A 57,671-nucleotide genomic window follows, 5' to 3' on the forward strand; every position below is an offset into this window, starting at 1 on the left:
AAGACGCTTATCAAGGACCGCGCCGCGGTCATGGCAAAGATCGAGAAGCCGCAGGCCGTCGATAACATCGCCAGCATCCTGGAGGTGGTTGACGCATTGATGGTGGCGCGTGGTGACCTGGGTGTCGAAATGCCGCCGGAGGACGTGCCACTTGTGCAGAAGCGCCTCGTGCGGCTATCACGTGATGCCGGCAAACCTGTTGTTGTCGCGACGCAGATGCTCGAGTCAATGACCGGTACGCCCACACCGACACGTGCGGAAGCGTCGGACGTTGCGACGGCTGTCTATGACGGAGCAGATGCCGTCATGCTGTCAGCCGAGTCAGCATCGGGCTCCTATCCAGTTGAGGCTGTCGCAATGATGGCGCGAATCATACGGCGCACGGAGGCGGACCCACTCCAGCGTCAGCTGATGAATGCGGTTGCAGCGCAGCATGTAGCAAACCCGACCGACGCGATCGGTGCCGCAATCAACACTATCTCCGATGTGCTTCCACTCGGAGCGGCGATCACCTACACGTCGTCTGGCGCAACCGCGCTGCGCATATCGCGCGTGCGGCCGCGTACACCCATTCTCAGCCTCACACCTAATGTGGGCGTTGCAAGGCGGCTCGCATTAGTGTGGGGCGTGCGCTCCAGAGTCAGTCCGGACGCCCGGCAAATCGAGGACATCGTATCTATCGCATCAGACGCAGCAAACGCGGAAGGCCTGTGCGAATGCGGGCGACCGCTCGTTGTTGCAGCCGGGGTGCCTTTCGGTCAACCGGGTTCTACGAACCTCCTGCGCATAGTCTGGCCGTCGGAGTTGACGACGGACGGCGCCGTATCAACACCTGCATCAAGTATTTGAGGGAGTACCGCTTTGTCATCGATCTCTGAACTCGCCGATCTGTTTCCGCGCGCGAGCGATATTCCGGCGGATGCCCGGATCACGCCTCTGCACCAGCGCGAAACGCTGGTGGGCGGAGAAATGCGCCGCTTCGACGGCGAGCTGAAGGCGGTCATGTCGGCACTGCGCGTCCGACAGCCAGACGGTACATTGGACCACGTTGAGGTGGGCAGCTATCCGCTTGGCGGGGCGAGCGAGGCGCGCGCGGCATTAGACGCGGCAGTCGCCGCATACGACAGCGGCCGCGGCAGGTGGCCGACGATGACGGTGGCCGGCCGGATCGCGTGCGTGGAGCATTTCACGCGATTGATGGTTGAGCGGCGCGAAGAAGTCGTCCGCCTGATCATGTGGGAAATTGGCAAAACAAGAGGTGATGCGCAGAAAGAGTTCGACCGAACTGTCGAGTACGTCTCGGCGACTGTTGACGCGCTCAAGGAGCTTGACAACAGTAACTCCCGGTTCCAGGTCGTGGAGGGCACCATTGCGCAGATTCGTCGAGCACCGCTTGGCGTGGCGCTCTGCATGGGGCCGTACAACTATCCGCTAAACGAAACATTCACCACGTTGATTCCCGCGCTCATTATGGGAAACACCGTTGTCCTGAAGCCACCGAAGTTCGGCGCGCTGCTCTTCTATCCGTTGCTCTTCGCGTTCCAGAAAGCGTTTCCCGCCGGTGTCGTCAACACGATCTACGGTCGTGGCGAAGAAGTCGTGCCTTACCTGATGGGTAGCGGCCAGATCAATGTACTCGCACTCATCGGATCGAGCCGGGTAGCCGACGCCCTGAAAAAGCAGCATCCGAAATCAAATCGTCTGCGGGCGGTACTCGGTCTGGACGCCAAAAATCCGGCGATCATTCTGCCCGACGCCGATCTCGAGACTACCGTGCGGGAGTGCGTCGCCGGCTCACTCTCGTTCAACGGGCAGCGCTGCACGGCATTGAAATTGATCTTTGTTCACAGGTCGATCGCCGACACGTTCGTTGCAAAGCTCGCCGACGCGGTGAACAGACTGAAGTGCGGGATGCCGTGGGAGGAGGGGGTGCAGATTACGCCCCTGCCGGACGAGAACAAGCCGCGCTATCTGCATGACTGCGTCGCGCAAGCCGTGGAACTTGGCGCGTGTGTGATGAACGACGGCGGGGGAATGAGTGCCGGTTCGCTTTTCAGGCCGGCGGTTGTCTACCCGGTCGACGCACGCATGAGGCTGTATCACGAAGAGCAGTTTGGCCCTGTTGTCCCCGTCGTTCCATTCGATGACGTGCAGGAACCGCTTGATTACATCATCGGCTCGGACTATGGCCAGCAGGTGAGTCTCTTTGGCAACGACGCCGGGCAGATTGGCGCGCTCACCGATCAGCTTGTCAACCAGGTCTGTCGAGTCAACCTTAACTGCCAATGCCAGCGTGGACCTGATGTATTCCCCTTCGCTGGCCGGAAAGATTCGGCGGAAGGGACATTGTCGGTGTCCGACGCGCTCAGGGCATTTTCGATCCGGTCAATGGTTGCGACCAGACAGTCGCCGGCATCGAAAGCGCTACTGAACTCGATTGTCGACGGCCGACGCTCGAATTTCATCAGCACGGGTTTTCTGCTGTAACGCGGAACGACGAACCTACGTTCGCCCGCGCGGCAGCCCGGTCGAGCAATGAAATACTAAAGGAGTTAAAAAAATGAAACCGGAGATTCATAAGAGGACAATGGGAAAGGTGTCCCGACGCCTTATACCGTTCATGATCCTGATGTTCCTGATCAACTTCCTGGATCGGGTGAATATCGGATTCGCAGCACTCGATATGAACAAGGATCTTGGGCTGTCGCCGAGCACGTATGGAATGGCTGCAGGCATTCTTTTCGTTGGCTATGTGGCGTTCGAAATTCCAAGCAACCTGATCCTGCAACGCGTCGGTGCACGCGTCTGGCTTGCACGGATCATGATTACGTGGGGCGTCCTCGCGACGCTGATGGCGTTCGTCTTCAACGTTTACTCTCTGTTCACCCTTCGGGCGCTAATCGGAGTAGCCGAGGCGGGCTTTTTCCCCGGGCTGGTCTTCTACATGATGCGCTGGTTCCCCGCCGAGGAAAGAGCCAAGGCCATTACCGTCTTCATGCTCGGCAATCCCATCTCGGTGATTATCGGCGGCCCGATGTCGACGGCAATTCTTCATTACGCGCACAACTTCGGTGGGTTCGCCGGCTGGCAATGGCTATTCATCATCGAAGGCATTCCTGCGGTGATCATTGGCATCGTCACGCTGTTCTGGTTGACCGAGCGCCCGCAGGACGCGAAGTGGCTCAAGGCTGACGAGCGCGCATGGCTCATTGAGAAGATCGCCGAAGAGACGCGTGCCAAAGCGGGAACCGGGCATAGTCCCGGTCGGGTCCGTGACGTTTTTGTCCACGGTCCTACACTAGCCTTCGCCTTCTCGAAGTTCTGCGTATTGCTCGCATTCTTTGGTATTACTCTGTGGTTGCCGCAGATCGTCAGGAGTCTCGGCTCGCTGAGCACAATTGAGGTCGGCGCCGCGTCAGCACTACCGTACGTGTTCTCGGCGCTCGCCAGTATCGTGATCGGGCGGCATTCGGATAAAACCGGCGAGCGTAAATGGCACATTGCATTGCCCGCGTTCTTCGGTGCGATGGGCTTCGTGGTGGCGAGTCTGACGGCGAATCCCTGGATCGCCATGGGCGCGCTGTGTGTTGCAGCGACCGGCCTGTGGGTCTCCAATACGGTCTTCTGGACGCTTCCTGCCAGCATGTTGTCTGGCACGACGGCCGCCGCAGGTATCGCCTTCATCAATGCCGTCGGCAATCTTGGCGGATTCGCTGGCCCCTACATGACGGGTTGGATTCGTGAGACCACGCACTCGTATGTTTGGGCACTCGCGGCACTGGGGGCTTTCCTTGCGCTGAGCGGCGTCGTCATTCTGATTGTCGGGCGCACGAAACCGGGCAGCGGCCAGCATGGCCGTACAGTTGACGACCATGGGGCGCTGAAGAAGGCATAGCGTCATTTCGTTGAGTCGGGTTGAAACCGGTCGTTGCAGACGGTTGAGAAGCCGGGGGCGCGTTGGGCTTCCTGCGATACATGGCGGCCCGACTTCCGGATCGCGACCGCGCCCTGTCTATCCATTGCCCGGTCGCGGGGGCGATCCGCGTAGCGACCGCTGCACTTTGTGCAGGCTAAGAACAAACACCTAGATTGTACTGTGAGATTATGAAGTACAATATGGGTACAGTGATGCTCTATGACATTCGTCACGTGCCAACTTTCTGGAGACTTTGATGCGTATTTTGGTTTTGCCGTGTGATGGCATTGGCCCGGAAATCACCGCGGCCTCGATGGCGGCGCTCCAAGCGGCCAACAGGAAATTCAACCTCGGTCTTTCGTTCGACTACGACGATGTCGGCTTCGTCAGCCTCGAAAAGTACGGCACGACGCTGCGCGACGAAGTTCTCGAGAAAGCCAAAACGTACGACGGGATCATTCTCGGCACGCAATCGCATGCCGATTACCCGATCCCCGAAAAGGGCGGGCGGAATGTATCGGCGGGATTCCGGATCGGCCTTGACCTTTACGCCAATGTCCGCCCGGCCCGTACGCGCCCGTTTCTGACGTCGAACATGCGCGAGGGCAAGACCATGGACCTGGTCATCATGCGTGAGGCAACCGAAGGTTTCTATCCGGACCGCAACATGACAAAGGGTTGGGCGGAGTTGATGCCGAGTCCGGACATGGCGATCTCGCTGCGCAAGATCACGCGTCATTGCAGCGAGCGTATTGCGCGCCGCGCGTTCGAACTCGCGATGAAGCGCAGGAAGAAGGTCACGGCGATTCACAAGGCCAACAGCTTCCACATGACGGACGGTCTGTTCCTCGAATGCGTGCGCGACGTCGCGAAAGACTTTCCGGAAGTCACCGTCGACGATCTGCTCGTCGATGCTTCGACCGCGCACCTTGTGCGTTCACCGGAGCGTTTTGACGTTCTGGTTGCCACGAACTTCTACGGCGACATCATCAGCGATCTGGCCAGCGAACTTTCGGGTAGCCTGGGCCTGGCTGGCTCAATGATGGCGAGTGATACCCACTGCTGCGCTCAGGCGCAGCACGGCTCGGCGCCCGACATCGCCGGCCAGGATAAGGCCAATCCGGTCTCGATGATCCTGTCGGTGGCGATGCTGATCCAGTGGATGGGCGAGCATCACAGCAAGCCTGCGTTTGTCGAAGCGGGCAACGCGATGGAAGCTGCGGTCGACAAGGTCCTTGAGAACCCTGAAACCCGCACGCCGGATCTCGGCGGCAAGTTCGGCTGCAAGGCGTTCGGCGACGAAGTGGCAAAGATCATTGCCGGCTAGGCTGGACGGCGGGTGCGAACTTCCTGTTCGCACCCGCAAAACAATCAAAGAAAAAGTTTGCTCCGCCCGTCCGGGAAGGGGCAGTACCAGGAGACGCGGGAATGGTCAATCGTCGGCAGATGCTCGTCGCCACCGGTGCGGCGTTGGGCGCAACTTCGCTAATGGGTTTTCAGAAGGTCATGGGCAAAGAATTGGGACATGTTTCCCCGATCGGATTTAAAGTGCCGGCGAATGTCGTAGATTCCCACTGTCATATTTTTAATCCCGACAGGTTTCCGTATTCGCCGAAACGGCGGTATACCCCCCCAGCGGCGACTGTCGAAGACCTCCGGCGCTTTCATGCTGCGATTCACGTGCGCAGGGTCGTGTGCGTGCAGCCGAGTGTCTACGGCACCGATAATGCCTGTCTGGTTGACGCACTTAAGCAACTGGGCCCCGACGCACGCGGCATTGCGGTGATTGACAAGTCGTTTTCGGGGCAGCAGATCGATGATCTGGCGGGTGCGGGTGTCGTTGGTGTACGAATCAACCTGGAAGTCGGCAAGGACCGGAACTTCAACAGCGCTATTACGCGCCTGGAAGAGACGGTTCAGTCGCTGGACGGGCGCAGATTCATCATCCAGATCTATGCGGCGCTCCCCATCATTGATGAACTTGCCCGACGCATTCAGGTACAACCCCATCCTGTCGTGATCGACCATTTCGGACTCGCGAAAGGCGCTGACGGTCCGGAACAGTTCGGTATGTCATCAATGACTGGCCTCATGCAATCACGCAAGGTGTTCGTGAAACTCTCCGGACCGTATCAGATTTCGATGCTTAAGCCAGGTTACGCAGACACGGTCGCGATTGGCCGGACACTGGTCGAGGGCGATCCGGGTCAGGTTATCTGGGGCAGTGACTGGCCACATACCGGCGGTAGCGAACGGCCTGCAAACGCGAAGCCGACAGATATCGAGGCATTTCGCGACGAAGACGAAGGGCGGAATTTCACACTCGTCAAACACTGGGCACCAGACGCTGGAAATCGACACAAATTACTGGTCGACAACGCGACGAAGCTGTTCGGCTTCGGCCCGGCATAGCACGCCAGAACGGGACAGGAGAAGGAATTGAGCAAACCACTACTCGGCTGTATCGCCGACGATTTCACCGGCGGAACCGACCTGGCCAGCACGCTGGTCCGTGGCGGGATGCGCACAGTGCAGGTGATTGGCGTGCCCACGGACGAAACCGTACCGGAGGACGCGGACGCTATCGTCGTCGCACTGAAGACCCGTACGATTGCCCCCGCCGATGCGGTACGCGAGTCACTCGCCGCGCTCGAATGGCTGAAGAAGGCGGGTTGTGAACAGTTTTTTTTCAAGTACTGCTCGACGTTCGACTCGACTCCACAAGGAAACATTGGGCCCGTGGCGGATGCTATGGTCGATGCGCTCGGGGTTGATTTCGCGATTGCGTGTCCGGCGTTTCCGGAAAACAAGCGCACTGTCTATCAAGGATACCTTTACGTCGGCGAGGTATTGCTGAGCGAATCGGGAATGCGAAACCATCCGCTCACGCCAATGACCGATCCCAACCTCGTGAGAGTGCTGCAGGCCCAAACTGACCGGAAGGTGGGGCTCGTCAGTTTCCCGACGGTCGCGAAAGGGTCGAGCGCGATTCGCTCAGCCTTCGATGTCTGCCGACAGAACGGTGTTCGGTACGCGATCGTTGACGCGCTGAACGATTCCGATCTCATTTCGATCGGCGCTGCGTTGGCAGGCGCCAGACTGATTACCGGTGGCTCCGGTGTTGCAATGGGTCTCCCGGCAAATTTCCGTGATGCGGGCAAGCTGCCCCAGGCCGGCACAGCAACTGAACTGATCGATGTGGGCGGTTACAGCATCGTGCTGTCCGGTAGCTGTTCGGTTGCAACGAATGGACAGGTTGCGCATTGGATTGCTTCGCGACCAGCGTTCCAGCTCGACGCAGTCTCCCTGTCGACTGACGACCGGCAGATCAGGGATGCGATCGAGTGGGCATCGGCGAAGGTCGCCGACGAACCGGTGCTTATTTATGGAAGCGCGACACCGGATATAGTCAAGGCAGCACAGGAACAACTCGGTGCTGAGCGGGCAGGGCAGTTGATGGAGAATGCGTTGGCGACAATTGCACGGGCGCTTGTGGACAAGGCTGGCGTCCGCAAGGTGGTGGTCGCTGGTGGTGAAACCTCGGGGGCGGTCGTGAAGGCGCTTGATGTCACTGCCCTGCGGATAGGCGCTCCAATCGACGCGGGCGTGCCATGGACAATCGGACTGGCGAAGCAACCGCTCGCGCTTGCATTAAAGTCCGGCAACTTCGGCACGGTCGACTTCTTCCAGAAGGCACTTGCCTGCTGGAAATAGTGGCGCGGTCGCCGACCCACATTGCAGATGTGCGTTGTCAACCCCGGTTCGATATCTGCGAATCGGGGCGGTGTCGCTGAGGTTCGAGACGTCCCAGTTATAGAGATAAGAAATGCTAATAATTTAGAGGGTGTTGGACGATAGTGCAGCAACCAGCGGCGCTCCCCGCGGCATCGGCACGAAGCGCTTGCCATCCCCATCTTTGATTGCCCAGAATGAAAACCAATGCCCTTAACCGGCTACGTCCCTCCCATCAGCTTGTTCTCGCGTGCGCTCTGGTGGCGGCTTTCTTGGTCGTAGTTGACGAGAACGCCAGCCGCGTCAAGGAGGTGTCGGCGCTCACGCCTGGGTGGCAGCGAGGCCCGGCGATTGGCTGATTGAGCATCCCGTCATGGGGCCGGCTTGCGGACGCCATCCGACGCAATGCCGACAACAATTCGTTGCACTCTGTTACGTGCCCGTCCTGGCATCGTTGCTCGATGGATTTGTCAGGATCGCACTCGGAATAAGTTGAACGAGATGATCCTCCCGTGGCGCGAATGAGGGTTGGTCAACCGCCCAGCCGAGAGCCGTCATCAGGGGCGAACAGGTCGTCCCCATTCATATCGGCGCGCGCCGCATACCCTTGGCCTGAGCACGGAGCAGTATTCGCGCGCTCGCTGAGTGCACTGGCTGCGCGCGAAGCATAAAGAGCGGATTCCGGGCTCATGTGGGCGGCCGCCATCAGGGCGACAACGCCCCTATAGCTTTGGGCGAATGCCAACCACTCGCGAAACGCGGACACGAGCGCTTCGTCCGGCGAATTCGACGTTTCGAGTTCGTCTGCCTTCTGCGTCAGTGCGTCCAGATTCGTACACAGCAGCGCTTCAAACAAGGCTTCTCGCATCGGGAATTGACGAAGCAGCGTGGCCGACCCAACATCGGCCCGACGGGCGATATCGCGCATCGACGCATCGGCATCATGCTCGGTGGCGTGGATCGGCGGTCACGTGCTCGGCCTCATCGTACTGGCGCAGGCAGCGTAGTTGCAGCGCAAAACGCGCAAATCTGGTGGTCAACAGACGGGCGGCTCTCGGGGAGGCAGGTGGCAATAGCTTCCGTGTTCCGCGTCACCGAGTTTTTTGAGAATGATGGGAAGCGGGAGGTCCAGTGCGCTGATTTGAAGCCTTTACGACGTTCCATCGTATGCAAGGCGAGCGTTCCTGATTGCTGTATGGCTGCGATCGGCCCACCGGACAAGAACGGTCAGGGGTTCGAGAAGTGTTTCGCCTAGAGGCGTCAGGCAGTACTCGACACTCGGCGGCTTGGTAGGGAAAACCGTCCGCGCGATCAGTCCGTCGCGCTCCAGATCGCGAAACGTCTGCGTCAGCATTCGCTTGGAGATGTCCGGGATCGCGCGCTGAACAGCGCTGAAGCGATGCGGACCGTTCGCCAGAGTGACCAGGATAAGCGTCGACCACTTGTCGCCGATCCGGTCGAGAACGTCTCGAACCGGGCACTGCGGGTCGAACGACCAGTTCGGTTGATGTCTATGGTTAGCGGACAAACGGCCGGGTCCGTCAGCGGATGCCGCGGCGGTTACTTCTATCTCACCCTGTCCCAAAATCCTGCCTCCTTCACGCCGCTTATGGTCTCACTTATTATGCATTGTCTCTATTCTAGACCGCAAGGAAGAAGATAATGTCCGCTCCCTCCAGGCTCGTTGTCACTGGCGCCGCCGGCCGACCTGGCAGGAACGCTGTGAGGCTGCTGCATATCGACACAAGCATCAAAGCGACAGGATGGTTAAGCCGGGAATTATCAGCTGCGGCGGTGGAGCGCCTGAAGCGTGAAGCTCCGGACATTGTGGTCCATTACCGCGACCTTGCCGCCCATCCGCTAGGCGATCTTACCGGACGCATTTTTGCAGCCCATGCACAGGGCGCGGACATTCGAGATCTCGATCAGGCCGAACTCAGTGACCTCGCCGAAAGCGGAAAAGTTCTCGATGAGTTTCTGACCAGCGAGGTGATCGTCATGGGCGTCGCTTTCTACAATTTCACCGTCCCGAGTTCCCTCAAGGCCTGGATCGATCGGATTTGTGTTGCTGGAAAAACGTTCAGCTATGGCGCCAGCGGTGTAGTCGGGCTGGCGCGCGGTAAGCGCGTGATCGTTCTTCTGGCGCGGGGCGGATTCTATGGCGAGGGATCGCCGAATGCGCGCCATGAACATGCCGAAACCTATCTGCGGTCCGTCTTCTCGGTGCTCGGTATCGACAACCTTGAGGTGATCGTCGCCGAAGGGGTCGACGTCAGCCCTGAGCTGCGCGCAACCGCCCTAGAGACAGCAATGGGCAGTATCGAGACGCTGGCGGCTTGATCCCGACGGAGGCACAACGTGCTCAAGATCGATGTTTATTCAGATTCCATCTGCCCATGGTGCATCATCGGGACGCATCGGCTCGATAAGGTTCTGCGGGAACGCTTTCCCGGCCTCGACGTGGATATCGAACATCTTCCATTCGTGCTTCATCCTGGGGCGCCGCCGGAAGGGTTTCGCATCGACGAATATTTCAGGCGGAAAGGCATTGCAGATCCGACGATCGCCTTCGCTCGCCCTGAAGCGGAGGCGAGCGCCTCCCGACTCGCTCTGGATCTAGGCAAGCAGCCCCTCGGCTATCGCACCGTCCACGCCCATACGCTGCTGAGGTATGCCCGCGCCCGCGGAACACAGCACGATCTCTCAATGGCGTTGATGGACGCGAACTTCCACGCGGCCCGCAACATCTCCGACAAGGATGTCCTGGCGGAGATCGCCGCGCGGCACGGCTTCACGGCCGGGGAAGCGCAAGCCATTCTGGCTGATCCCGCGGAGCAGGCGGAAACCGAAAGGCAAACCGCCGCGTCCAGAGCCAGGGGCGTGCGCTCCGTGCCCACCTTCGATATCGAAGGGGTTGTCATCGGAGGCGGCTCGGAGGACGAGATCGCGGCGGCCATTGCACAGGCACGTCGCTGAGGGTTTCACTTGTTATGCCTCATCTCTGTTTTAGACCACAAGGAAGAAGATCATGCCCGTTACCTCCAGGCTCTTTATTACTGGCACCACCGGCCAACTCGGCAGCCACGTCATTGACGCGCTCCTCGAGATGGTGCCCGCGAGCGCTATCGTCGCGGGTATGCGTGATCCGGCCAGGGATGAAGAGGCCGCCAATGCGTTCCGCAAAAAGGGCATAGAAGTTCGTGCCGCCGATTATTCCCGACCCGAAACACTGGCGGGCGCGTTTCCCGGGGTGGATCGGCTGCTCCTGATCTCCAGCAGCGAGAACGGCAGGCGCAAGGTGCAGCACCGCAACGTCATCAGCGCTGCAAAGGACGCCGGTGTCGGCCTGATCGCCTACACCAGCATTCTCCACGCGGACACCTCACCGCTGTTTCTGGCCGAAGAGCATCGCGACACGGAAGCGGCCCTGGCGGAAGCCGGCGTGCCGTTTGTGCTGTTGCGCAACGGCTGGTACACGGAGGTCTATACATGGCGGCTGCCGCTCGCCTTGAAGCATGGCGTCCTCATGGGCGCGGCGGATAATGGGCGCATCTCGTCCGCCGCGCGTGCCGACTACGCCAGGGCTGCGGCGACCGTCCTGGCCGGCGGCGACCACGCGGGCCGCATCTATGAGCTGGCGGGCGACGCGTCCTTCACGCTGGCCGAACTCGTCGCCGTAGTGGCCGCAGCATCGGGCAAGCCGATGACCTACCAGAACATGACGCCTGAAGCGTTCCGATCGGCGCTCCTGGACGCCGGCCTCCCGGAGATGGTGGTCAGGATTCTGTCGGACACAGATGCGGGCGTGGAGAAGGGGGCGCTGTTCGATGACGGCGGCGCGCTTGCCCGGCTGATCGGGCGGCCGACCACTCCCTTCCAGACCACGATCACCGGCTTTGTGCACAGCCAGCAGTCCGTCGGCGAGGCTTCGGGCCACGCATAAGTTGGCCCTCCGCGTGGCTGCAAGGGGCGTTCCGTCTGAAACGGCTGATGCCTGAACGAAGCGCCCCTTCCTGGCTGGACCGCCAGCCGGTCAGATTTCAGTTGCGAGAGGTGATGGATGGCGACGTCGATACTGCATTACGTGCATGATCCGCTTTGTGGCTGGTGCTATGCCGCGAGCCCGATGGTCGAGGCGGTTGCGAACGCCGGCATCCCAATAGTGCTGCACGGGGGTGGACTGTGGGAGACCCCGACGCATGTGGCGCCTGACAAGCGCGCCTATATGCGGCGGAGTGACGCGCGCATCGCCGAGCTGACCGGCGTCACGTTCGGCGCCGCCTACCTCGACGGCCTGCTCGTGGATAGAGACACAGTGTTCTGGTCACGCCCGACCACTGCCGCCGTTCTCGCTGCCGGTGCTATCGAGCAAGGTGCCGACCTGCGCATGCTCCGCGCTATCCAGCACGCCCACTATGTTGAAGGACGTCGTGTGGTGGAGATCCCGGTTCTCACCGCCGTGGCTGTGTCTATAGGCTTGGCAGCAGATGAGTTTAGCGGAGCGCTCGAAACCTCAGCGGTGGACAATCACATTGCCGCAACCCGTCGCTGGATGCAGCAGGCGGGATTGCGCGGCTTCCCCGGCTTCCTGCTGGAACGTGGCGTCGATCTGGTCCGCATCGAGCACGAACCCTTTTACGGCCGCCCGGCCGACTTCGTGAACGCGATCGTAGCGCTCGATCCGGCCTTGACATGACCAGGACGTGGTGGAACGGCAGCACTCATTCTCCGGAATACCCGAGTCCTTGCGGCCCTTCTTCATTCGCATCCCCGTATTGGATTCGGCTTATCGCCGCAAGCCAGCCGAAGAGGCATGCACCTGTTGTCCGAAGGACCCGCGCTTTCGAGACGCCGGGCGACTACGCATGCTGATCGAAACACTCGATCAGCATGTCTGTCAAGACCCGGATTTTTGCCGAGGGATTCTGACCGGGCGGGCGCACAACGTATATACCCGCCGTCGGGGGCGGAAAACGACACATGACCGGCACGAGCGCTCCAGACGCAACGTATTGCTCTGTCACGCCGTCAGGGAGCCATGCGAGGCCGAGCCCCGCTACCGCGGCGGCGGCGATAGCGATGGCGTTGTCAGCCTTGAAACGCCCCTGCGGATGAACGGTTATGGCCTTGTCGCCATCCATAAACCGCCAGCTTTCCGTTCCCTGCATCAGAGCCTGGTGACCGAGAAGTTCGTCCGGTGTTTCAGGCGCGCCGTGCGCTTCGACATAGCCAGGGCTTGCGACGAGCTTTCCGTAGATAGGTCCAACGCGCTTCGCGATGAGAGTCGAATCCTGAAGGTAGCCGATCCGAATCGCGCAGTCATATCCCTCGCCAACCAGGTCGACAATGCGGTCGCTGTAGCAGGTGTGGATGTGCAGCAGCGGGTGACGTCGCGCCATTTCCGCCAAAACCGGTGATAGATGAGTCGGGCCGAACGTGAGCGGCGCTGCGATTCGCAAGCGGCCGCGCAGGTCTCCGGCTGGTGAAATCGTCTCCCTGGCTGCGTCGATCTCGGCAACGACGCGGGCGGCGTAGTCGCGAAACGCGGTGCCCGCTTCAGTCAGAGCGGCACCACGGGTTGTCCTCGCCAGGAGCTGGACGCCAAGCTCTGATTCAAGCCGCAATAGTCGCCGGCTAACGATGGATTTGGAGATCCCTAAACGGCGAGCAGCGGGCGAAACGCCGCCGGAGTCCGCGACCTCAACAAATGTCTGAAGCTCTTCGATGTCCAATTCGGCGTTCCTCTTTCCGCGACACAGCGTGGCAAAAATTGAGTCTACCGTCGCAGAACAGCGAATGACAACATTCGTTTGCCGGCCGCTTGTCGGCGCATCTCCAAGGAAACCCCTCAACATTTCCCATAAACGCAGAGGATTTTTATGACATTTCGCAATGGCCTCAATTCACTCCTCCGCCCGGAAGATTCGGTCCTTGTCTTGATCGACCACCAGCCTTACCAACTCGCCAACCTGAACAGCCACGATCCTCAGGCCGTCGTCAACGCGTCGACTGCCTTGGCAAAGTCGGCCAGGCTCTTCGGCGTTCCGACCATCCTCACGAGCGTGGTTGCCGCGCGCGGTGGTCTGCTCTTCCCGCAGATCACCGACGTTTTCCCCGGCCAGGAAGTGATCGACCGCACCTTCATCAACACCTGGGAAGACAAGAAAGTCGTGGACGCCGTTAAAGCGACGGGCCGCAAGCAACTGATCATCGCTGGTTTGTGGACCGAAATTTGTGTGGCGATGCCCGTGATCCAGGCGCTCGGGGAAGGCTGGGATACTACGGTCATCACAGACGCATCGGGTGGCACATCCGTGGAGGCGCACCAGGTCGCTATCCAGCGCATGATCGCAGCTGGCGCGAACATGATGACCTGGCTGGCGCTGGCAGCCGAGTGGCAACGCGACTGGGCTCGTACCGAAACTGCGGGCGCGATGACCGAAGTATTGGGCCAGCACGCTGCGGGTAGCGGCATTGCCTATTTCTGGGAGCAGCAGCTTCTCAACACGCCAGTTCCCGCCTGACTCTGATCTCCGAGGGAATGACACAGTGCGCGCGCTCGACTACTCATGAAGTCGGTCGGCCGCAGCGCGTCATTCCCCTCGTATCACGTTCGCGCCCAGCGCACGCACCGCGACCACAGCCATTTCTGGCTGTCCCTGCCATACCTCGCTGAAGGAATAATGAACATGACGATGCAAGGTTTTCCCGTCGGACAGGAGATGGAAGTTACCTACCCACTCTTCAAGGTGTACTTGACGATCCAGTCGGAGACCGAGTTGACTTTCGCGATTAGGGAAGGCGAGTTTGCAAGGACCGAGACCGTCGCAATTCAGGCCGTACCGCTTGGCAACAGCGTTTTCGCTGTAAGTTGGAAAGAGTCGAACGGTGCGACGGTAATGAACATCCAGGACTATGATCGCGGTGTATTTCTCTCGTTCGTGACGCTGACCAGCGGCGAGTTCTGGCGCATGACTGGCCTGATGGTGGTCACTCGACCCGCGAAAAAGGCCTCAGATGATCGTCCCGAGCGCAACAAGGCGCTTGCGGTCGAGGCAATGATCGCGTTGTTCCAGCGTCGCGATGCTTCGGCCGTCGAACGGTTCTACGCGCCTGATTACGTTCAGCACAATCCGCACATCCCCAAGGCCGCGACGCACTTCAGACGCTGGTCGCCAATCTATCGTCCGACGTCTATTACGAGCCCGGTATGATCGTCGCCGAGGGCAATTTCGTCGCCATCCACGGGCGCATGCACGGCTTGGCGTCCACGCCGCAGATCGTCGTTGATCTTTTCCGTGTCGAAGACGGCAAGTTGGCCGAGCACTGGGACGTTTTGCAGGACGAGGTGCCGGGTACGGCTGCTCTGGGTGGCACACCGATGTTCGACCCCGAGGAACGCGTGCGCCAAACGGAGCCCCGAGCCTAGACCTTCGCGGCCGCAGTCGCCGCGCAGGCCGCCAAACAACACCGCGTCCAAGGCCTTCCATGGAATTCGGGCCCGACAGTTTCGCAGCCGTCTCGCCCGATCCGGTGAGTGCGAAACTTCTATCCGCGACTGACCAAATGGCCAACCTCCTCTGAGGAAGTGGAGGTTGCCGACCAAGCCTGGCTCGACGTCGTTCGCATCAGCGAGCACCACCGCATTCTTCGACTCTTCATTCGCGATCATCCTTGCTGCGGCAACAGCCCGCACCGCCAGTATCCGCTTGACCGGTGACATGACCGTTCTGAGCGCAGCCATTCAGGCATTTGCGAGGACTGACCTGATTTCTAAAGGTCGCGCCGCAGTCGCGTCGTAACGCGCGGATGGTTTGCGGGAAGAAAGTGCGTTTTCGCGCGCCTACAGCAAAGCGCGGCGGGCAATCCGGGCCATTACTCGTAAAAACCGTCAGCCAGGTGAATATAGCCTCATCTCATCGGTCGCCTTCGTCGTCAGTCGAGTTCTACTGCATCGGACAGCAGTCGGCCATGAAGCGCCGCTCGCCGGAGCCACAGATCCGACGTTCAAGTCACAGCTTCGCCTCAGTCACCGGCCGCTCGCGAACCGAGGATGAACCGCTTCCAATCGCAGCCAGTGTGCTGGAGACGTTTTTCCAAAGAAGAAGGGTCTACGAAGCCGTCTGGTTATCGATCGGAGACGGGCTAACCGGTGGGGATGTGACGCCGACGGCCGCGACGGGCAGGCTCGCATGTGCGTGACACCGGACCTGTCGATCGTCCACGCGACGAATGAACACGATGTCAATTCCGGCCGGTTGCGCAAATGGATTGCATCAGTGATCGTCGCGCGCGAGCTCGGGTACTGGCGGCACGACGTCCGCCGTCGGTGTGGATGGGGCGACATGCGCGTCGCCTGCCTCCGCGCCAAACGGTGCGTCTTGCACGCGGACCCGGCTGAGGAACGCGAATGCCGCGATCGCGCATAGCAGCGTAACGACCGTGAGTCCGTCGAGCAGGCTGCCGAACGCCGCATGGTAGCTGGCCTGCAGCGTCGCGCGCGCGACGTCCGGCAGCCGCGCCGCTGCGTGCGCGAGGTCACCCGTCGCGAGCCGTGCGGCCGCATCGGCGATGGCCGCCGGTTCTGCGTGCGGGATCGCCGCGCGCAGGCGACCCTGCGCGAGCGCCGCGAGCAGCGCGCTCACGACCGCAAGCGCGACGCCTTCGCCCGCGACACGCGTCGTGCTGAAAATGCCCGTGGCCATTCCCGCGCGCGATTTCGGCACCACGCTCACCGACAGACCGTCCATCAGCCCCCACGGCATCCCCGCGCCGATGCCGATCGCAAGCATCGGCCCGATCGCGCTCGCCCCCGCACGGGTGTGGAGCGCGCCGGCGAGCGCGTACAGCCCCGCTGCGGCGATCACCAGCCCGATCCCCGAGATCGCGCCCGCCGACATCCAGCGCGTAAGCGTCGCTGCCACGACCGGCACGACCAGCATCGGAGCCGACAGCGCGAGCATCAGCCAGCCCGCGTGAACCTCGTCATAGCCGTCGACGCCGATGAAGCGCAGCGGCAACACGACGAGCAACACGATGTAGCAGTAGCAGGTCGCGATCGGCAGCACCTGGACGCCGACGAAGCGTGGATAGCGGAACAGCGACAGATCCAGCATCGGCCGCGCGACGCGGCTCTCGACGACGATGAACGCGACCGCGAACGCGACGCTCGCGGCAAGCAGCCCGACCACGGCCGCCGAGCTCCAGCTGCGGGAAGGCGCCTCAATGACGCCGCACGTGAAGCAGGTGAGCGCGGCCGTGAACGTCACGGTGCCAACCCAGTCGAGCTGACGCGCGTGCGGATCGCGCGACTCGCGCATTCGCGGTACGCCGAACCCGAGCGACAGCGCGCCTGCAACTGCACCGGTCGCAAAAATCGCGCGCCAGTCGAACTGCGCGATGAGCCAACCGGCCAGCACCGGACCGAATGCGAGGCCGATTCCGAACGTCGTGCCGAGCGCACTGAACGCGCGGGTTCGCGCGTGGCCGTCGAATTCCTGTGCGAGTGCGGCGGTGCCGCCCGCCAGTGCCGCAGCGGCCGCCACGCCCTGTGCGGCGCGCAGCAGATCAACGACCACGATCGACGGCGCGAAGCCGAGCGCGAGCGATGTCAGCGTGAAGCCCGCAACGCCACACGCGAACACTCGCTTGCGGCCGAACCGGTCCGCGAGCGTGCCCGCCGCCATCAGCAGGCTGCCGAACGCCAGCATGAATGCGTTTGTGATCCAGTTCATCGCGACGGGGCCGCCGCCCAAGTCGCGGCCGATCGAGGGCGTCGCGACTGCACCTCCGGAGAACGTGAGCGGCAACGCGAGCGCGGCCATGCAGACCGCGGCGAGCACGACGAGCCGCCTCGTCGAGTTGGGAGAATTCGTAGAGTCCATCATCGCTCCTAGTGAAATACCGATGCCTGACGCATCCGGCCGAGCGACAAAGGATATTTCCGATTCAATGTGCTAGAAACGAGGTGCAAGTCCGCATATACCGGAGTTAAATTCCGTAATTAATCGAATCACCGAGGGTCGAACTGGCATGGACAACCTGAACGGCATCGTCGCGTTCGTGCGCACCGCGGAGACGCTCAGCTTCGTCGCGGCCGGACGAAAGCTCGGCATCTCGGCGTCGGCGGTCGGCAAGACGATCGCGAGGCTCGAGCGTGCGCTCGGCGTGCGGCTGTTTCACCGGACCACGCGCCGAGTCACGCTGACCGAAGAAGGGCGGCATTTCCACGAGCGCTGTCATTGGATTCTCGAAGAGTTGCGCGACGCGGAGGCAATGCTATCGAAGGCAGCGCAAGCGCCGCGCGGCCGGCTACGCGTCAGTCTGCCCGTGATCGGCTATCGCTTCCTGCTGCCGGTGCTGCCCGCGTTCAGCGCGCGCTATCCCGACGTCGAGCTGGATCTTGATTTCAATGACCGGCTTGTCGATGTCGTCGATGGAGGTTTCGATGCAGTGATCCGCAGCGGTGCTCTCACCGACTCAAGCCTCACATCGCGTCGGCTCGGGCCCTTCCTGTTCGTGCTCTGCGCATCGCCCGGCTACGCTGCACGCGCCGACCTGCCGCGTACGCTCGACGGGCTGGCCGGGCACAGCTGCGTGCGTTACCGGTTTCCGACCACCGGCAAGCTGCAGCCGTGGACGCTCACGACGGACGGCGGCGAACCGCCGAACCTGCGCACCGTGATGACCTGCAACAACATGGAGGCGCTGCGCGGCGCGGTGATCGCTGGCTTTGGAGTCGGCTTCATGCCGGACTTCCTCGCGCGCGACGCGCTCGCGAGCGGCGTGCTGGTCAAGGTGCTCGACGACCACCCGATCGCGCCCGGTCAGTTCTCCATCCTTTGGCCGTCGAGCCGACAACTTTTGCCCAAGCTGCGCGTGTTCGTCGACTTCATGTGTGCGCACCTGTTTCCGGCGCTGTGAAAACCGGTGCGGGGAAGAAGGGCAACCCCATCCTGGCAAGGTAGTGAAGTAGCACAGCAACTGTTGGGTTTGTAGTTACTCGACGATCAACTCGATGGGACGAGCGGCGGCTGTACTCCCAAAGCGGTCGTCGCGGTGACCCGAGTCCAAACGGCTACAGGGTCGGCTTCGGCCGACTGCATTGGGCAGTAGCCGGCCAACAGCAGCCAGTCGTGAATTGCTTCAGAATAGTGGCCGATGGAGCAACTCCACGTTTTGTACAACCACAATTCACCGAGGCTACAAATGGTCGATTGGTCTGCTATTGCGACAGTCTTTTCTGTCTATGCGGCAGCTGCCGTTATACCCGGGCCGAACTTCGTCGCAGTCACTCACAAGGCGGTAGCCGGTAGACGCTCCGATGCGCTCGCGCTTGTCGCCGGAATCGTGACGGTGAATCTGTTCTGGGCGACTTGCGCCATCCTTGGTATCGGAATGGTGTTCGCTATTTTCCCGTGGCTCGCTGCCGGCGTAAGGCTTGCTGGCGCGGCATATCTGATCTGGTTCGGGCTGCGGCTCGTTGTGTCGGCACGGGCAACCCCCTCTGGAGCACATTACCCAACGAAGACGCCTCTGTTTCGTGCCGCGTTCCTGCAAGGTATCGCGACAAATATCGCGAACCCGAAGTCCATCGCCTTTTATGCGGCAGTGTTTTCCTCAGCGGTGCCCGCCCACGTTTCCATGCCGACGTTCTTCGCAATGCTTGCTACTGTCGGTGCATCAGCGACGTGCTGGTACGGAGCAGTCGCGCTCGTCCTATCGCACGTGGCGATTGCGACGGCGTATCGTCGCGCGAAGGCATGGATCGACCTCACATGTGGAGGGCTCATGATTGCACTGGGAATCCGGCAGGCATTTCGCTAACAAAAGCGCCCGGCGGAGCCTATCTGAACGGCCGCTTTGCGTGTGGGCGACCGTCCCTTGCGGGTCGATCTGAGCCTGTCGTCGTCGGGCTCTGGGCGGCCATTACCCGACAGGCGAGGGACGAGGCGGAACGGCTGCTCTCCCGCAAAAATCCGATGACAGAAGCGTCGAGCGTGACGTTGTTCGAGGCGGCCCATCCTGCCGGATGGGCCAAAATGTCCAGATCAACCCGAACCCCGCTACCGCCGTGAGCTACGCGATAATTCTGTGCGATCGCGGCGCATCCGGCATTTCATCTGGATGGAATTGCTTCCGGAATGTCGCTCCGGGATGATGGCGTCTCGTGCTGCGTTTCATCGCCGCTGCCGTCGCGCTCGCAGATCCATTCAAATGCCCATTGTTGGGCGACTGTGATCGCCTCGTCCTCCGTATCGAAATACGAAAGATCACGCTCGATGTGCATTTCACCATCAATTTCTTCGTCAGCCGAAACGCGAACCAGTCGCGCGTGTGCGAAGAATTTCCCAAGGGAGAAGTCGGGAGTCGCGTCGATGATCCACCCACGGTACCCGCATTTCATGATTACCTCCGATACTCAGGCTAATCGGGATTCGAAAAGGCAAAGCATGGATTCGCCGGTCGTAATCGCCAAACCTCCTTCCCCTGTCAAAAGCTCGCGGACGTCCGTGCCCGCGGTAGCTGGGCAGACGTTTACCCCGGATGCCGATTCAGTTATAGACCTTGCGCGGCGCGACAGCGACTCCAACTGTCTAGGAAAGCAAAAAAATGCCTTTTCAGGCAGAGCGCCGAACCGAGTGATCCCACAGCGGCCTTCAACCCCTGCAGCGAAACATTGCCGTCATGATCGTCAGCGGGGCGGAGATCTCTCGCGGCATAAATGATGCGGGGCGACAGGTTAGAAAACTGGACAGGATGCCGGGGGGATTGGAAATGGACGTACTCGAGATGGCGCGCGATTCAGGATTCGCCGTACTGCTGGATGGCAGGATCGGGCACGATGAATACACCAGCGTTTCCGGCACGAAGGAGGCATTGCAACAGTTTGCAGATGCGGTCCGGATGACGGTGTTGCAGGAGCGCAATCGACATACCAGATTTCGGCCTGCCTGCATGTCGACAGGTCACTGGCAGCCGAGACGCACGTATGCAGGCATTGAATAACTACCGTGACAATTCACTCTAATCCTGGCCGCCTCGTCGTGTAGCCGCAGCGGCAGCATGTTGCCGCTGTGACATGTCGCGAACAGCGTGCAGCTCATTTCTCATGGTCGGCACATTGACGAAAATTCTACTCGTTATTATTGCCGCTTCGTGTAGCGGATGCTCGCGCAAGGACGACAGCGGAATCACTATTCCGGGCGGACACAACAGCAATGGCAACGGTGCATCATCGCCGAGGGCGGGCACGAGTTCCTGAGTTCTTCTGGCGAGTTCGGCGCGCGCGAGACGCCTGTCAGATGACGGATTATAGGAGGAAACAATCATGAGGCCGATTGACCGGGAGCAGCGGATCGAAGAGATCGAACTGGGATTGGCAGGGGTATTCGCCTCACCAAAAGTACCGTCGGTGAAATGTTATGAGGAAAGATCCCACGTGCAGTTTCAGCTATCCTGGGTTGTCGAGTCAGAACGCGATACGTCACTGGATTCGCGCTGCGCCATCGCGATCAGATTTACGGAACCACAAATTGATCGCTACGCCGCGATGGACACCGCCCAACGCAGGGCGATCCGGGACCGGCTGGGGACTTTCGTCCGGCAACGGTTTGACGAACAGTACAAGCGACCGCCAGTAGAAGGCGACTGCTCGATCGAGCTGGACGTCGACGACGCGCTTCTGGATACACAGGACAATGGGAGTTCTTACCCCTGAGGCAACGCTCATGGATAAAAATACGCATCGAGCGCCCATGGTAACGCGATCAGACGATCGACCATAGCTGCGAGCGTATTGGGTGACACGGCCGCGAACGTAATGGTCATTTCTTCGTAGCCGTGACGGCGATCGACGCGAACCCGAACGTGGTCCGCATGGTGTGCCTCGCAACCGAGAACCTGCCAAGCAGCAACAACCCTCAGGTCCCCTGCCTTTGCACGCACGGTGAGCCGGTAACGATCGCATTGGACCGGTGCGCGGTCCCCGTCTGACATCACCTGCATGATGGGATCGTCCGGTGACACTTCAATTTGGCCGTCGGTCGATTGCATTCTGGACTCCGGAAGACCAGTCCTGCGGAACAGGGGCCAGAGCCGATTGGCCACTCGCCGGACGCCCGCTGCATGACTATCGTTATAGTCCGCGAGATTATCGAAGGTTAGGGCTATTTCGTTATACAGAAGTGTCGTAGCCGTCGCGCAAGATCTGAATGGTGATCACAGCATCCATGACTCGCTGCATGCCAATCCACAGCGTCTTCGCGCCCGGTTCCCAATGCGGCTGCATCATGTCGCGCCAGTCGATGCGCTCATTGCCCAGAAAGCGATATGCCACCATCGTCTCGGCCCAGCCTTCGCACGCGCCCGGAATGCTGGCCGTGGGCCGGCTGGCGAACCGCTTGACCAGTTCCTTCGCGCGCCGGTCTCGCCGTGGATCACCCAAATCCAGCGTCTCAAATTCCTCGTCCACCCATGCTCCCGCGTCGTCTCGAATCTTCTGCCGAAAATCCGAAAGTAAACGCGAAATCCGCATTGTTAACACCCCCTCCTGGCTGATTTGCTATCCAGCATCATTTCCAGGCACGTCGATTTGTGTATAAGGAGGTGGGTTAGGGCCGCATGTGGAAATCGGCGACATTCTGTACCTCGGCTGCCCAGTCGTTCGCCAATACGACAGCACGCGTGTCATAGCCGTACTGCGATGGCTCCGGCGAAGAAAAGGTAACTCCCGCGATATTGTTGGCTCGATCCCGTAGCTGCCGATAGAAGAAATATGTAAGCAGCGTCTTTTTACGCGGCGTTGCAATTTGTGCAAAACACTACGGACGTGTGAGAACCGCACCATCGCGACGCATTTTCGGGCATGTTTATTGCATCACCGTATACTGCTCCTCGCGTTATCAAGCAGCGGGCACAATGAAAACATGCATTTGAAATGTCGGCGTACCGCCGCGCGATCGCCGAATCCACGCTCTCTTGCCGCCAGAGGGGCCGGACGGCGACCGGGGCGAACCATGCGGGAGAATTTGCGATGAACTCGAATTTCAGGAACGTCATGATAATCACGGCAATCGCGATGTTGACGATGGGCGCAGCAGGCTGCAAGCGCGCCGACAACAGCGGCGGCTCAGGAACCGATGCTGGCAGCACGGGCGCAATGAGCGCACCGTCAGCCGCGAGTGGCGGAGCCGCTGCGGGAGGCATGAGCGGAGGCGCGTCGGGCGCGAGCCAGTAGCCCCCAGCGCAGCGTCGCCGGCTACTTGAGACCGAACGAAAGAAACGGATCGCGTACTGTCGGTCTCAATCTACAAAGCTACGACGCCGCAAAGCTGCCGTAGGCGCTGTGAATGCTTTTGAATGTCGGCTATGGTGGTTGCGGTTGAACGCGTACAGCTGGCCAACACCAGCCGTTCGGCATCTGGACTCGGATTGTTGAAATCGATAAAGGGTAGCGACTGCTTCGATTGACTTGCGCCGGTCACGCCACAAAGCGTTCTGCCACAGCCAGGCGGTGAGATGCTCCGAAGCAGCCAATGCACGCAGGAGCACGCCGCCGGGGCTGAAGCCCGGAACGAACTGTGGAGAAGTGAACAGTGCGAAAACATTCCAATGCAATCCGACTTCCGCGATGTCGAACAGCTTCCGCGCCTGTTCGGTAACGTATTGGGTCTATGAGTCGTCTTCCCAATCGCGCCATTCGACTGGATGCGACTTCAGGTAGCGATCTACAGCCTCGCCGATCGTCGGGGAAAAATTCTTCTCGCCGATGAGCTCGAACATGCCGTAATGTTTCAGGCTATCCTTCACCGGTCCTTTCAGTTCTGCGAAGCACAGGGTCACGTCCAACTCGAGCAGTTCGTCATGAAGGCGCGCGAGCGTATCCGCAGCAGTGAGATCAATGTCGGTTACCGGTTCGGCCGCGATCACGATCCACTCGGTTTTCGTCGGTACTCCGCGCACCGCCTGCAGTACACGTTCGCGAAAAATCTCGGCGTTCGCGAAGAACAACGGTGCGTCCCAGCGCAGCAGCACAAGCCCGGGAATGCGTCGCGCTTCCGGGTGGCGGACGACATCGTGATAACCCTTCATGTGGTCGACACGTCCCAGCACGGCGGCGTAAGGGCGCCACGCGCGCCACAGGAATGCGAGAATCGCCAGCGCGAGGGCGATGCCGATTCCGTTGACGACACCGAGTGTCGCCACCCCTATCAGGCAGACGATCGACTGGACGAACTCGCTCGGTCGCAGGCGATACAACCGCAACATCCCCTGGACTTCGAGCAACGCCAGACAGGCTGCGATGACGACCGCCGCGAGCGCGGCTTGCGGCGTGTTGCGCAATGCCTGTGGCCCGAACAGCAACAATCCGGCGACGATCAGCGCGGCGACTACGCCCGTCGCCTGCGTCTTCGCGCCGGCGGCTTCCGCGACAGGCGTGCGCGAACCGCTCGCGCTGACGGCAAACCCCTGAGCGACGCCCGCCGCGATATTCGCTAGCCCGAGTGCGACGAACTCCTGATTGCGGTCGACCGCGCCGCCGCTGCGCAGCTCATAGGTACGCGACAGAACGCTGATGTCGGTGAACGACACGAGTGCGACGGCGGCGGCGGCGCTCAGAAGCGCCGTCCACTCATTGAGGGCAAGTGCCGGAATGCGCGGCACCGGCAGACCCTGCGGCAAGCTGCCAACGACGGCAACATCGGATCGCCTTGCGAGATCCAGCACGGCTACCGTTATCGTGGCGCCTGTCACAGCGATGAGCACGCCAGGCACCTTCGGCAACCAATGGCGGCAAGCGAGGATCACGCCGAGCGCCGACACGCCGAGCGCAACGGCCACCCCGTTGATTCGTCCGGAAGCGATGCCGCTGACGAGCTCGCGCACCTGCTGCACGAATGATTCGCCGTGCACCTGGAAGCCAAGCAGTCTGGGCGCTTGCCCGACCGCGATCGTGAGGATAATGCCGTTCAGGTAGCCGCGGCGGATGGGCAGCGAAAGCAGTTCCGTGACGAAGCCGAGCTTGAGCGCACCGACCGCCACGCAGATCGCACCAGACAGAAGCGCGAGTGCGCTGGCAAGAACGAGCGCATGGCCGGTGTTGCCGTGCGCGAGCGGCGCGACGCTCGCCGCGATCAGCGCGACGAGCGCGGAGTCCGGACCCAGCACGAGGATGCGGCTCGGACCGAACACCGCATAGGCGAGCAGTGCCGCGAACGAAGCGTAGAGTCCGGACACGACGGGCAACCCGGCCGCCTCGGCATAGGCCATCCCCGCCGGCACGAGTACGGCGCACAGGCTGACGCCCGCGATCGCGTCGTGAGGCAGCCATGAAAGCCGGTATTCGCGCGCCGTTGCAATGCCGGCGACCCAGCGCGATACCATGCGCCCGGCAGGGCTCGACGGCCGCCCGAACTTGCCAGGGTCTGTCTTCATGGGCCAGTGCAACCACACTGGATATTCAAGTCGGCCAGCCGCATCACATCCTCCTTCGAAGACGATGCTCCCAGTCTACCGCCGCGAGGTTGGGAGGATCGGTTGCGTGACTGCCGACAAAACGACGGACCGCCTGAATAGGGGCCGAACTTTGACGAGGGCGCCAAAGTCCGTCTCCTCCATATCTCCACGATCTGGGGTTCGGCCCGCTCTGTTCGGCGGGCTTCTTTTTAAGACACGTTTTGCCGGCACAAGATGGATTCACGCGTCGGGGATCTCCAACATCCAGTCCCTGTGATCGAGAAGAGTTCGGCTCAACATGGCAAATGCGGTGCCTGGCAGGTCCTCCAAATGTTCCACTACGCTGCTGGCTGGATAAAAAGCTTCGACCGCGTCGGCGAGGATACCCACTCCAATCAGTTCGACGCCCCGGCCGCGCAGGTCATCGACCCGTGCTTGCAGATCGCTCCGCAGAATTGCCGCATTGCCGTCGCCAGTCGCAGGGTATCCATCGGACAAAACGATCAGGATATGGCGATGCGCGCGTCGATCAAGCAGGCGCGCTGCAGCCCACGCTAACGCCTCACCGTCCGGATTCTCGTGGCCGCATTCAATACACGCGAGACCACTAAGGTTGTCGGAGTCAAAGCGCTTATAGACCTGCAAGTCGAGTCGCTCGACAAAGCGGTTAAAGCCGCTCGGCGAGTTGCCGCCAGCCAGCCAGTGCTGATAGTACTCACGCATTCCCGCATCCTCGATAGAACTGTAGCCCAACACTTCAGACGCGAAACCAAGCTGAGTCAATGCGTCGCCGAGCGCGGCAGCGCACAGCCTGGCGAGTTCGATCTTGCGACCCGCCATTGAGCCGCTGCGATCGATGAGCACGCAGATGGCCGCATCGCGGCCGGGCCCCACGCGACGAACCCGAAACGGCATGCGGTAGCCAGGCGAAGTCGCGAGCCTGACGAGCGAAGGGCGATCCAGTTCGCCGCGCTCCTGTTCGCGTTTCCAGTGCGTCTGTTCGTCAGCCTTCAATGCCCGCTCGAGCCGGGCTTTGAGCGGTTCAGTCTGTGCCCGCGCGGCATTTCTCAACTTTCTCCAGTTGACTGGATCTCCTTTGCCGGTTAGATCGGTGACGCTATCGAACTGCGTCGTAATGGGAACAGAGAGAATAGGGCTGTTCTGAGGAGACCGTCGCGGAGCGCCGGCCGTGCCTTCGCCCGACGGTTCGAGCCCCGCGTCGGATTGCGTCTGGGTTGCGCTGCTGCCGCCGACAGAAGTTGCATCGGACGATGACGGGCCATCCGGGCTTGCCGGCTCGTCCGATTCGAATTCGCTCCTCGTGTGCGCGGCATCAAGGATGCTCTCAGCATCGGCGGTGAGCATCATGTTGTTCACGTCGCCGGCGGCGAGGGCACGAATCCGTTCGACGAGGCTGAGCGCGACACGGACACTGTCGCTTGACGAGGTTACCGCGCGGGCCTGTTCAAGCACATCGCTGCTGGCGCCTATCGCGGCATTCAGCGAGGGGCTCAATTCGGTAGCCGTTGGGGCTTCGTTCCACAAGAACCGTTCGACGCGCCATACAAGCTTTTCTTTCCAGCCGAGTGTCGACCAGTGTTCCAGTGCCTTGCGCTCCATCTCCAGGCGCAAGTCTGCGAGGAACGATGCCGCCCCGGCATAGTTTGCGACTAACCGCATGCACGCGCGACGGTCGTCGATTGCCTGCGCGAGCCGGCGCGCGACAGGTGAGTTCAGGCGTGCGAGCGTTTCTGGGGTAGAAAAACGGGCGCGTGCGGCAAGCAGGTCCACATAACCGATCGTCACCTGAATCGACGCGCCAGACCTGAGACGATCCGTCGGCAGCACCATCTTGTTGCTGAGCAGTTGGGGCCCATCATCCGCGACAACGACTTCCATGCCTTCTTGCCCGGTCAATGTGCGGGCAAGCCGGGACAAATGTGCCAGCAGATCGTCGTCAGGGCTTGTCGGGGTACCGATCATTTGCCTATCGATCGAGGGCAATGTGATGCTGGATGATGCTGCGGATGAAGGCCGCATCTTCCGCGCTAACCTTCGAGTAGATGGTCGGACCAGCCGCCGTTTCGGGGTCTCTTGTGCGCAGCATGAGTTCCGTCCAGTCGAGCAGTCTTCTGGTGGAAAACGCGCTGCCCAGATCCTCGCGGGTGAATGCTTCGCGACATTCGGCGGCAATGGAAGCCAGAGTCTGGGCCATTGCCGTCGAGACACGAGCACCGAAGGTACGCTGCAGCACCTGCGCTTCGTCGTCCCGTGAGAGATAGTCGATGTGATAGACACGCCACCGGTCAAGGAAAGCCTCGTTCATCAGGTTGGCGCCCTGGTAGAGATGGCGATACTGACCCATTGATCCCACTGCATTGGCCGTTGCGAATAGTCGGAAAGAAGGATGAGGCGCGACGATTTCATTGCCCTTTTCCTTGAGCAACAGTCGCCCGCCCGGTTCGAGCACGGCTGTGAGGACAGCCAGAATCGCCGGTTCGGCGAAGTCGATTTCATCGACAATGAGCCACAGGCCTTCGCGCATCGCTGTGGGCAACACGCCATCAACCCAGATCGTCTCTCCGCCCTTGACGGTCCAGAAGCCGACGAAGTCGCCCACTGTCGTCTGGCCGTTCATGTTCGAACGCAGCACGCCCTGATTTGTGTGCGCGGCGACCTGTTCGATGAGACTGGTCTTTCCCGTTCCCGTGTGGCCGATCAGCAGGATTCGGCGGTTTTCAGCGATATCCAGAAAGACATTGTCCGAACGTGTTGCGAAAAGATATGCAGGGTTCATTGGCGGCACGAGCGGACCACCTGTTCCGAGAGCCATTACTACGCAACCAACCCGTGCCGTGCCGATGGAAGAATCAACAATCGCAGGGTCCGTCGTAGCGGACGCGCGCAAGTCGTTCATGAAGGTCGACCGATCGGCAAGCTCTGCGTTGTCCTTCGCACGCTCCTGGTGGACAAAACCTTCTCGATGCCATTTCTGCAGTTTCGCCTCGAGATTGTCGAGATCGACCACCGTATCGATATGCGTATCGCCATTGGTGCGGCGATGCTGGATGCGATACAGGTGTGGCCTCTCGGAGCAACTTACGCTCCATCGGCCAGCCGAGACGTCTGTCGGATGGTGGTAGATGCCGATCAGCGACCTGTCTTGAACCTGGTTATCTGCTCGTACGTTCATGGCGTGTAACGAATGCTGGGGCTGGTGGCCCCGTTTCCAGAGTTACCAACGGGCGCCAAAAGTATTACGGAGTTCGTCAATCGCTTCGGCCGGCAGAGGGGTGCCTGAACGACCGAGCGACATCCAGAGTGCTGCCGTCTCCTCGAGCTCTTCCAGCGCGAACGACGCCTGCGACACGGATTTCTCCCACACCACCGGGCCAAGACGTTCAAGCAGGACGGCTCGCACCTTTGCTGCAAGCGCCGCGACGTCGTCAGCGACATCGGGCGCGCCTGGCCGACGATATCTGATCAGCGGGACATGTCCCACTTTCATCACATAGTACGGCGTAATCGGAGGCAGCACGTCATCGATGCGCCAGACGCCGGCTAGTGTCAGTGCAACCAGATTCGTAGAATGCGTATGGACCACCCCGCGCGTTTCAGACGAACCTTCGTAGATTCTGCGATGGAGCGTAAGGGTCTTGGAGGGGTGCCCACCCGACACGTGTTGTCCGTCAACGTTGACCTTGGCGATGTCGTTCGGATCGAGTCGTCCGAGGCATGCGTCGGTGGGGGTGATGAGCCATCCGTCGTCGAGGCGCGCACTGATGTTGCCCGCACTGCCCACCGTGTATCGGCGTGCGTAGAGGCTCGCGCCCACGGTGCAGATTTCCTCGCGAATTCTGGATTCGGCGCCCATAGCTTCTCCGGACAAAATTGTATGTGAGACGGCAAAGTACAGCTGATGGCACTCATGTCGCCGTTTGCATGCTGTAATCTCAGATTGGTAATTGTACTACGTTGCAATGACATACAATATAGATGAAAATCTCGTTCAACGTCACAGGCCCTTTAACTAACCGGCAACGATATGAGCGCAATTGTTGATGTCATCGGTCGAGAGATTCTCGATTCGCGAGGCAACCCCACTGTCGAATGCGACGTGCTGCTCGAGTCGGGCACGATGGGCCGCGCCGCGGTGCCGTCGGGCGCGTCCACGGGTTCGCGCGAAGCGATCGAACTGCGCGACGGCGAAGCCGGTCGTTACGGCGGCAAGGGCGTGCTGAAGGCCGTCGAGCACATCAACACTGAAATCTCCGAAGCGATCATGGGCCTCGACGCTTCCGAGCAGGCCTTCCTCGACAAGACCCTGCTGGAACTCGACGGCACCGACAACAAATCGCGCCTCGGTGCGAACGCGATGCTGGCCGTGTCGATGGCCGTTGCGAAGGCTGCCGCTGAAGAAGCCGGCCTGCCGCTGTACCGCTACTTCGGCGGCTCGGGCGCCATGCAACTGCCGGTGCCGATGATGAACATCGTCAACGGCGGCGCGCACGCGAACAACAGCCTGGACATCCAGGAATTCATGATCGTGCCGGTCAGCCAGCCGACCTTCCGCGAAGCACTGCGCTGCGGCGCCGAAGTGTTCCACGCGCTGAAGAAGATCCTGTCGGATCGCGGCATGAGCACGGCAGTGGGCGACGAAGGCGGTTTCGCGCCGAACTTCGGCAGCAACGACGAATGCCTGTCGACCATTCTGCAAGCCATCGAGAAAGCCGGCTACCGCGCCGGTGAAGACGTGCTGCTGGCACTCGACTGCGCAGCGAGCGAGTTCTACCACGACGGCAAGTACCAGTTGGCGGGCGAAGGCCTGCAACTGTCGTCGACGGAATTCGCGGACTACCTCGCGAACCTCGCCGACAAGTTCCCGATCGTCTCGATCGAAGACGGCATGCACGAAAGCGACTGGGCAGGCTGGAAGTCGCTGACCGATAAGCTCGGCAAGAAGATCCAGCTGGTCGGCGACGATCTGTTCGTGACCAACACGCGCATCCTGAAGGAAGGCATCGAGAAGGGCATCGCCAACTCGATCCTGATCAAGATCAACCAGATCGGTACGCTGACGGAAACCTTCGCGGCCATCGAAATGGCTAAGCGCGCCGGCTACACGGCCGTGATCTCGCACCGTTCGGGCGAAACCGAAGATTCGACGATCGCGGATATCGCGGTCGGCCTGAATGCCGGTCAGATCAAGACGGGTTCGCTGTCGCGTTCGGACCGCATCTCGAAGTACAACCAGTTGCTGCGCATCGAAGAAGACCTTGGTGATATCGCCAGCTACCCGGGCAAGTCGGCGTTTTACAACGTCTTCCGGTCGACCTGAGCGGCGATACGAAGTCGCCGGTCGCGGCAGCGCCGGAAGAACGCTTCGCTGGGGCTGCCCTTTAATTGTTAGAGGCCACGTATGCGGAAACAACTCGTATTGGGTAACTGGAAAATGAATGGGGCGTTGGCGTTTAACGCGCGCCTTATAGAGGACCTGATGCAAGGCATCGCTGACGGTGATAGTGGCTGTGAGGTGGGAGTATGTGTTCCGTTCATCTATGTCGCGCAGGTCGGAGAGGCGCTCGGCGGGTCCACAGTGCGATTGGGGGTTCAGGATATTTCGGCGCACACGGAAGGTGCCTACACGGGCGAAATCTCGGCAAAAATGGCTTCTGAGTTCGGGGTGTCCTTTGCGCTTGTCGGTCACTCAGAGCGCCGGATCTATCACCATGAATCGGCAGAAATCGTCGGCGTGAAGGCGCTTCGTTGTCTGGAGGCCGGTATCACCCCGGTTGTATGCGTGGGCGAGACGCTCGATGAGCGTGAAATGAACGAGACTAACCATGTCGTCGAGCGGCAGCTTACTGCCGTCCTCGATTGCCTGGGCGTTGAAGACGCCACCCGGATCGTGATCGCTTATGAGCCTGTCTGGGCAATTGGAACCGGACGAAGTGCAAGCGCCGGTCAGGCACAGGAAACCCATGCCTTCCTGCGTCAGGTGCTGGATACTCGATCTTCGTCGCTCTCGGATGTGCCGGTCCTCTACGGAGGCAGCGTGAAGTCTTCGTCGGCTGCAGATCTGCTCCGTCAGTCAGACGTAGACGGAGGACTTGTAGGCGGCGCCTCGCTGCATGCGGGCGAGCTTGCAGCAATTGTCGCGGCGATGCCACGTCGCACCTCACAGGCACGGTGAAACCGTTGCGTCCTGTTGTGTCGCATATCCTCACCGAAGATATCGACATCCGCGAGACCACCGCAGATCATCATTGAGAAGGGATTGTGTCTGTTATGGCTCGAAGCAGTGGACGACAGGACGGAAAGGTACGGCCAGCCTTGGCGAAACAGATGCTAATGCCGTTGCCGGTTGGCCATGCAAGTGGGTTATCGCTGGAGGCGCACCTGGCGCTGGCCGCATGCAGCACTGGAGGCGGAAACTGACATCTGCTTTACGAACTGGTCCGCGTAACCTATCTGTAGCGACCCGCGTTTGAAATCGGCCGGACCTACATTCGACGCGATATCCGGCCAGCATTAACTGCAACTGACGGAACTCAGATCGGCAGCCCGGTCGCTGACCGAACAATCGGGCATTACTGCCTCAAAAATCTACGCCTGCGCTAGCGTGAGTACCGCGCAATTCGACCGTTTCCATTCGACCGACGACGGCTGGTGAATCTTCTCGAAGTAGCCATTCAAGCGGTGTTGATAGATTCCCCGCGCGTCGCCCAGGCTAACGTTCAAGTAATGGCCCTGATCGAAGCGGCACAGTTCCCACAATCTTCCCAACAACTTCCCCGCGCGGAACAAAGCGGATCAACGTTCGAGAAGCCACGATCCCATCGGTTTGTGTGCGAATTGCAATTGCCGATCCGAGCGGGTCGTCTGCGCTCGGGTCGACGATTTCTGCAACTACGTTGCCACGTAACACATGTGCGCCGAGCGGTACCTTATAGCTGACGATTCCACCTCGCGGCGCAATAAGGAGGTCAGTCGCGTTCAGGTTCGTGGCATTGCATAACGCCTCGGGGAGTTCCCCTGGGTCCCCAGCGACGGCTCCACGGCGCTGTAGGAATTTGAGCAGTGCATCTGCGTCTGCAGACGCGAACTCGTCGCCGACGTCTCCCTGTCCCCGCAATTCCAATGTCACCGAATGACAGCCGATCGGAATGGGAAATAGGTGTCCCAGTTCTTTCCGAACGATCTCCCACGTACCCGTGAAAAGGTCGGTAGAAGTGCCTGCACCTTCGAAGCCATCCTCGAGAAAAACCGCTTCGCACGCGATTTGCGCGCAGAGATCAGAGATATCTGGCCAAGTCGACTGATAGGTGTATGCATGCATGATTGCGTCACGGTCGCAATGCAGGTCGATGGCTACGTCAGCATCAAAGGCAAGTTGGAACGCGGTTTTTTTTATCTTCTGGATTTCGCTTACTTCCGGCAAGTCGTCAGCATGCCGTCGGACGATTCTCCGAAGCAAACGCAAGTTTGCTGCTTCGTCATTTCCTAGTTCGAGTCGTGCGTCCGCTGCCACGCTTTTTCCAACTGAAGGCCAGTGCCGGTTGAAATTGCCTTCGCCGCCGAGATCATTCCTGCCGACAAGTACACCATTGATCCAGCCGGCAGCGCCGACAGGGTTGATGAACGGAACCAGAACGATCTCTCCGACGATTTCGCCGCGAGAATCGGCCTCATCGAGACGCTTTGCCAAGTGCGCAAGCGTGAGCATGCCGGGGATCTCTTCGGCATGTAGACCCGCTTGCATGTAAATCTTCGGTCGAGCGCCGCTAGTCCCATATCGATGCACGGTAATGTGGCGACTGGTCGAAGGGAAGCCAGCATCGAGATTGGTTCGTTGTATTTTTTTCGTCATAGGTGGCCTTTGAGTGACTATGTGTAGCGACCTGAAATCGATCGAAATCGGTTGGGCCTGCAATTGACGCTATTTCCGGCCAGCATTAACTGCAACCGGACGGCAGTCAGATCGGCAGCCCGACGGCGAGCATCTTGTCCCGCAACGCGGACGCTGGCAGCACAATCTGCCGTTGTCCCAATTCGACACCTGCACCGGCGCGAGTGCTATGTGAACCGCCGCCTCGACCGTCCACACCTTCGACCGTGAACCGTTGTTCACCGTTCTACAAAGCGACATTGGTTTCGTGTGTAGGGGCAACAGATTCGCCATAGCTCAAGCGCGCAAATATGTCTCCACGCTCGCGCCCAAACTTTAAGAACCATTTCCGCTGAGATTCAGTAAAACGATCCCGGATATAGCGGTACATATTCCGATCGCCTTAATTGGACTGAGTGCTTCCCCAAACCATGCGATCCCGATCACTGCCGTCAACGCGGCACTGCTGCCAGCCCAAGCTGCGTACGCCATGCCCATTTCGATTCGTTTTGTTGCAATCGCCATCAGCCAGACGGCGGTCACGTAGCACGCGACCGTCAATACCGACGGAAGTAGGCGCGTAAAACCGGAGGAGAGGTTGAGAGCCGCAGTACCAAGCGATTCAGCAGCAACGCTTGCAGCGAGAAGAATCCAGGCTACCTGAGTGGTAAGCATACGCATACCTCGCCAGCCCAACGTTTATACCGAACGTTGCGCGAGCGAAGATAGGTAGCGGTACCCCGAACGTTTTAAAAGTATCACCGCTCGAAAAGCTTTGCAACTTTGGTCCGCATATGCATCGATTTCATGCGCCGGAGAACGACGCGGTTGGCACCGCGACGAAGGACCGAAAATGGCCCGACTGCAGCCGATCAAGACGGAAAGTAGTGACCGCGTGGGCGCCACTGGGACTTCTCGCTGCATCGCTCACCCCCAGTCCAGGAAACGTTGGGTTGATGGATGCCGATTGGCCGGGAGCGAATCTTGAATTGTCGTCGCGCCCGGCCTCAATCACTGGCTAGTGCCTGTCCGGGCGGCGACTCGATGCATCCTTTGAACCTTTGTGCTATTGCAACGAAACCTGCCGTGCACGAGGAAGCAGGATCGTCGCGGCAGCGAATCCGACCGCTCCCACGCTGCCGAACGTTATCCATGTCTGGAGCGGTGTGGCGTTCATTACGAGCCAGCTGCCTGCGTAATACCCCGCCGCGCCTCCCAGCGCCCCCACAGCACTGAGCGCCCCGAAGAATGTTCCCTGGCTTCCGTCGACCGCCAGGGACGCTGTCATGGTTTCGAATGCCGGCAGCAGAATCGTTTCGATGACTGTGTATCCGGCGATGAAAAGAAGGAACCAGCCGACACCGTCCATCGCAGCCACGCTGGCGAAGGCAACGGCGGCAGCGAGGTACGCCCCGATCGTTGCCTTCACGGGATTCATCCGGACCAGCCAGCGTCTGGCGGACAGCATGAACAGCAGTCCGATCACACCGTTGACGACATAGACTGCCGACGCTGCATAAGAACCCGCCATGCGGCCGGCGTACAGAGGAAAGGCCACGTACAACTGCGGGAACAGGAAAAACCAGGGTAGTGATACCGCGATCAGACGCCACAGACCCCAATGCGTTGCCGTTGCCCGCAGGCTGGCGATAACGGAGCTACGACCCGACATTTCGGAGAGGCCTGGTTTCAGCTGAAACGCCACACCTCCGAGCAGCGCAAACAGAATGGCGCTGCCAGCGAACGCGAGACGGGCATCAAACAGGCCCGCGAGTCCGCCGATTAGAGGTCCGATCGCGGTGCCCGTGTTCAGCATCTGGTTATTGGAAGCGAACAGAGCGGAAAGCGTGTCTTTTGGTTGCCGGCCAAAGACGCCATATAGACCGGCCTCGTAACATGCGACGCCCGAGCCTGCAGTGAAGGCAAAACAAATCCAGCTTGCCACGGTGTCCGTGAGTCCGAATCCGAGAAAACCCAATGCCCTCAGCCACAGACCCAACGTGATCATTCGGTGGGAACCGAATCGATCCGCGATTGCGCCGGCCATCAAAGGCAGAGTCTGAGCGGAAAGCAGGTTCGTGGCCATGACGGTCGCCAGCGCGGTAGAACTGAAATGCAGCGTCACGGACATGTGGAGTGCGAGAAGCGGAACGGTCATGAAATGTGACGCATTCATAACGCCCTGCATCCGCAGCATTGCCCGGATAGCCCGAGGGAAGGTTGATCTGGTCGGATAGGGCTTCGCGAGCACGTTGCATCCTTGTAACCACTATAGTATTTTGATGGTTACGTAAACCTTGATCTTTTGCAACAGGGGGGAGCCATGGCTGACCACAACCAGACCGCGCCGGGCGAGCTTGAAGTCGTGCGGAAATTTATCAATACCTGGTCGATCCCGAACGACACCCGTCTGGAAACGGATGCATTGCCAGAATTGACGCGGATGCAAAATAGATGGAGCGAAGCGTTTCCGGGTAAAGCGCGGTCGAGAACCGACACCCTGACCGAACTGCAACGTCTTAGGTCGGATCTGCGCAGGGCATGTCAGGGCACAGCCGACGGTGACCGGATCCTGAACGCCTGGTTCAGGGATGCTGCACTCGTTCTCAGATCCCGAATCGACGAAGGGGCGACAAGACTGACCGTCGAGCCCCGCGGAACAGGCTTTGCGGACTACATCGTGGCCACGGTGGCAAACGCAATCGCTTCGGGCGAATGGAGCCGTTTAAAGACTTGCCCAGGTTGCCAATGGGCGTTCTTTGATCACACGCGCAATGGCGGCAAGCGTTGGTGCGGAATGACGAAGGGTGGGCCGGATGGTCGAGCGTGCGGCACGATTGCGAAAGTCGCGGCGTACCGCGCCCGCGAAGCGGTCAAGACTCATGTCGGCTGACGCGTTGGGGTGATAGGATTGATAGCCCGATATTGCCGCGAACCGAATCATTAACTTTCGCTACCGTTTGGTATCGAGCGGTCGGCTCGCTTCGAGCGCCGTTACGGTGGTGCAAGCGGCCAGGCTGCTGATCTGAATCCCCACTTTTGCAGTTAATCCTGGGCCGCCACGATGGAATACAGGTCGGCGCGGCTGAATGCAGGCTCATTTGCAGATAATCCCGGTTCGGGCGTGCCGTCAGTAGCAGGTCCGACCGATTTCGATTTCAGGTCACTACACCTGCCGGTCGTTTTCTCTCTGGGAAGCCGGATACGGCAACGCGGATTATTCGCTGTATTGTGCCGCCGAGAAGGTTCTTAAACGTTGGCGCACGACGCGGAGTATCACGAGTGCTGGCATCCCGACCAGTGCGCCATGAAAACGCTTGAACGCATCGCACAGGTCTACGATGATCAGATAGGAGGCATTTCATCGAAGACATTCGCCGAGTGCAATGCCAGACTGGAACGTCTCGTCCGGGTGCGAATTCCGCAGAAAAATGCTGCGATCGAAACGGCAAGCCTTACTTTACCCGATGTTGTCTGACAGACACGGGTGCCACACCCTGAAGGTGGCAATCACCAACGGTGGGTGTTCGACCCGAAAGACGCCATGGTGTTTGGCGTCTGCTGCTGTCCGGAATTCCTGCCGCAACTTGGATCTTGTTCGACCCGGTGACGGGGTAACGAGCATTCGCCAGCGCGCGGCGGCGTCGCGGATTAACCGCAGCCCGCTCACTCCTACGTCTTTTCGCGCGCCGCATTGCGCAGGTGCAGCTTCAGAAAATCGGCCGCTGCCTCGCGCTGGTCAGCGAGCAGCAGATCGATCAGCGTCAGGTGCTCGCGGCAACGCCGTTCGGCCTGATCGCGATCGACCGCCTTGCGGTATTCCATCAGCCTGCGCAGTCGATCAAGACGGCGCAACCCGTCGAGAATGAACACATTGCCCGAGCACGCGGCGATCGTTTCGTGCAACCGGCTGTTCGCATCGAACAGCGCCGCCGGCGACGCGGTACGCACTTCACCGTTAGTTAATGCCTCCTGTTCCGCGCGACAACGCAGCAGCGCGTCGCGGTCGAGCCTGAAGGTCGGCTCCAGGATTCCGGCGGACTCGATCAGCAACCGATAGCGATACCCCTGCCGATATGTTTCGGCCGACGTCAGCACCGACAAAAACATCCAGCCGTGTCCAGGCCTGCGTTCGATCCATCCCTCCTGTGCCATCCGTCTCAGGATCGCATTCAGTTGCGCGCGCGTAACGCCGTAGCGGCGAATCAGCTCGTTCTCGGTGAAGCGGTCCGCGAGCTTTCCGGCCAGTCGGTCTTCGGCAATCGCGAGATAGGTCGCCTCGCTGTCGTCGATAGTGGGTGGGGCGATGTCTTCGGCTGCCGGTGTCAACGCCCCCTCCGCGACAGCGTAGCCGCCATCTGGATGCGCAAACACGATCTCCTGTGCCGCGAGCCGTTTCAATGCCTCCCGAACTGGCGAGCGGGACACGTTGAACTGGTCCGCTAGCGCGCGCTCAGGCAGGCGCGTACCGGGCATGAGGCCGACGCTGGCAATGTGCTGGTGGATGTTCGCCGCAAGGATGTCTGGAAGTGGGCGGGCCATGCTGTCTTCTGGATGTTGTATGCGCCACAGATGTTAGCACACACATAGATTGGTACTTGAAATTGACAATATACCGAAATGATTCGAGTCACGCTGCCGCTGCGCAGCCGAGGTATTTCGAGCCATTCCGGGCAATCGCGGCTAGCAGGCATGCAGATGACGAATTCCTCGCAGACATCGAGACGTAGAGGTTTACACTGATCGGTACTTTAGTGTTGCAAAAAACCTTTACATGGTAGTTTGAATCGATAAAATACCATCCATCGCTTTGCCAATCATGTGTGTTCCAGGAGACCTATGTGCATCGAAGGTTGCAATCCGGCGCTGGCCTGTCGGCCATCGGCTGACTCACATTGTCCAGCGCGTGTGCGCTCGCCGCGCGGGCCGTCATTACGGGTGCGGCCGTGAACGCCGGGCTGCTCGATCGCACGAGCCGGCCTGCGTATTCGTTGCCTGCCGGCAGTTGCGACTGCCACGTTCATCTGTTCGACGCAGGGCGGTTTCCGTACGTGGTGGATCGCACATATACGCCAGGCACCGCCCGTGTCGCGGATCTGAACGCGTTCGAGGATAGGCTCGGCATCGAGCGAGTCGTCCTGGTGCAACCGAGCGTGTACGGCATCGACAACGCCGCGCTGCTCGACGGTCTGCGCCAGCTTGGCCCGGACCGCGCGCGCGGCGTCGCGGTGATCGATCCGGCGACGACGACGCACGCCGGGCTGCAGGCTATGCACGATCAGGGCGTGCGCGGTATCCGGCTGAATCTCGCAGTGCATCGCGAGCGCGATCACCCGGTCACGCTCGACCAGCTTCGACGTGCAGCGGGCGTGGTCGGCCCGTTCGGATGGGCGATCCAGATCTACACGGATATCGACATGGTTGCCGCGATGGCGCCCGGCATCGCGGAGCTTGGGGTGCCCGTCGTGCTCGACCACTTCGCCGGCGTGCGCACTGCGGGTCAGTTTGCGCAGCCCGGCGCGTTCGACATCGCGATCGCCCTGGTTAGCGCCGGGCACGCGTACGTGAAGCTGTCGGCGCCGTATCGCGCATCGAAGCAATCACCCCATTACACGGATCTCGACCCGTTCGCGATCCGGTTGATTGACGCGCGACCCGACCGGATGGTCTGGGCATCCGACTGGCCGCATACCGGCAGCGCGATCAGCCGTGGCGGTGATCTTTCGCAGATCGAGCCGTTCCGCAATGTCGATGCGGCGCACGCGCTCGACCGGTTGTCTGTCTGGGCGATGACAGATGTGCTGCGTCGCCGAATCCTCGTCGAGAACCCGGCGAATCTGTACGGTTTCGCCGGACCGACCCTCTGAATTCCCCCGTCATCAAAGGCACCCTCTCATGTTTCGTACTCTGAACCCGGCCACCGAAACCGTCGTGGCCACTTTCGATGCCGACACGCCGGCGCGGATCGAGCAGGCGCTCGCTGACGCGCAAACCGCCCAGCGGAGCTGGGCGCGCGAGCCGCTGCTCGCGCGTGCGGCGGTCGTCGCGCGGATCGGCGACGTACTGTTGCGCCGCAAGGCCGAGCTCGCCGGCCTGATCACCCTGGAAATGGGCAAGCCGATCGTCGAGGCCGAAGCCGAGATTGAGAAGTCCGCATTGACGTGCGCTTTTTATGCGGAACACGCGGCGCAGTATCTCGCCGACGAGGCGGTCCCGAGCAACGCGAGCGAGAGCTTCGTCGTCTATGACCCGCTCGGCGTGGTGCTCGCGATCATGCCGTGGAACTACCCGCTGTGGCAGTTCATCCGTTTCGCAGCACCGGCGCTTTGCGCGGGCAACGGCGCGATACTGAAGCATGCGGGCAATGTGCCGCAATGCGCGCTCGCGATCAACTCGGTTTTCGCGGAAGCCGATGTGCCGACCGGGCTGGTCGCATCGCTGCTGATCGAGCCGAACGATGTTGCCGCGTTGATCGACGACGTGCGGATCGCAGCGGTCACGCTGACGGGCTCGACCGCGGTTGGTAAGCTCGTCGCATCGCAAGCAGGGCGCGCGATGAAAAAGCAGGTACTCGAACTCGGTGGCTCCGATCCGTTCATCGTGCTGGCAGACGCGGACGTTGAAGCCGCTGCGAAGGCTGCCGTGAAGGCGCGGTTCTCGAACACGGGCCAGAGCTGCATCTCGTCAAAGCGCTTCATCGTCGACGCGGCGGTTGCAGATCAGTTCGTCGAACGGTTCTGCGCCGGTGTCGCGGAACTGAAGGTCGGGGATCCGACTGACCGCGCGACGACCATCGGCCCGATGGCCCGCTCGAACCTGCGCGATGAACTGCATAGTCAGGTCGAGCGCACCGTCGCTGCCGGCGCGGTCCTGAAGGCAGGCGGCCAGGCACTACCGGGCAAGGGCTTCTTCTACGCTCCGACCGTGCTCGATCACGTCGCGCCGGACATGGTTGCAGCATGCGAGGAAACTTTCGGCCCGGTTGCCGCGGTCCTGCGCGTAGAGGACGTTGATGCGGCGGTCGCGCTTGCGAACGCGACAGAATTCGGACTCGGCGCCGCGTTGTGGACCGGTGATCTCGACCGCGCGAAGCAACTGGTTCGCCGCATCGAAGCGGGCGCTGTGTTCATCAACGGGCTGGTCGCGTCGGACGCGCGGCTGCCGTTCGGCGGCATCAAGCAATCGGGCTATGGCCGTGAACTCGGAGCGGTTGGAATTCGCGAATTCTCCAACATCAAAACTGTCTGGGTCGGCCCGGCGCGCTGAACCAGTTACTTAAACCGGAGCACATTATGACGATCAAGACCCCCTCGGGCGCCGTGCTGTTGAAACCCGACCATTTGCCGACTTACGATCGCGGCGGTGGTGCGAGCACGACGCCGCTCGTCGGAAAATCCGTCGGCTCGGACAGCTTCATTACCGGCTATACGTCGTTCGCGCCCGGTGTCGAGATTCCGTTTCACAGCCATAACTGTCAGGAAAGCGTAGTGCTCATTGAAGGCGACGCGATCCTCGACATTGACGGGCTCGAGTACCGGCTGCAGCCGCTCGATACGACCTTCATCCCGCCAAACGTGCCGCATCGCTTCCGCAACGTGTCGACGACGAACCCGATGAAGATCCTGTGGATCTACGCGCGGGGCGACGCGACTCGCACGCTCGCCGACAGCGGCGAAACGCGGCCCGTATCGGCCGAACATCAAACTTCTTCGCAATAACCAGAGTCATTCATCATGCGTATCCTCGTTTGTCCCGGAGACGGCATCGGCCCGGAAATCATCGCCGCGTCGATCGACGTGCTTCAGAAGGCAGATCGCACGTTCAACCTCGAGTTGCAATACGATTATGAAGACATTGGTTTCGCGAGCCTCGAGAGGTACGGCACAACGCTGCGGCCGGAAGTGCTCGAAAAGGCGACCGCCTACGATGGGTTGATCCTCGGCACCGTGTCGCATGCCGACTACCCGTCGCCAGACAAGGGTGGCCGAAACGTGTCCGCCGCGTTCCGCCGCGATCTCGATCTGTATGCAAACGTCCGTCCGTCGCGCACACGCCCGTTTCTCACGTCGAACATGCGCGAAGGCAAGACCATGGACCTGGTCATCATGCGTGAGGCAACCGAAGGTTTCTATCCGGACCGCAACATGCACCTCGGCTGGGGCGAAATGATGCCGTCGAAGGACATGGCGCTGTCGGTGCGCAGGATCACGCGTCATTGCAGCGAGCGTATCGCGCGCCGCGCGTTCGAACTGGCGATGAAGCGCAGGAAGAAAGTGACTGCGATCCATAAGGCGAACAGCTTCCACATGACGGACGGTCTGTTCCTCGAATGCGTGCGCGACGTCGCGAAAGACTTCCCGGAAGTGCAACTGAACGATCTGCTTGTCGACGCGTCGACCGCGCATCTGGTACGCAATCCGGAACGCTTCGACGTGCTCGTGGCGACGAACTTCTACGGCGACATCATCAGCGATCTCGCAGCAGAACTGTCTGGCAGTCTCGGGCTCGGCGGCTCCATCATGGCCGGCGACAGCCTGTGCTGCGCGCAGGCGCAACACGGTTCGGCACCGGATATCCAGAACCTGGACAGGGCAAATCCAACGTCGATGATCCTCTCGGTCGGAATGCTGATGCGCTGGATCGGCACGCATCGCCAGAAGCCGAACTTCGTCGCCGCGGCCGACGCGATCGAGGTCGCCGCCGACGCGGTGCTTGAGAACCCGGCTACCCGTACCGCTGATCTCGGCGGCACGACGGGCTGCAGTGCGTTCGGCAAGCAGGTCGCCGAGGCGATCCGCGCGGCGTAAAAGGCTGTCTGGAGGGTGTTGCGAGGCCCGCCGTGTTACGACAACAAACCGGAGACATTCGACGAAGGCCGCGACGGGGCCGGCGGGTGCATGGCACCCGTTGCCCGGCGGTGTTCCGGCGCACAGTTCCGCACCGCGGGGCGATGCATTCGATATCCGCGTTGGAGTCGCCCGGACCGTGGTTCGCTGACGCAAACCGCGGTACATAAACAGTCGGATCATCACACGCATTCATCGAAGGATTTTAATATGTATTCCGAATCAATTGAGACGGACTCGTCCTCCGTTTATCTGCTGAATCAGCAAGCGGTCAGGCAACGCGCGCTGCGCAAGAATGCCTGGCGCCTCCTGCCGTTGCTGACGCTCGCATTTATCTTCAATTACATCGACCGGACCAGCGTCGGCTTCGCCGCGTTGACGATGAATCAGGACATCGGCCTGACACCCGCGCAATTCGGTTGGGGCGCCGGCGTACTGTTCGCGGGATACTGCCTGTTCGAAATCCCGAGCAATCTCGCGCTGTACAGGTATGGCGCGCGCCGCTGGCTCGCGCGAATCATGATCACGTGGGGTCTTGCCTCTACCGCGACTTGCCTGGTACAAGGCCCGACAAGCTTCTACGTCCTGCGCCTGCTGCTCGGGATTGCCGAAGCAGGCTTCTTCCCGGGTGTCACATTTTTCCTTGCGTGCTGGTTCCCTGCGCAGTACCGCGTGCGCGTGCTTGCGTTCTTCATGCTCGGCGTGCCACTGTCGTCGGTACTGGGCGGCCCGCTATCGGCCGCGCTGCTCGGTCTCGACGGCATGGCCGGTCTGCATGGCTGGCAGTGGATGTTCATCGTGCAGGGCGTTCCCGCCGTGGTGATTGGATTTGCGGTGCTGGCGTGGCTGCGCGACGATCCGAAGGATGCATACTGGTTGACGCAGGAAGAGCGCACCGAACTCGTGACGATGCTGCAGGAAGAGCCACGGGAGAAGCCGAAAAGGGCGCTGTTCAGCGCATTGAGGGATGGTCGCGTACTGCTGCTGGCTGCGATCCAGTTCGGCTTCGTGCTCGGGTCGTATGGGATTGGCATCTGGCTGCCGGTTATTTTGAAAGGGCACGGGTTCAACCTTGTTCGCATCGGGGCGCTGTCGACGATTCCGTATATCGCGGCCGTGTTCGGGATGCTGATCTGGGCGCGCGCAGTCGATCGCAGCGGCCGCAGGGTGTTCCATCTCGTCAGCGCGTGCCTGCTGGGTGCGATCGGTCTCGCATTGTCCGCCGTCGCAAACGGTATCGTAATCGAGATCGTCGGTCTGAGCCTGGCGGTCATCGCGGTCAGTTCCGCACGCGCGATCTTCTGGACGATCCCGACCCGCTTCCTGACTGGTGTCGCGGCCGCCGGCGGGCTCGCGTTCATCAATTCCATCGGTACGCTCGGCGGGTTCGCCGGTCCCTACCTCGTCGGTTTTCTGAAGCAGTCGACCGGGACGTTTTCTGCCGGTATCTGGGCGATGGCAGGGGTCCTCGCGGTTGCCGCTGCGCTGGCGGCGTCGCTGACGCTCGTGATCAAGAAAGCCTGATGTATCAACCGGCATGGTGGCCGGCGTAGCCTGGGTGCCTTGTCGCCTATCTACGCCCCGGTTTGTGACGTTCGTGCGTTGCGGAGCATGCGAAAATTTCAGTTTGCATGGCGCGCTCCTGGACGTCCCTAGACTCTGTCTGCGCTGATTCACATCGCGGATGGCGCATGAAGCCCCAACGCCACAGGTTACAAATTGATCGGAAGTGTCACGCTCACTTCCAGACCGCCACCTCTACGGTTCGACAGCACGATATCGCCACCGTGCGCGCGGACAACGGCCCGCGCTGACGTAAGCCCCAGCCCCATTCCACCCGTCATCCGGTTGCGGGATCTTTCCAGACGGAAAAACGGCACGAACACCTGGTCAAACGCATGGGGCGGGATACCGGGCCCGCGGTCGCTAACCTTGATGCTAATCTGATCCTGATGCCGATGGAGCTCCAGTTCCGCACAATCACCGTATTTCAGGGCGTTGTCCACAAGGTTCATGCAGGCGCGTCTTAACGAGAATGGTCGACCGCTGAATGCCAGACGATCCGGTCCCATGTACGAAACGGGCTTGCCATGGTCGCCGTAATCGTCTGCCATCGCGCGCAAAAGCCCCGCGAAGTCGAATACAGTCGGCTCTTCGTCCTTGAAATCGTCCCTGAAAAAGGACAATGCCGAATCTGCCATGGCCTGCAGATCGTCGACATCCCGGAAAAGGCGGGCCCTTTGGTCCTCGTCTTCAATGAACTCTCCGCGAAGCCGGATCTTGGTGAGCGGCGTGCGCAGATCATGTGACATCGCTGCCAGCATTGCGGTACGGTCCTCAACGAACTTTCGGAGTTGCGCCTGCAAGGCATTGAACGCAGCAATCGCGGCACGCAATTCCCGAGGACCCGCTTCGCGAACAGGGCCGGCCCGCGGATCGCCGCCAAACGTGCGAAGCTCTTCGGCGAACCGCCTGATGGGCCTGGAGAGATAGTGGGTGGCAAGCGCGGATGCGGCAAGGATCGAAACCGCGACGAAGGAAAGTGCAATGGCTATCTGTGCTGGCTCGGACAACCCCCAGAGACGGCGCGTGGCAATAAACACAATCCAACTGCGGTCACGAAGTTCAACCGCGAGGAAATAGGCGTGCGGGTGCGCTGCCCTGTCGTATCGCAGACCACTGGGCAAGCGGGTATCGGATTCGAACAGAAACAGTCGGCGCGGGTGCCCGTCCATCTCGAAGCCTTTGGCCAGGTCTGCCTCGTCCTCGTCCATCGGTGATGTAGCGAAGACACGTGCCGGCCCCGAATTCTCCGGGTACCAGTCGACCGTAACCGCTGGAATCCGTACCGCGCTCGCGAGCGGTTGGCGGTACGTTTCGGGGGCGATCTCGACCATTCGCACTATATCGTTGGCCCTGCCAAGTAGCGCCGTTTCCTCGACCGACGGTCGGGACCAGACACCCGCAAACCGGTTGAACAGCGCGCTAAGAACAAGCACGCCGACAATGGCTGCACCCACTGTCAGGGCTATATGCCAGCCAATCGTATCTGGCAGTCGTAAGCGCGCATTCATCCCCGTCGCACCGTTGGAGTAAACAGATAGCCGCCACCCCGCACGGTGCGGATGATGGAGGGTTCGTCGTCGCCAGTATCGAGTTTCCGGCGAAGGCGGCCCACCTGGACGTCGATGCTTCGATCGTAGACCTCATATGACGAGCCACGTGCCAGATCGAGCAACTGATCGCGCGTTAGCACGCGTTGCGGGTTTTCCGCGAACGCGAGCAGGAGGTCGAATTCGGCACTCGACAGGATCGTGAGCGTATTTTCCGACGAACGGAGTTCGCGCCGGGCAATATCCAGGCGCCACCCGGCAAACGAGAGTACTGGCCTGGAGGCCGTGCCCGTCACAGGCAGCTCCGGCTGCGCTGCCCTGCGCAGGATGGCCTTGACGCGCGCGAGCAGCTCCCTGGCATCGAACGGCTTGACGAGGTAGTCGTCAGCTCCGATTTCCAGACCTACGACGCGGTCGACGTGGTCGGCGACTGCCGTGAGCATGATGACCGGCACCCTGGATATCGTGCGTAGCCGCCGGCAAATGCTGAAGCCGTCCTCACCAGGCAGCATGACGTCGAGGATGACAATATCCACCGGCTGCGTATCAAGCGCTGCGAAAAGGCTTTCTCCGTCGGTCGCAACGCTGACCTGATGGCCGTGTTTGCGAAAAAAACCAGTCAACAGGGACCTGATGTCCTCCTCGTCGTCGACCACCAGTATGTGCGGCATGGAATTCATCCTCAAATGCTAACCCTGACCGGCCCCCCAAAGATGTCGGCCGTTCGCGCTGAATATGTCAACGCTGACACATTGTATCTACGCCGAAACATACCGCACATCATGCCGTTGAATTTCCTTCTTAGTCTTGGAACCCCTGAACGGAGGTTCCTGAATGACTATTTCGCTGAAATCGCAGTATCACGGCAGCAGGCTGGTCCCGCTGAAGCGCGCAGGGCGTCTTTCTGCTGCCCCCGATGCTTCGCACCGCAACGCAATGGGTGCGCCGAATCATTGCGACGGGCCATCGCATCCTGAACCTGGGCAGTCCTGGCTCCGCACCTTGAATCCACGCTCTTCCAGACGGCGCTCCGATGCCACGGGTTTTGCGCCAGTCGTACGCTCATGGCTACGGTCACAGACTCTCCTTGTGACCGGTGCAAGGCACACGGTGCCGGCCACGGCGGAGCAGAGGATTCCGAGCCGCGCATGCCGGGCACTCCTGTTCGTTACGTCACTTCTGGTTATTCCCGGTGCAGCCTTCGCGGATGACGGCGCCGGGGACAACAATTCCGGTTTTACGGTCCTCAGCAACGCGACGAATGTCACTCACTGGGGTCTGGGCGCTGGCGCGGAAGTCCAGACAATGCCGTACAAAGGCTATCGCGCGCAGGTCACTCCTCTTCCGTTCTTCTACTTCGACAACAAGTGGGTACGTGCTATCGGGACCACGGTTGACCTGAAGGTCGGCCAGTGGGATGGGGTCTCGGTCGCACTGCGTGGGCGCGTTGGAATTCTCGAGGGATACCGGCAGTCCGATGCACCGATTCTGAATGGCATGCAGAACCGCGATTCAGCCACCTTCTGGTATGGACCCGCGCTCGCGTGGGAGAGCGCACTCGGGACGCTGTCCAGCAGTTATCTGTTTAGTGGCAACAAGGGACACCAGGCGAGCCTGGATTTCCGGAAAGAATTTCAGGCTGGCAAATGGACGCTGGAACCTCACATCACCGCAGAGTGGCTGAGCAGCGAGTACGTCAATTATTACTACGGCGTCAGCCCAACCGAGGTGCGCATCGGGCGACCTGCGTATCAGGGCTCTGCAACCTCGAAAATCTCGGTCGGCACGCGCTTCGCGTATCAAATCGCGGATAGCCAGATGGTTAGTCTCGATGTTGGCGTCTCGCATCTCGGAAGCGGCATCACTGATAGCCCGCTGGTTGGCAAACGGTTCGTCGTGGACGCGAATCTGGTTTATCTCTACCAGTTCAGGTGACGGACGCGCCAGACGGAGCAGCACCCGCGGGCATGAGTGGCGATTGCACATAAGGCGAAGCAGGCATCCGGACCGACAGGCGACTGACGTCCGTCGATGCTGCGTTTTCGTCGTCTGTCGTGAGCCGGACGACTTTCCGATGGCTGACGGGTTCGCGTCACCGATAACACTCCGGGTCGTCAATCGCGCCCGGCACGATGCGCAACACGTCGTGATCCATTGACACATCTGATCGAAGGCAGACGACATTTCGCATCGCCGCCGCTGCATCGAAGAGTGCCGCTCGAAAGAGCGTCAACAATATAGGACTCCAATGCAAAAACGGAAATCATTCCGCCTGGTCTGTGCCGCGACCGCCGCCGTGCTTCTGGCAGCGTGCGGACAGCAAGAAACGGCCTCCACGCCGCAGGTTCCTGAAGTCGGCACGATTACGGTCGAGCCGCAAGCCGTTCCCGTCGTAACCGAATTGCCCGGCCGTACCAGTGCGTTTCTCGTCGCGCAGGTGCGGGCGCGGGTCGATGGCATTGTGCTGCGCCGCGAATTCACCGAGGGCGCGCAGGTGAAGGCTGGGCAGCGTCTCTACAAGATTGATCCGGCACCCTACATCGCCGCACTGAACAGTGCGAAGGCGGCGCTGGCGAAGGCGAAGGCCAACCTCGCGTCCACCACTGCGCAGGCTAACCGCTACAAGGTGCTGGTCGCGGCAAGCGCCATCAGCCGGCAGGACTACGACAACGCCGTCGCCGCGCAAGGCCAGGCTGCGGCGGACGTCGCAGCGGGCGAGGCGTCCGTCGACACCGCGCAGATCAATCTCGGCTACACGGATGTCGTATCGCCGGTGACGGGGCAGGTGGGTATGTCGCAAGTCACGCCGGGCGCATACATACAGGCAGGTCAGGCCACGTTGATGGCCACGGTCCAGCAGCTCGACCGGGTCTACGTCGACCTCATGCAATCGAGCCTGGCGGGTCTCAGGCTGCGCCGCGAAATCCAGGAAGACCGTCTGAAGACGGACGACGCCGACTCGGCGCGTGTCTCGCTGGTTCTGGAAGACGGCAGCACATATCCGGAGCAGGGCACGTTGCAGTTCACCGATGTGACGGTCGATCAGGGCACCGGCTCCGTGACGATCCGGGCTGTATTCCCGAACAGGAACCACGTGCTGCTGCCGGGCATGTTTGTACGTGCGCGCATCCAGGAGGGTGTGAATGGGAGGGCGCTGCTCGTGCCACAAGTGGGCGTTACGCACGACCCGAAGGGTCAGCCTGCTGCGCTGGTCGTCGATAAAGACAACAAGGCACAACTGCGCGTGTTGCAGACGGCGACAACGTATGGCCAGTACTGGGTCGTCGAAAGCGGTCTGAATCCGGGTGATCGCGTCATCGTGCAGGGCGCCGGCAAGGTCCAGCCCGGCGCGCCCGTCAAGGCAGTCGCGGCGCAGTTGCCGCCTGCACCTGCCGCGACGGAAGCCTCACCGGAGGCAAACGGTGCAAGGGTTGGCAGCGGCGTAGCTGTCGCGTCCGCCGCGTCTGACGCGCAATAACAGGGGTCCGCTTCATGGCAAAGTTCTTTATCGATCGCCCGATTTTCGCCTGGGTGATCGCCGTCATACTGATGCTGGCAGGTGTGGCGTCCATTTTCACCTTACCCGTCGCCCAGTATCCGACCATTGCACCACCTTCGATACAGATCTCGGCGACGTACCCAGGTGCCTCGGCGGAAACAGTCGAAAATACGGTCACGCAGGTGATCGAGCAACAGATGAGTGGTCTTGACCATCTGCTGTACCTGTCATCCGCTTCCGACGATTCAGGCACAGCGACGGTCACGCTGACATTCGCCGCAGGTACCAACCCGGACATCGCGCAGGTACAGGTACAGAACAAGTTACAGCTCGCTACGCCGTCGTTGCCCCAGGCCGTTCAGCAACTCGGCGCGAAGGTCACCAAGTCAAGCAGCAGTTTCCTGCTGGTGATGGCGTTCGGCACCGGAAACGGCAACATGACGAGCATCGACCTTACCAACTATGTGGCGTCGCATATCCAGGACCCGATCAGCCGCATTGATGGTGTTGGAACTATCACGTTGTTCGGATCGCAGTATGCGATGCGTATCTGGCTGGATCCGGCGAAGCTCATGAACCTGGGGCTGACGCCCGTTGACGTGACGACCGCGCTGCAGGCACAGAACGTACAGGTGGCCGCCGGCCAGCTTGGCGGAACGCCGGCAGTTCCCGGACAGACACTGCAGGCCACTGTCACGGAAGCGACCTTGCTGCGTACACCCGAGCAGTTTGGCAACATCCTGCTGAAAGTAAACCAGGACGGCTCGCAGGTGCGCGTCAAGGACGTCGCGCGCGTCGAACTGGGTGGTGAGACCTATAACCTGGACACGAAGTACAACGGGCGGCCGACGGCGGGCCTGGGCATCCAGCTTGCGACCGGCGCGAACGCGCTACAGACCGCGAAACTGGTGCGCCAGAAGATTGACCAGCTTTCGAAGTTTTTTCCGCCGGGGCTTGTCGTCAATTATCCTTACGACACGACGCCGTTCGTGCGTCTGTCGATCGAGGAAGTGGTCAAGACGCTGCTCGAAGGTATCGTGCTCGTGTTTCTGGTCATGTACCTGTTCCTGCAGAACCTGCGCGCCACGCTGATTCCGACGATCGCGGTGCCGGTGGTGCTGCTCGGCACGTTCGCGATCATGAACGTCGCCGGATTCTCGATCAACACGCTCTCGATGTTCGGTCTCGTGCTGGCAATTGGCCTGCTGGTCGACGATGCGATCGTGGTGGTTGAGAACGTCGAGCGGGTGATGGCGGAAGAGGGTTTGTCACCTCGCGAAGCCACCCGCAAGGCGATGGACCAGATTACCGGCGCGCTGGTCGGCGTGGCGCTCGTGCTGTCGGCGGTGTTCGTGCCAGTGGCATTCTCGGGCGGTTCGGTCGGCGCCATCTACCGGCAGTTCTCGCTGACGATCGTGGCGGCGATGGTGCTGTCCGTGCTGGTCGCGTTGATCCTCACCCCGGCGCTGTGCGCAACGATTCTCAAGCCGATTCCTCAAGATCATCACGAAGGGAAGAAGGGCTTCTTCGGCTGGTTTAACCGCACCTTCGACAGGAGTCGCGACAGGTATCACGCGGGCGTTCACCACGTGATCAGACGCTCGGGCCGGTGGCTGATCATCTATGTGGCGGTGATTGTCGCGGTCGGCCTGCTGTTCGTCAAACTGCCCAAGTCGTTCCTGCCGGACGAGGATCAGGGCAGCTTCTTCGTGATCGTACAGACGCCGGCGGGCTCGACGCAGGAGACGACCGCGAGAACGCTCGCCAACATTTCCGACTACCTGCTCAAGGAGGAAAAAAGCGCTGTCGAGTCGGTCTTCACGGTCAACGGTTTCAGCTTCGCGGGTAATGGTCAGAACTCCGGGCTGGTGTTTGTGCGCATGAAGGATTACTCACAGCGCCAGGGCGCCGACCAGACGGTACAGTCAGTGGGAGAGCGTGTGTATGAGCGCTACGTGGACTACAAGGACGCGATGGTGATGCCGGTGAATCCGCCTTCGATTCCCGAACTCGGGACGGCCTCGGGTTTCGACTTCGAGCTCACTGATAGCGCCGGCCTCGGACATGAGGCACTGATGGCGGCCCGAAACCAGTTGCTCGGGATGGCTGCCACAGACCCGGTATTGATGGGCGTGCGCCCCAACGGACTGGACGATAGTCCGCAGTACAGGGTCGAGATCGATCGCGAAAAGGCCGAGGCGCTCGGCGTGCCGTCGTCATTGATCGACCAGACGTTTTCGGTCGCATGGGGTTCGGCCTACGTGAACAATTTCCTCGATACCGACAACCGTATCAAAAAGGTATACGTGCAGGCCGACGCGCCTTTCCGGATGACGCCGGACGATCTCAACAGGTGGTACGTACGAAACGGCTCGGGCAGCATGGTGCCTTTCAACACCTTTGCTTCCGGTCGTTGGACCTACGGTTCGCCGAAACTCGAACGGTATAACGGCGTCTCAGCGGTGGAAATCCAGGGCGCGGCTGCACCGGGCAAGTCGACCGGTCAGGCCATGACAGCCATGGAAGCACTCGTGGCGAAGCTGCCGGCGGGTATCGGCTACGAATGGACGGGCCTGTCGTTGCAGGAACGCCAGTCCGGTTCGCAGGCGCCGATTCTGTACGGCATCTCGATCCTGGTCGTGTTCCTGTGTCTCGCGGCACTGTATGAAAGCTGGTCGATCCCGTTCTCCGTGATCATGGTGGTGCCGCTCGGCGTGATCGGCGCACTGCTGGCCGCTATGCTACGCGGGCTCGAGAACGACGTGTTCTTCCAGGTGGGTCTGTTGACCACGGTGGGGCTCTCGGCGAAGAACGCGATTCTGATCGTGGAGTTCGCCCGTGAACTGCAACAGGGTCAGGGCATGGGACCGGTCGCAGCCGCGCTGGAAGCAGCGCGCCAGCGGTTGCGTCCGATCCTGATGACCTCGCTCGCCTTCATTCTCGGCGTGATGCCGCTCGCGATCAGTCACGGCGCGGGTTCGGCCAGTCAGCACGCAATCGGTACCGGCGTGATCGGCGGGATGTTGACGGCGACGTTCCTCGCGATTTTCATGATCCCGATGTTCTTCGTCGTGGTCCGCGCGAAATTCGGCGGTGAGAGGGAAGACCCGGACGAGGCGCTCGCACATTATAGCCAGCACCATCCGCATGACAGCCAGGGCGCCGGTTCGGCTGGCGGCTCGACTGATGAAGGCTCTGGCAAGGACGGACACTGAGATGCAAAAACATACTCTGATTGCAGTGGCGGTTGCGTTGTTCGCGGCGGGTTGCACGATGGCGCCGAAGTACGAGCGCCCGGCGCCACCCGTGACGGCGACCTTTCCGGCCGGCGGCGTGTACGACACGCAGCCGGGCGCGACCCAGCCGGACCCGCAGAAGCCTGGTGCTATGGCGGGCGCGCGCATCCCAAACGGGCAGGCTGCGGCCGACATCGGTTGGCGTGATTTCTTCGTCGATCCGCGCATGCAGCGGCTGATCGAAATCGCGCTGAAGAACAACCGCGATCTGCGTGTGTCGGTGCTGACCATGCAGGCCTCGCAGGCGCAGTTCCGGATCGTTCGTGCCGGCCTGTTACCAACGCTTGACGCGGCGGCTTCGCAAACCAAATCGCGTACGCCGAAAGACCTGTCGCTCTTCAACCAGACGATTTCCAATTCGTACTCGGTCGGTCTGAACGCGTCGTGGGAAATCGACTTCTTCGGGCGGATTCAGAGTCTGAAAGATCAGGCTCTGGCTCAGTATCTGGCGACGGCTCAGGCGCGCAAGGCGGCGGAAATCTCGCTGGTCTCGCAGGTGGCGAACCAGTACCTGACGGTGCTCGAACTGGACGACCTGCTGAAGGTCACGCAAGGCACGCTGAATACCGCGCAGGAATCGTATCGGATCACCAGGCTGCAGTTCGATAACGGCACCGGTTCGGAACTCGATCTGCGCCAGGCGCAAACGGTGGTCGAGCAGGCGAGCGCCAATCTGCAGTCGCAGGCGCGTTTGCGGGCTCAGGCTGAGAACGCGCTGGTGGTGCTGCTGGGCGAACCGTTACCGGTCGATCTGCCGGCGGGTCTGACGTTGGGCAACCAGAATCTCCTCACGGATATTCCGGCGGGTCTGCCGGCCGATCTGCTGGCGCGTCGTCCGGACATCATGGAGGCCGAGGAGAATCTGCTCGCGGCCAACGCGAACATCGGCGCGGCGCGCGCGGCGTTCTTCCCGAAGGTCTCGCTGACCGGCAGTTTCGGGACGCTGAGTCCGACGCTCGGCGGGCTGTTCAAGCCGGGTTCGGCGGCGTGGAGTTTCGCGCCGTCGATCACGGTGCCGATCTTCGAAGGCGGCCAGAACAAGGCCAACCTCGATCTCGCCAACATCCAGAAGAACGTCCAGATCGCCACGTATGAAAAGGCGATCCAGACGGCGTTCCGCGAAGTGGCGGACGGCCTTGCGGCGCGCGGCACGTACGACCAGCAGATCCAGGCGCTCGAGCGCAACGCATATGCCGACCAACGCCGCCTCGCTCTCTCGGATTTGCGATATATGAATGGTGTCGACAGCTATCTGTCGGTGCTGACCGCGCAGACCGATCTGTATTCGTCGCAGCAGTCGTTGATCGCCGCGCGCATGCAGCGCCTCCAGAACCTGGTCACGTTGTACCAGGCACTCGGCGGCGGCTGGATCGAGCACAACGGCGATCAGCCGCGCCCGGCCGATGCGAAGGGATGATCACGGCGTGTCAAAGTCATCCTTTGCTGCGCCCGAAGTGAAATCTGGTGACCCGGAGTGTTGCCGCCTCCGCGGCGTTGTGTGGGCGTTCTGCTTCATGCCGCTGCGGCGCTCGGTGCGGTCGCTGAACGCCCGTTGAACGGGTGCTTGCCTGGACTGATGTACCTTGTTTGGAGGGCGATACAGGGAAATTGCCGGTTCCCCACTGGCAGAGCCGGGCGGCACATCGTTAAAGGCGCTGCATTTGAAGCGCCAGGTGCAATTCGACCTTGTTCCGGACATTCAGTTTTGAATAACACTGTTGGAGGTAAGATCGCACCGTCGAGGGGGAAATTGCCAGATCAATTGCTACTTCCTTGTATGATTTTCCAGCCGAAAACGCCGAAGCAACGGCCTGTTCGCGTGGAGTCAATACAGATGCCTGGCTTGCCGGAGGCATCAGCGCCAGCACCATCCGGCCGCTATCGGTTTCCCGTTTCGCGCAAATATATTTCCCGCGAAAGTATGCGGCGCAACCCTCAATTGAAATGCAGTGTCTGATCACCGAGGGCAATGTGCGTCCGTCCCAATCGGGAAATTCCTTATAGATGTATTGGATGAGGCCAGGGGCAGCTTCGATGAGTAATCCATGCTCGTCGATCGTAGCGATCATTAAAGTGCTGTGAAGCTGCCGTCTGATCTGGTTGAAAGTTCGGTTCCGCGACCAGGCCAGGATTAAATGCGGGGTGGCAAGTTCAATCAACTGCCGCTCCTGTTCGGAAAACGGGGGGGCACCGGGGTTTCTGAACAACGAATAGAACAGAAAAATTCCGCTTTCGGAGTCGAGCATGCACGTCGAGAGCGCTGCATGAAGGCCGTATTTTCGGTCGAATGCGTTAAGTCTCTCTGCGTTCGCGGAGAGGTCACCGGCGAAGCTGAAAGTGGTTCCGACGTGTTGGCGTAGCAGGTCGCATATGGGGTCTTCACTAACAAGGTTCGCATATTCTGCGAGGAAGGAATCCGGTAAGTTATGGAGCGCCGCTTGAGCGATATGCTCGCCGCTTCCACTGTGAGCGTACATTCCCCACCATCCTGAATCGAACGGGACCAGTTCATTCAGTAAATCGAAGGCACGGTAGCGGAACACAGATGCGTCAATATCGTGGGACGCCTGATTTAGCTCGTTCAGGAAACTACTGAACCTGGTAAGCAAGCAGATATGCGGCTGTGTCATGTCGTCCGATGTTGAAATCGAAGAGTTCGCCCTGGATACGACAGTGCCTGGACAACTTTTGAATAGTCTTTGTCGCGCCAGACGACAACGGGTATCGAAAAACGCGCATCCCGCTTGTGAAGGAAGCTTTGGACGTTTCGATGAAGCTGCCGGTTTCTGCCACTTTTCGTGACTCTGCGCGGATTACAGCTGATTCGTTCCTGGCTACCCCGTCCGGCAGCGTCGGGTTGCCAGGCATGGGCGGGCGCAAACCGATCGTGGATTCCCGGGTCTTCCAGAAGCGGGATGTCTGTGAAAGCGGGTAGCAAGCGACTCTATTATCACTTTGTCAAAAAAAGCCGCAACCAGATTCTGACGACAACAGATCAGCCGATCTGGCCGACGTTGGGATCTCTCGTGGGACGATTACGCACTGATATGCGCTTCGCGCGGACCCGGCTGAGGCTTGCCAAGCGTGCTGACCTCAGACAACAACGGCGTTCTGAGGGCTCCGGTATATAGCTTCATCGTTACGAAGCATTCTCTCGTGCAGGATCGGGAAGTCGACGGGCGTCAGGTTGATCGCCATCGCACCGTCACCTGGTGTCTATCGTACAGTCGTCAAGTGGCCCGGATTACTAGCGATCCCGTTTTCGCGACACAGGATCATCCACTCGGTGTCGCCCGACCTGCGTGACTTTCGCTCGCCCCCTGCACATCGATGAGCGACAGATTCAGGCATTTAAGCGCGGGAAAAGAGGTTCTACCCGACGAAACTCCCCCTCAACTGCAGGGTACCAGTTACAAATCTGGTCTGCTCAAATCACGGCTAACCGTCGACGAGCATGACGGATCCAATGGTTTAAAGATAAGGGGCGAAGATATGGGCATCAGGGCGATAAGTATCGGACGGAATAGTCTGACCATCGTTGCACTCGGATTGCTCGGTGCATGTGGAGGGGGCAGCGGAGGACTATCGGAATCCCTTCCTGATCCAAGTCAGATGTTTTCTTGGACCACTGAACAGAAGGTTATCGGTTTCAGCCACAGCTCGAGTCTTTTTAGCACAGAGCCGATCCGGAAGGGTTCGTCGACCTTTCCGTTGAACCAGGCGTCCAACGACGTCAAGGCGATCGCGAGCGCCGTGACATATCAGTATGGGACAAATTCGAACGGTACGCCGAAGACCGGCAACACAATCGACGACTATATGCTGGACAACAAGGTGACAGGCCTGCTGGTTATTAAAAACGGCTCCATTGCGCTGGAGCGATACGCCATGGGAATTACCGACTCGACGCTTTGGGACGGAAAGTCTGTGTCCAAATCAGTTACGTCTACCCTCATGGGTGCTGCGCTGAAAGACGGCTATATAACAAGTCTTTCCGATCCAATAGAAAAATATATACCAGAACTGATCGGATCTGCATATCAAGGCGTGACCCTGCGGGACATGCTACGCATGTCATCAGGGATCGCGTGGAATGAAAACGAATTGGATCCAAACGCCGACCTGCCGAATCTGCTGAAGTGCATGAAAACCGCAGACAGTCCCACCTGCACACTGAACTATATGAAGGCCAGGCCGCGTGCAATTGACCCCGCCACCGGGTCACCGGTGCAACCCGGGACAGTGTTTCTGTATAGCACGGGGGAAGCATATTTGAGTGGACTCGTCGTGCAGCGCGCGACAGGGATGAGCCTCGCCGAATATATGGAAAAGCGAATCTGGCAACCGTTAGGTATGGAGGCAGATGGAAACTGGTGGACGTGGAACGGCACGAGTACGGGCGGCAGCGGATTCAATGCCACGCTCCGCGATTACGGCCGGTTTGGGCAGTTCATTCTCAACAACGGCGTCCTGCCCAACGGGGTTCAGGTACTTCCAGACAACTGGATGCGTGATGCAACGACATGGACGAGTGCATCAGCACAGCCGCAATACGCCGATAATGGACAGTACGGCTACATGTGGTGGTTCAGTCCTGCATATGATGACGGACTGGTTGGCGGTACCAACAATCCTGACCCAATCTATGTCGACATCGGTGCGCCGCTTCAGAACACCAACAGCCCCTCGGGAGCGGTTGCAGTTCAATCACGCCCGCCAGTTCAGGGGCAGCCGGCATCAGTGTCAGACTGGACGTTTGCTGCAATCGGTATATACGGGCAGATGATTGCCATCAATCAACGAGAAAATCTGGTTGTAGTCGAGTTTGGGGTCTGGGATAAACCTGACCCAACGTGTTGTACCGTTTCCGATTCCGAGTACATAGCAAGTGATCCGTACAACGAACAGTCTGTGTTTCTGAATGCGATGTTGCGCGCGCTGCATTGATCAACGTTCAGTCTCGGCGTGCCGAATCGAACGGGAGCAGACGGGGAGGGCGGAGCGGGAGCAGTAATCTCAGTTCATGCTGCAATTTCGGGGAGCAGACCGATGTAGGATATAAAGAAATTGTTAGGTGCACCGGGAATCCGGAGACGGTCTTGCTAAAGTCATGCTGCCATGAGTATTCCAGCGAGTTGCTCATGGTAACGGGCTTCGACTGGAGTGGGCGGGATGTTGCCGGTCGGTGCAGGTAAACGACCGGTTGGGGCTGCCTTCGTCGAAAAGTTCGACAAACGACAGCGAGTTGATTGCGCATCCGTGGTGTCAACTTTCAAAGTGCCACTGGAAACGGGAAAACCGGGGGATCGGACGGGGATCAGTTGTTGGCCATCAAATTCCGACGACCGGATGGGCAGGCTGTCCTGTCCCAGATAGCGAAGTCCAGGTGTCGCATCTCCTGCCTCCGGTCAAGGCCGAGCGATCCGAAACCGCGGGCAGGAATCTTACCGCGGACACTTCGCAGGTCAAGGTATTGCCATCTTTGCCACCCGCAAACCTTTTATAAATATGATCACAAAAATCGCCAGTGAAGCCGACGCCATGAAAGAAGACCTGCTCGAATTTCTGACACACCACCGCATCCACGAGGTTGAATGTGTGATCCCGGACATAACGGGTATCGCGCGCGGCAAGATCCTGCCGCGCGACCTGTTCTTCGCCTCAGGCGAAATGCGCATTCCAAAGAGCGTGCTGCTCAATACGGTTAACGGCCAGCAACCCGACAACGGCCCTTTCGTTGGGGATACCGACCCGGACATGGTCTGCGTGCCGGACCCGCGTACAGCCCGTCTGGTCCCGTGGGCTGCCGAGCCTGTAGCAGTGGTTATTCATGACTGCCTTGAGTGGGATGGCACCGCTGTGCAGCTAGCTCCGCGCAATGTGTTGCGGCGGGTTCTGGATCTTTATGAGCAGAACGGCTGGCA

Annotated in this window: 51 protein-coding genes and 1 pseudogene (2 of these 52 cut by a window edge); 34 read left to right on the forward strand and 18 right to left on the reverse strand. The window is 60.4% G+C overall.

Features of this window, described 5'->3' with window-relative positions; translation table 11 throughout:
* The 6 genes from pyk to otnK all read left to right on the forward strand — a co-directional run.
* Positions 1 to 849 carry the 3' portion of a pyruvate kinase gene (gene pyk, locus B0G73_RS19415; RefSeq protein WP_374957018.1) on the forward strand. The gene continues 549 nt to the left of window position 1, outside the view, so the window shows 849 of its 1,398 coding nt (coding positions 550-1,398); its start codon lies off the left edge, out of view; its stop codon occupies positions 847 to 849.
* A 12-nt stretch (positions 850 to 861) separates the two neighbouring features.
* Positions 862 to 2,487, forward strand: a complete 1,626-nt coding sequence (locus B0G73_RS19420; RefSeq protein WP_106282927.1) for an NADP-dependent glyceraldehyde-3-phosphate dehydrogenase — start codon at positions 862 to 864, stop codon at positions 2,485 to 2,487.
* A gap of 73 nt (positions 2,488 to 2,560) precedes the next feature.
* The gene (locus B0G73_RS19425) at positions 2,561 to 3,895 is read left to right on the forward strand and encodes an MFS transporter (protein ID WP_106282928.1); all 1,335 of its coding nucleotides are present in this window, start codon (positions 2,561 to 2,563) and stop codon (positions 3,893 to 3,895) included.
* 277 nt (positions 3,896 to 4,172) lie between these two features.
* The gene (locus B0G73_RS19430) at positions 4,173 to 5,243 is read left to right on the forward strand and encodes an isocitrate/isopropylmalate dehydrogenase family protein (RefSeq protein WP_106282929.1); all 1,071 of its coding nucleotides are present in this window, start codon (positions 4,173 to 4,175) and stop codon (positions 5,241 to 5,243) included.
* Between the two features lie 101 nt (positions 5,244 to 5,344).
* Entirely contained in the window at positions 5,345 to 6,328 is a 984-nt protein-coding gene (locus B0G73_RS19435; RefSeq protein ID WP_106282930.1) for an amidohydrolase, read from the forward strand.
* 27 nt (positions 6,329 to 6,355) lie between these two features.
* Positions 6,356 to 7,630: a 3-oxo-tetronate kinase gene (otnK, locus tag B0G73_RS19440; RefSeq protein ID WP_106282931.1), complete on the forward strand. Its 1,275-nt coding sequence runs from the start codon at positions 6,356 to 6,358 to the stop codon at positions 7,628 to 7,630.
* A gap of 550 nt (positions 7,631 to 8,180) precedes the next feature.
* Here otnK and B0G73_RS19445 read toward each other — a convergent pair.
* Positions 8,181 to 8,576: a TetR/AcrR family transcriptional regulator gene (locus B0G73_RS19445; protein WP_258193370.1), complete on the reverse strand. Its 396-nt coding sequence runs from the start codon at positions 8,574 to 8,576 to the stop codon at positions 8,181 to 8,183.
* Positions 8,577 to 8,798: 222 nt separating this feature from the next.
* Positions 8,799 to 9,176 (reverse strand): helix-turn-helix domain-containing protein, encoded by a 378-nt coding sequence (locus B0G73_RS19450; RefSeq protein WP_219907281.1) that lies wholly within the window; start codon positions 9,174 to 9,176, stop codon positions 8,799 to 8,801.
* Positions 9,177 to 9,310: 134 nt separating this feature from the next.
* Here B0G73_RS19450 and B0G73_RS19455 point away from each other — a divergent pair, with 134 nt between their 5' ends.
* From B0G73_RS19455 to B0G73_RS19470, 4 genes are all read left to right on the forward strand, one after another.
* Positions 9,311 to 9,988 (forward strand): FMN-dependent NADH-azoreductase, encoded by a 678-nt coding sequence (locus B0G73_RS19455; protein WP_258193371.1) that lies wholly within the window; start codon positions 9,311 to 9,313, stop codon positions 9,986 to 9,988.
* An 18-nt stretch (positions 9,989 to 10,006) separates the two neighbouring features.
* The gene (locus B0G73_RS19460; RefSeq protein ID WP_106282932.1) at positions 10,007 to 10,624 is read left to right on the forward strand and encodes a DsbA family oxidoreductase; all 618 of its coding nucleotides are present in this window, start codon (positions 10,007 to 10,009) and stop codon (positions 10,622 to 10,624) included.
* Positions 10,625 to 10,676: 52 nt separating this feature from the next.
* Positions 10,677 to 11,591, forward strand: coding sequence for an SDR family oxidoreductase (locus B0G73_RS19465; RefSeq protein ID WP_106282933.1), 915 nt, complete (start codon positions 10,677 to 10,679; stop codon positions 11,589 to 11,591).
* A gap of 117 nt (positions 11,592 to 11,708) precedes the next feature.
* A complete protein-coding gene (locus tag B0G73_RS19470; protein ID WP_106282934.1) occupies positions 11,709 to 12,344 on the forward strand; it encodes a DsbA family protein in 636 nt (211 codons plus the stop codon).
* A 163-nt stretch (positions 12,345 to 12,507) separates the two neighbouring features.
* Here B0G73_RS19470 and B0G73_RS19475 read toward each other — a convergent pair whose 3' ends face one another.
* Positions 12,508 to 13,380 carry a LysR family transcriptional regulator gene (locus tag B0G73_RS19475; protein ID WP_106282935.1) on the reverse strand — a complete coding sequence of 291 codons (873 nt, stop codon included), beginning with the start codon at positions 13,378 to 13,380 and terminating at the stop codon, positions 12,508 to 12,510.
* Positions 13,381 to 13,527: 147 nt separating this feature from the next.
* Here B0G73_RS19475 and B0G73_RS19480 point away from each other — a divergent pair, with 147 nt between their 5' ends.
* From B0G73_RS19480 to B0G73_RS40555, 4 genes are all read left to right on the forward strand, one after another.
* Positions 13,528 to 14,172 (forward strand): hydrolase, encoded by a 645-nt coding sequence (locus B0G73_RS19480; protein ID WP_106282936.1) that lies wholly within the window; start codon positions 13,528 to 13,530, stop codon positions 14,170 to 14,172.
* Positions 14,173 to 14,217: 45 nt separating this feature from the next.
* Positions 14,218 to 14,862 carry a nuclear transport factor 2 family protein gene (locus B0G73_RS41275; protein WP_258193372.1) on the forward strand — a complete coding sequence of 215 codons (645 nt, stop codon included), beginning with the start codon at positions 14,218 to 14,220 and terminating at the stop codon, positions 14,860 to 14,862.
* Positions 14,817 to 15,077, forward strand: a complete 261-nt coding sequence (locus tag B0G73_RS41280; protein WP_258193379.1) for a hypothetical protein — start codon at positions 14,817 to 14,819, stop codon at positions 15,075 to 15,077. Before B0G73_RS41275 ends, B0G73_RS41280 begins: the two co-directional genes overlap by 46 nt.
* A 166-nt stretch (positions 15,078 to 15,243) precedes the next feature.
* The gene (locus B0G73_RS40555) at positions 15,244 to 15,450 is read left to right on the forward strand and encodes a hypothetical protein (protein WP_106282937.1); all 207 of its coding nucleotides are present in this window, start codon (positions 15,244 to 15,246) and stop codon (positions 15,448 to 15,450) included.
* A 474-nt stretch (positions 15,451 to 15,924) separates the two neighbouring features.
* On the opposite strand, the gene B0G73_RS19495 is transcribed toward B0G73_RS40555, so the two are convergent.
* Positions 15,925 to 17,532 (reverse strand): MFS transporter, encoded by a 1,608-nt coding sequence (locus tag B0G73_RS19495; protein WP_106282938.1) that lies wholly within the window; start codon positions 17,530 to 17,532, stop codon positions 15,925 to 15,927.
* Positions 17,533 to 17,680: 148 nt separating this feature from the next.
* Here B0G73_RS19495 and B0G73_RS19500 point away from each other — a divergent pair, with 148 nt between their 5' ends.
* Both B0G73_RS19500 and B0G73_RS19505 read left to right on the forward strand, forming a co-directional pair.
* Positions 17,681 to 18,571, forward strand: coding sequence for a LysR family transcriptional regulator (locus B0G73_RS19500; protein WP_106282939.1), 891 nt, complete (start codon positions 17,681 to 17,683; stop codon positions 18,569 to 18,571).
* A 285-nt stretch (positions 18,572 to 18,856) separates the two neighbouring features.
* Positions 18,857 to 19,474, forward strand: coding sequence for a LysE family translocator (locus B0G73_RS19505; RefSeq protein WP_106282940.1), 618 nt, complete (start codon positions 18,857 to 18,859; stop codon positions 19,472 to 19,474).
* Positions 19,475 to 19,766: 292 nt separating this feature from the next.
* Here the strand turns inward: B0G73_RS19505 and B0G73_RS19510 are convergent, their stop codons facing one another.
* On the reverse strand, positions 19,767 to 20,054 hold the full coding sequence (locus tag B0G73_RS19510) for a hypothetical protein (protein ID WP_181196592.1): 288 nt from the start codon (positions 20,052 to 20,054) through the stop codon (positions 19,767 to 19,769).
* 371 nt (positions 20,055 to 20,425) lie between these two features.
* On the opposite strand from B0G73_RS19510, the gene B0G73_RS19515 reads away from it, so the two are divergent.
* Together B0G73_RS19515 and B0G73_RS19520 are read left to right on the forward strand one after the other, a co-directional pair.
* Entirely contained in the window at positions 20,426 to 20,656 is a 231-nt protein-coding gene (locus tag B0G73_RS19515; protein WP_146144206.1) for a hypothetical protein, read from the forward strand.
* A gap of 322 nt (positions 20,657 to 20,978) precedes the next feature.
* Complete coding sequence (locus tag B0G73_RS19520; RefSeq protein WP_106282942.1) at positions 20,979 to 21,368, forward strand: DUF3022 domain-containing protein; 390 nt, start codon at positions 20,979 to 20,981, stop codon at positions 21,366 to 21,368.
* An 8-nt stretch (positions 21,369 to 21,376) separates the two neighbouring features.
* On the opposite strand, the gene B0G73_RS19525 is transcribed toward B0G73_RS19520, so the two are convergent.
* On the reverse strand, positions 21,377 to 21,703 hold the full coding sequence (locus tag B0G73_RS19525) for a hypothetical protein (protein WP_106282943.1): 327 nt from the start codon (positions 21,701 to 21,703) through the stop codon (positions 21,377 to 21,379).
* A 121-nt stretch (positions 21,704 to 21,824) separates the two neighbouring features.
* Positions 21,825 to 22,121 (reverse strand): transposase DNA-binding-containing protein, encoded by a 297-nt coding sequence (locus B0G73_RS19530; protein WP_258193373.1) that lies wholly within the window; start codon positions 22,119 to 22,121, stop codon positions 21,825 to 21,827.
* Between the two features lie 585 nt (positions 22,122 to 22,706).
* On the opposite strand from B0G73_RS19530, the gene B0G73_RS40080 reads away from it, so the two are divergent.
* The gene (locus tag B0G73_RS40080; protein WP_146144207.1) at positions 22,707 to 22,886 is read left to right on the forward strand and encodes a hypothetical protein; all 180 of its coding nucleotides are present in this window, start codon (positions 22,707 to 22,709) and stop codon (positions 22,884 to 22,886) included.
* A 434-nt stretch (positions 22,887 to 23,320) separates the two neighbouring features.
* On the opposite strand, the gene B0G73_RS19540 is transcribed toward B0G73_RS40080, so the two are convergent.
* The 4 genes from B0G73_RS19540 to B0G73_RS19555 all read right to left on the reverse strand — a co-directional run bounded on the left by B0G73_RS19540 (position 23,321) and on the right by B0G73_RS19555 (position 28,979).
* Positions 23,321 to 25,084 (reverse strand): SulP family inorganic anion transporter, encoded by a 1,764-nt coding sequence (locus tag B0G73_RS19540; protein ID WP_106282945.1) that lies wholly within the window; start codon positions 25,082 to 25,084, stop codon positions 23,321 to 23,323.
* Positions 25,085 to 25,345: 261 nt separating this feature from the next.
* Positions 25,346 to 26,020, reverse strand: coding sequence for a hypothetical protein (locus B0G73_RS41910; RefSeq protein WP_374957022.1), 675 nt, complete (start codon positions 26,018 to 26,020; stop codon positions 25,346 to 25,348).
* Between the two features lie 1,072 nt (positions 26,021 to 27,092).
* Complete coding sequence (locus tag B0G73_RS19550; RefSeq protein ID WP_106282947.1) at positions 27,093 to 28,298, reverse strand: AAA family ATPase; 1,206 nt, start codon at positions 28,296 to 28,298, stop codon at positions 27,093 to 27,095.
* Positions 28,299 to 28,340: 42 nt separating this feature from the next.
* Entirely contained in the window at positions 28,341 to 28,979 is a 639-nt protein-coding gene (locus tag B0G73_RS19555) for an aldolase (protein WP_106282948.1), read from the reverse strand.
* 171 nt (positions 28,980 to 29,150) lie between these two features.
* On the opposite strand from B0G73_RS19555, the gene eno reads away from it, so the two are divergent.
* Entirely contained in the window at positions 29,151 to 30,443 is a 1,293-nt protein-coding gene (eno, locus tag B0G73_RS19560; protein WP_106282949.1) for a phosphopyruvate hydratase, read from the forward strand.
* Positions 30,444 to 30,524: 81 nt separating this feature from the next.
* Complete coding sequence (gene tpiA / locus B0G73_RS19565) at positions 30,525 to 31,298, forward strand: triose-phosphate isomerase (protein ID WP_106282950.1); 774 nt, start codon at positions 30,525 to 30,527, stop codon at positions 31,296 to 31,298.
* A 537-nt stretch (positions 31,299 to 31,835) separates the two neighbouring features.
* Here the strand turns inward: tpiA and B0G73_RS19570 are convergent.
* From B0G73_RS19570 to B0G73_RS19580, 3 genes are all read right to left on the reverse strand, one after another.
* Positions 31,836 to 32,975, reverse strand: a complete 1,140-nt coding sequence (locus B0G73_RS19570; RefSeq protein ID WP_106282951.1) for a succinylglutamate desuccinylase/aspartoacylase family protein — start codon at positions 32,973 to 32,975, stop codon at positions 31,836 to 31,838.
* Positions 32,976 to 33,329: 354 nt separating this feature from the next.
* Positions 33,330 to 33,668, reverse strand: a complete 339-nt coding sequence (locus B0G73_RS19575) for a multidrug efflux SMR transporter (RefSeq protein ID WP_106282952.1) — start codon at positions 33,666 to 33,668, stop codon at positions 33,330 to 33,332.
* A 391-nt stretch (positions 33,669 to 34,059) separates the two neighbouring features.
* Complete coding sequence (locus B0G73_RS19580) at positions 34,060 to 35,190, reverse strand: MFS transporter (RefSeq protein WP_106282953.1); 1,131 nt, start codon at positions 35,188 to 35,190, stop codon at positions 34,060 to 34,062.
* Positions 35,191 to 35,316: 126 nt separating this feature from the next.
* Between B0G73_RS19580 and B0G73_RS19585 the strand changes: the two genes are divergently transcribed.
* Positions 35,317 to 35,886, forward strand: coding sequence for a CGNR zinc finger domain-containing protein (locus tag B0G73_RS19585; RefSeq protein WP_106282954.1), 570 nt, complete (start codon positions 35,317 to 35,319; stop codon positions 35,884 to 35,886).
* A gap of 414 nt (positions 35,887 to 36,300) precedes the next feature.
* A complete protein-coding gene (locus B0G73_RS40560; RefSeq protein ID WP_181196594.1) occupies positions 36,301 to 36,471 on the forward strand; it encodes a hypothetical protein in 171 nt (56 codons plus the stop codon).
* A 194-nt stretch (positions 36,472 to 36,665) separates the two neighbouring features.
* Here the strand turns inward: B0G73_RS40560 and B0G73_RS19590 are convergent, their stop codons facing one another.
* Complete coding sequence (locus B0G73_RS19590; protein ID WP_106282955.1) at positions 36,666 to 37,535, reverse strand: GntR family transcriptional regulator; 870 nt, start codon at positions 37,533 to 37,535, stop codon at positions 36,666 to 36,668.
* Between the two features lie 404 nt (positions 37,536 to 37,939).
* Between B0G73_RS19590 and B0G73_RS19595 the strand changes: the two genes are divergently transcribed.
* From B0G73_RS19595 to B0G73_RS19615, 5 genes are all read left to right on the forward strand, one after another.
* Positions 37,940 to 38,860: an amidohydrolase family protein gene (locus B0G73_RS19595; protein ID WP_181196595.1), complete on the forward strand. Its 921-nt coding sequence runs from the start codon at positions 37,940 to 37,942 to the stop codon at positions 38,858 to 38,860.
* A 28-nt stretch (positions 38,861 to 38,888) separates the two neighbouring features.
* Positions 38,889 to 40,259, forward strand: coding sequence for an NAD-dependent succinate-semialdehyde dehydrogenase (locus tag B0G73_RS19600; RefSeq protein ID WP_106282957.1), 1,371 nt, complete (start codon positions 38,889 to 38,891; stop codon positions 40,257 to 40,259).
* Between the two features lie 26 nt (positions 40,260 to 40,285).
* Positions 40,286 to 40,711, forward strand: coding sequence for a cupin domain-containing protein (locus B0G73_RS19605; RefSeq protein WP_106282958.1), 426 nt, complete (start codon positions 40,286 to 40,288; stop codon positions 40,709 to 40,711).
* Positions 40,712 to 40,726: 15 nt separating this feature from the next.
* Positions 40,727 to 41,800, forward strand: coding sequence for an isocitrate/isopropylmalate dehydrogenase family protein (locus tag B0G73_RS19610; protein WP_106282959.1), 1,074 nt, complete (start codon positions 40,727 to 40,729; stop codon positions 41,798 to 41,800).
* A gap of 249 nt (positions 41,801 to 42,049) precedes the next feature.
* Positions 42,050 to 43,363 (forward strand): MFS transporter, encoded by a 1,314-nt coding sequence (locus tag B0G73_RS19615; protein WP_106282960.1) that lies wholly within the window; start codon positions 42,050 to 42,052, stop codon positions 43,361 to 43,363.
* Between the two features lie 188 nt (positions 43,364 to 43,551).
* On the opposite strand, the gene B0G73_RS19620 is transcribed toward B0G73_RS19615, so the two are convergent.
* Both B0G73_RS19620 and B0G73_RS19625 read right to left on the reverse strand, forming a co-directional pair.
* The gene (locus B0G73_RS19620) at positions 43,552 to 44,736 is read right to left on the reverse strand and encodes a HAMP domain-containing sensor histidine kinase (protein ID WP_181196596.1); all 1,185 of its coding nucleotides are present in this window, start codon (positions 44,734 to 44,736) and stop codon (positions 43,552 to 43,554) included.
* 173 nt (positions 44,737 to 44,909) lie between these two features.
* Positions 44,910 to 45,623, reverse strand: a complete 714-nt coding sequence (locus tag B0G73_RS19625) for a response regulator (RefSeq protein ID WP_106282962.1) — start codon at positions 45,621 to 45,623, stop codon at positions 44,910 to 44,912.
* 163 nt (positions 45,624 to 45,786) lie between these two features.
* Here B0G73_RS19625 and B0G73_RS19630 point away from each other — a divergent pair, with 163 nt between their 5' ends.
* The 4 genes and pseudogenes from B0G73_RS19630 to B0G73_RS19645 all read left to right on the forward strand — a co-directional run.
* Positions 45,787 to 46,887: a MipA/OmpV family protein gene (locus B0G73_RS19630; protein ID WP_258193374.1), complete on the forward strand. Its 1,101-nt coding sequence runs from the start codon at positions 45,787 to 45,789 to the stop codon at positions 46,885 to 46,887.
* Positions 46,888 to 47,200: 313 nt separating this feature from the next.
* A complete protein-coding gene (locus tag B0G73_RS19635; RefSeq protein WP_106282963.1) occupies positions 47,201 to 48,430 on the forward strand; it encodes an efflux RND transporter periplasmic adaptor subunit in 1,230 nt (409 codons plus the stop codon).
* A gap of 14 nt (positions 48,431 to 48,444) precedes the next feature.
* Positions 48,445 to 51,666 (forward strand): efflux RND transporter permease subunit, encoded by a 3,222-nt coding sequence (locus B0G73_RS19640; RefSeq protein WP_106282964.1) that lies wholly within the window; start codon positions 48,445 to 48,447, stop codon positions 51,664 to 51,666.
* Position 51,667: 1 nt separating this feature from the next.
* Positions 51,668 to 53,213 (forward strand): annotated as a pseudogene (locus B0G73_RS19645) (efflux transporter outer membrane subunit); the annotation flags it as partial.
* Positions 53,214 to 53,393: 180 nt separating this feature from the next.
* On the opposite strand, the gene B0G73_RS19650 reads toward B0G73_RS19645, so the two are convergent.
* Complete coding sequence (locus tag B0G73_RS19650) at positions 53,394 to 54,377, reverse strand: LuxR C-terminal-related transcriptional regulator (RefSeq protein WP_106282966.1); 984 nt, start codon at positions 54,375 to 54,377, stop codon at positions 53,394 to 53,396.
* A gap of 700 nt (positions 54,378 to 55,077) precedes the next feature.
* Here B0G73_RS19650 and B0G73_RS19655 point away from each other — a divergent pair.
* Together B0G73_RS19655 and B0G73_RS19660 are read left to right on the forward strand one after the other, a co-directional pair.
* Positions 55,078 to 56,694: a serine hydrolase gene (locus B0G73_RS19655; RefSeq protein WP_106282967.1), complete on the forward strand. Its 1,617-nt coding sequence runs from the start codon at positions 55,078 to 55,080 to the stop codon at positions 56,692 to 56,694.
* A gap of 594 nt (positions 56,695 to 57,288) precedes the next feature.
* A protein-coding gene (locus B0G73_RS19660) for a glutamine synthetase family protein (protein WP_106283012.1) crosses the window boundary here: on the forward strand, positions 57,289 to 57,671 show its 5' end (the start). 955 nt of this gene lie beyond the right edge of the window; the window shows 383 of its 1,338 coding nt (coding positions 1-383); it begins with the start codon at positions 57,289 to 57,291; the stop codon falls past the right edge of the window.

The sequence above is a fragment of the Paraburkholderia sp. BL25I1N1 genome, assembly GCF_003002025.1.
Taxonomy (GTDB): Bacteria; Pseudomonadota; Gammaproteobacteria; order Burkholderiales; family Burkholderiaceae; genus Paraburkholderia.

What these genes read in the sequence shown, in the direction of transcription:
- B0G73_RS19425 (WP_106282928.1), top strand. Translation starts at nt 2,561, where the DNA reads ATGAAACCGGAGATTCATAAGAGGACAATGGGAAAGGTGTCCCGACGC.
- B0G73_RS19430 (WP_106282929.1), top strand. Translation starts at nt 4,173, where the DNA reads ATGCGTATTTTGGTTTTGCCGTGTGATGGCATTGGCCCGGAAATCACC.
- B0G73_RS19435 (WP_106282930.1), top strand. Translation starts at nt 5,345, where the DNA reads ATGGTCAATCGTCGGCAGATGCTCGTCGCCACCGGTGCGGCGTTGGGC.
- B0G73_RS19445 (WP_258193370.1), bottom strand. Translation starts at nt 8,576, where the DNA reads ATGCGCGATATCGCCCGTCGGGCCGATGTTGGGTCGGCCACGCTGCTT.
- B0G73_RS19455 (WP_258193371.1), top strand. Translation starts at nt 9,311, where the DNA reads ATGTCCGCTCCCTCCAGGCTCGTTGTCACTGGCGCCGCCGGCCGACCT.
- B0G73_RS19465 (WP_106282933.1), top strand. Translation starts at nt 10,677, where the DNA reads ATGCCCGTTACCTCCAGGCTCTTTATTACTGGCACCACCGGCCAACTC.
- B0G73_RS19470 (WP_106282934.1), top strand. Translation starts at nt 11,709, where the DNA reads ATGGCGACGTCGATACTGCATTACGTGCATGATCCGCTTTGTGGCTGG.
- B0G73_RS19480 (WP_106282936.1), top strand. Translation starts at nt 13,528, where the DNA reads ATGACATTTCGCAATGGCCTCAATTCACTCCTCCGCCCGGAAGATTCG.
- B0G73_RS41275 (WP_258193372.1), top strand. Translation starts at nt 14,218, where the DNA reads ATGAAGTCGGTCGGCCGCAGCGCGTCATTCCCCTCGTATCACGTTCGC.
- B0G73_RS19495 (WP_106282938.1), bottom strand. Translation starts at nt 17,532, where the DNA reads ATGGACTCTACGAATTCTCCCAACTCGACGAGGCGGCTCGTCGTGCTC.
- B0G73_RS19500 (WP_106282939.1), top strand. Translation starts at nt 17,681, where the DNA reads ATGGACAACCTGAACGGCATCGTCGCGTTCGTGCGCACCGCGGAGACG.
- B0G73_RS19505 (WP_106282940.1), top strand. Translation starts at nt 18,857, where the DNA reads ATGGTCGATTGGTCTGCTATTGCGACAGTCTTTTCTGTCTATGCGGCA.
- B0G73_RS19510 (WP_181196592.1), bottom strand. Translation starts at nt 20,054, where the DNA reads ATGAAATGCGGGTACCGTGGGTGGATCATCGACGCGACTCCCGACTTC.
- B0G73_RS19515 (WP_146144206.1), top strand. Translation starts at nt 20,426, where the DNA reads ATGGACGTACTCGAGATGGCGCGCGATTCAGGATTCGCCGTACTGCTG.
- B0G73_RS19520 (WP_106282942.1), top strand. Translation starts at nt 20,979, where the DNA reads ATGAGGCCGATTGACCGGGAGCAGCGGATCGAAGAGATCGAACTGGGA.
- B0G73_RS19525 (WP_106282943.1), bottom strand. Translation starts at nt 21,703, where the DNA reads ATGCAATCGACCGACGGCCAAATTGAAGTGTCACCGGACGATCCCATC.
- B0G73_RS40080 (WP_146144207.1), top strand. Translation starts at nt 22,707, where the DNA reads ATGATAATCACGGCAATCGCGATGTTGACGATGGGCGCAGCAGGCTGC.
- B0G73_RS19540 (WP_106282945.1), bottom strand. Translation starts at nt 25,084, where the DNA reads ATGAAGACAGACCCTGGCAAGTTCGGGCGGCCGTCGAGCCCTGCCGGG.
- B0G73_RS41910 (WP_374957022.1), bottom strand. Translation starts at nt 26,020, where the DNA reads ATGCCGTTTCGGGTTCGTCGCGTGGGGCCCGGCCGCGATGCGGCCATC.
- B0G73_RS19550 (WP_106282947.1), bottom strand. Translation starts at nt 28,298, where the DNA reads ATGAACGTACGAGCAGATAACCAGGTTCAAGACAGGTCGCTGATCGGC.
- B0G73_RS19555 (WP_106282948.1), bottom strand. Translation starts at nt 28,979, where the DNA reads ATGGGCGCCGAATCCAGAATTCGCGAGGAAATCTGCACCGTGGGCGCG.
- eno (WP_106282949.1), top strand. Translation starts at nt 29,151, where the DNA reads ATGAGCGCAATTGTTGATGTCATCGGTCGAGAGATTCTCGATTCGCGA.
- tpiA (WP_106282950.1), top strand. Translation starts at nt 30,525, where the DNA reads ATGCGGAAACAACTCGTATTGGGTAACTGGAAAATGAATGGGGCGTTG.
- B0G73_RS19570 (WP_106282951.1), bottom strand. Translation starts at nt 32,975, where the DNA reads ATGACGAAAAAAATACAACGAACCAATCTCGATGCTGGCTTCCCTTCG.
- B0G73_RS19575 (WP_106282952.1), bottom strand. Translation starts at nt 33,668, where the DNA reads ATGCTTACCACTCAGGTAGCCTGGATTCTTCTCGCTGCAAGCGTTGCT.
- B0G73_RS19580 (WP_106282953.1), bottom strand. Translation starts at nt 35,190, where the DNA reads ATGCTGCGGATGCAGGGCGTTATGAATGCGTCACATTTCATGACCGTT.
- B0G73_RS19585 (WP_106282954.1), top strand. Translation starts at nt 35,317, where the DNA reads ATGGCTGACCACAACCAGACCGCGCCGGGCGAGCTTGAAGTCGTGCGG.
- B0G73_RS40560 (WP_181196594.1), top strand. Translation starts at nt 36,301, where the DNA reads ATGAAAACGCTTGAACGCATCGCACAGGTCTACGATGATCAGATAGGA.
- B0G73_RS19590 (WP_106282955.1), bottom strand. Translation starts at nt 37,535, where the DNA reads ATGGCCCGCCCACTTCCAGACATCCTTGCGGCGAACATCCACCAGCAC.
- B0G73_RS19600 (WP_106282957.1), top strand. Translation starts at nt 38,889, where the DNA reads ATGTTTCGTACTCTGAACCCGGCCACCGAAACCGTCGTGGCCACTTTC.
- B0G73_RS19605 (WP_106282958.1), top strand. Translation starts at nt 40,286, where the DNA reads ATGACGATCAAGACCCCCTCGGGCGCCGTGCTGTTGAAACCCGACCAT.
- B0G73_RS19610 (WP_106282959.1), top strand. Translation starts at nt 40,727, where the DNA reads ATGCGTATCCTCGTTTGTCCCGGAGACGGCATCGGCCCGGAAATCATC.
- B0G73_RS19615 (WP_106282960.1), top strand. Translation starts at nt 42,050, where the DNA reads ATGTATTCCGAATCAATTGAGACGGACTCGTCCTCCGTTTATCTGCTG.
- B0G73_RS19620 (WP_181196596.1), bottom strand. Translation starts at nt 44,736, where the DNA reads ATGGTCGAGATCGCCCCCGAAACGTACCGCCAACCGCTCGCGAGCGCG.
- B0G73_RS19625 (WP_106282962.1), bottom strand. Translation starts at nt 45,623, where the DNA reads ATGCCGCACATACTGGTGGTCGACGACGAGGAGGACATCAGGTCCCTG.
- B0G73_RS19630 (WP_258193374.1), top strand. Translation starts at nt 45,787, where the DNA reads ATGACTATTTCGCTGAAATCGCAGTATCACGGCAGCAGGCTGGTCCCG.
- B0G73_RS19635 (WP_106282963.1), top strand. Translation starts at nt 47,201, where the DNA reads ATGCAAAAACGGAAATCATTCCGCCTGGTCTGTGCCGCGACCGCCGCC.
- B0G73_RS19640 (WP_106282964.1), top strand. Translation starts at nt 48,445, where the DNA reads ATGGCAAAGTTCTTTATCGATCGCCCGATTTTCGCCTGGGTGATCGCC.
- B0G73_RS19650 (WP_106282966.1), bottom strand. Translation starts at nt 54,377, where the DNA reads ATGACACAGCCGCATATCTGCTTGCTTACCAGGTTCAGTAGTTTCCTG.
- B0G73_RS19655 (WP_106282967.1), top strand. Translation starts at nt 55,078, where the DNA reads ATGAGCGACAGATTCAGGCATTTAAGCGCGGGAAAAGAGGTTCTACCC.